Origin of the sequence: Proteus hauseri, from assembly GCF_004116975.1 — a bacterium.
GTDB classification, from domain to species: domain Bacteria; phylum Pseudomonadota; class Gammaproteobacteria; order Enterobacterales; family Enterobacteriaceae; genus Proteus; species Proteus hauseri.
This window is the reverse complement of sequence record NZ_CP026364.1, coordinates 403,700-461,370: the sequence shown is the minus strand read 5'-3', so window position 1 is coordinate 461,370 and position 57,671 is coordinate 403,700. Positions and strand designations below refer to the sequence as shown.

The following is a 57,671-nucleotide window of genomic DNA, read 5'->3' as shown; positions in this document are numbered from 1 at the left end:
TATTATGATTTAAAAGATAAAGCAAAAGAACTTTTCAATTACGATTATATTATTCCAGCTCACCAAGGTCGTGGCGCTGAGAATATTCTTTTCCCTGTACTATTAAAATATAAACAAAAAGAAGGAAAAGCGAAAAATCCAGTTTTCATTTCTAACTTCCACTTTGATACAACCGCTGCTCACGTAGAATTAAATGGTTGTAAAGCAATTAATATTGTTACTGAAAAAGCCTTCGATTCAGAAACCTATGATGATTGGAAAGGCGATTTTGATATTAAAAAATTAAAAGAGAATATTGCACAACACGGTGCTGATAATATTGTTGCTATTGTATCAACCGTAACTTGTAATAGTGCTGGCGGCCAGCCTGTTTCTATGAGTAATTTAAAAGAAGTTTATGAAATAGCGAAACAACACGGTATTTTTGTTGTGATGGATTCAGCTCGTTTTTGTGAGAATGCTTATTTTATTAAAGAGCGTGATCCTAAATATAAAAATGCCACTATTAAAGAAGTTATTTTTGATATGTATAAATATGCTGATGCATTAACAATGTCAGCGAAAAAAGATCCACTATTAAATATCGGTGGTTTAGTCGCTATTCGTGATAATGAAGAGATATTTACTTTAGCCAGACAACGTTGTGTACCAATGGAAGGCTTTGTAACCTATGGTGGTTTAGCTGGTCGTGATATGGCTGCAATGGTACAAGGTTTAGAAGAGGGAACTGAAGAAGAGTATCTGCACTATCGTATTGGTCAAGTTAAGTATTTAGGTGATCGCTTACGTGAAGCGGGTATTCCAATTCAATATCCTACTGGTGGGCATGCGGTTTTCGTTGACTGTAAAAAATTAGTTCCGCAAATTCCGGGTGATCAATTTCCTGCTCAAGCGGTTATTAATGCACTTTATCTGGAGTCAGGTGTGCGTGCGGTAGAAATTGGTTCATTCTTATTAGGTCGTGATCCTGCAACGGGTGAACAAAAACATGCTGATATGGAATTTATGCGTTTAACTATTGCACGCCGTGTTTATACCAATGACCATATGGATTATATTGCTGATGCATTAATTGGGTTAAAAGAGAAGTTTGCAACACTTAAAGGTCTAGAGTTCGAATATGAACCACCTGTATTAAGACACTTTACTGCAAGATTAAAACCTATCGAATAATAAGTAATAATCCACAATTAAATAATGGCTCTCGTGCAATGCGAGAGCCCTATCCTTATATATTTAAGGGATACAAATAATGGAAAATACTTCAGTAAATAAAGAACCCTCAATTATTGTAGGGGGATTTGTTCTGGGTGGTGCTATGATAGGTGCGGGTATGTTTAGCCTGCCAACAATAATGTCTGGTGCTTGGTTTATAAACTCACTATTTATATTGTTTATTGTTTGTTTCTTTATGTTCCACTCAGGGATATATATTCTTGAATGTATTTCTAAATATGGTGCAGGAACAAATTACTTTGATATATCCAAAGAGTTATTACCGAAGTGGGCTTGTTATATTGCCAATGCTTCATTGATCTTTGTATTATATATATTGATCTATGCTTATATCTCTGCGGCGGGTTCTATTATCTATGAAGCATCACTGTTATATGGTATTAACTTTAATCTGAGAGCTATATTTTTTATTTTTACGATAGCCCTTGGTGCTACAATATGGTGGGGTGGCGCTTGTGCTAGTCGTTTAACCTCAATTTTCTTATTCATTAAGATAGTATTATTTGTATTAGCTTTTTCGGGTTTGTTTTTTAAAGCAAAAGGTGATTTATTATTTAGTGCAACTTTTGCAGGGAAAAGCCAATTATATCTTTATCCTTTTATTTTTATTATCATTCCTTATGCCATTACCTCTTTTGGATATCATGGTAATGTTTGTAGTCTTTATAAGCTTTATAATCAAAACGAAAGAAAAGTAGTTAAGAGTTGTATCATTGGTTGCTTGTTAGCATTAGTCATCTATTTACTTTGGATGATTGGCACTATGGGTAATTTACCGAGAGAACAATTTATTACTATTATCCAAAAAGGCGGTAACTTAGATGCCTTTATTGATTCACTCTATACGGTATTAAATAGTAAATATATTGAAGGATTTTTATTATGGTTCTCTATTAGTGCTGTTTTTTGCTCTTTTTTAGGTGTCGCGATAGGCCTTTTTGATTATATTTTAGCGTCATTAAAATTTAAAGATAATAAAACAGGGCGATTGAAATCAGGTGTGCTTTGTTTTACACCTCCATTGCTATTATGTCTATTTTTCCCTAATGGTTTCTTAATTGCTATTGCGTATGCAGGCACTGCTGCTTGTGTATGGGCCATTATTTGTCCGGCAGTAATGGCGCTGAAAGCACGACAGAAGTTTCCTAACTCAGGCTTTAAAGTATGGGGTGGTAAAAAGCTGATTTATGCAGTTATTGCTTTTGGTATTGTTGGTATTATTTGTCAATCGCTTGCCCAATTTAATTTACTGCCTATTTATCGTTAAATAAGAACGCAAATCAGGGAAAACAAAACCAGAGTAGCACCATTGAATATACGTTATAATAAAGTAAAATATTATAAATACGGTATTATTCAATAGGTTGTCGATGATGGATAAAAAAAAGCTACATATTGCTGCGGGTGTTATTTGTGATAACCACAATAATGTCTTTATTACCCAGCGCCCTTTGAAATCTCATATGGGAGGATTTTGGGAGTTTCCAGGTGGAAAATTAGAAGATAACGAGACACCAGAACAAGCACTATTACGTGAATTACAAGAAGAAATTGGTATTGATGTTACGCAATGTACCCTTCTTGATACAGTAGCGCATGATTTTCCAGATAGGCATATTACTTTGTCATTTTTCTTGGTAACAGAATGGAAAAATGAGCCTTACGGAAAAGAGGGGCAGTTGTCGCGTTGGACACCTATTGTGTCTTTAAATGCTGATGATTTTCCACCCGCCAATCGCACTATCGTCGCTTTATTACAGAAATAAGCATTTATTTTCTGTTATATAAAAACAGCCACTCATTATGTCGTGGCTGTTTTTTCTAGATTAAAATAATTTAGGCTCTTGTTCTGATGATGGCGTCTCACTCCAATCATCGCTTTCATTGATATCGCCTTGGCTTGGAATTCGTTTTTCTTCATCTGCCCATTCACCTAAATCAATTAACTGGCAGCGCTTGCAACAAAAAGGGCGATAAGGGCTGTTTTCATTCCAAACAACGTTTGTCTGGCATGTTGGACATTTTACAATTAATTCTTCGCTCATTATCTCTCCTGAATTCTATCGGCTATTTTTTTGTTCTATATATTGCTACTAAAATTAATAAATACAATGTTAGCAACAAGCTATCTCAAAAGGTAGCTCTAGAGGTACAGTGCCATTTTCGCTATCAAGAGGGAGAAAACGAACTGCATATCTGTTTTTATGGCCCGAAACTTGAGGGTAAATCTGATGGTCGATAAACACTTTTAATCGCAATAACTCAGCGTCTTCAGCGCTATCTTGGTAAAAACCACGATGGCTAAGTGCTGGCTTAAAGGTATCAGATTGACGAATAAGTGTGAGTAAGCTAGTTAATGCATTTTGTAATGGTTGTAGGCCGATTATCCAGCTTTGCAATTTTTCATCTCTAACAGTTTGAGGCAGACTTAACCATAAATGCAATGCGGGAACATCAAAGCTACAGCATCCACCAGGAATACTCAGACGCTGTTTGACTAAACTAATAATTTTATCTTGTTTTAAATGCTGACCAATACGAGGAGCTTTACTTAATATTGAAGCATTTTGTGAAAGTTCTTCAATTATTTGGCTAACAATATCTTTATCGACATTAGGAAATGAAAGCCATTGTTGTAATTTTTTTTGTCGTTTTTCTAGTTCTTTTAATAGCTCGGCTCGAATTTCGCCACGATCTAATACTTCAATAAATTCTGAAATAGCACGGAAAAAAGACATCGCAGAAGGCAGAGTATCAATAATATGGTAGCTATTAATCTGTGTTAATGAATTTTCGATTCTAAGCCATGAACGCATTTTTTCATTAAGAGGGTGTTCAAAGATGATTGTTGTGATGTCATCACTCATGGCAGTTGTCCTGTAACGCTTGGTGAGCTAATTCTAAGTAATGCTGATGAAGCTGTTTAATCACATCAGTAATATTCTGATTATTATCATGATTATCAATAATGTCATCAGCAGCGGCTAATCGTTCTTGCCTGCTGGCTTGTGCCGTTAAAATATTAAGTACATGTTCACGGCTCACGTTGTCACGTTGCATTGTACGTGTGATCTGTTCTTCTTCAGTCACATCAACAACTAAAACGCGATCTGCTAGGTGAGTCAGTTTATTTTCAATAAGTAACGGAACCACCCAAATAAAATAGGGTGCTTTGATTTGTTGGATCTGTCTTTGTGTCTCTTGCTGTATTAGAGGGTGAAGAAGCTGGTTTAACCATGCTTTTTCCTCTTTATGTTTAAAAATAATATCCCTTAATAGTGCACGATTTAATGTGCCATCGGGGAGTAGGATTGTTTCCCCAAAATGTTGGTGTATTGCTGTTAATCCGGGTGAGTGGGGTTCTACCACTAATCTGGCAATGATATCTGCATCAACAAGAGGAACACCCAGAGAGGCAAATCCATTGGCAATGGTGGTTTTCCCGCTACCAATTCCCCCTGTAAGAGCAACCGTATAAGTCATTCTAATTATCTATTTTTGATTAATGAAAATTTACTAGTCGTGGTGTTATTCTAAAGCTTAATTTTGTTTTTATCACAAGATAATACCCGCAATATTTGGGTTTTATTCGGTTATTGTGATGTGTAATTTTCTGCTACCCTGAAATTGTACCTCATGAAGGATAACAGAACTATCCACAATCAATAAGTCGAGATAAAAAGTTATAATATTGTTAAATGCTAATAAGCATTGTGTTTATCTTATAATATCACCTAATTGTAGTATAGGAAGGTACATTGCAATAATTAGAGTGCCAACAATAAGAGCAATAACTGTCATTAATATAGGTTCTAGCCAAGAATTTAGTGTATTTAGATGTTCTTCAAATTGATGATTAAACCACTCATTTAATTTTTGACAAAAAAAGAGTAGTTGCCCTGAATTTTCTGCTGAAATAATAAATTGATGACAAATTGGAGGGAAAAGTGGTTCATGCTTCATAAATGAACTTAATGATTTTCCTTGCGTAACGTGTTCTATCATTTGAGAAAGTGCATGTTGATAAAGTGGATGGGTAAGTTGTTCGGTAATAAAGTTTAAACCTTTTAATAATGGAAGCCCAGCTTGTTGTGTGATCGTCAATATTTGAAAAATAAGCTGTAGTTGATGGTACTTCAATAACATACCTATATAGGGAGTACGAAGAAGCAACTGTTGTTCTGCCAGATAAAATGAAAAAAAATAAACGCGTACACAGTAATAAATTATTATTAGAGAAATAAGTAAGCTGATAATAATTAAGCTATTGTTAATAATCCATTGAGATATAGTAATAAGCAGAGATGTGATTAAGGGTAAATCAGTATTAAAAGAGTTATATAATGATTGATATTCAGGAAGGACATAAAGTAGCAGTATTGTAGAGGTTGTAATTAATACAAAGACTAAAAAAATGGGATATTTCAAAGCTTTTTTTATTTTATTGATAAGTACTTTTTGGCTTTTTAATTGAGAGGCTTGTGATGCTATAATTTCGTCTAGTGTTCCACTCTCTTCAGCAATATAAATAAAATAAGTTAATGAAGGAGGAAAGTAAAAAGGGTAAAGAGAAAGCTGTTTTGAAAAGGTACTACCTTGGGCTAGATTATAAGTAATCTCATCTAATACACATTGCCAATGAAGATAGCGACACTCATTTTTTAGTAATGTTAATGCCGGTAATAGTGCTAAACCAGAATGTATTAATAAAGAGAGTTGTTCTAGTAGTTGAATACGATATTGGCTATCGCTTTCTTTTAATAAAATAGCTTTATATAACCTAATTTTTAATGGTGTTTTTTGCTGTTGCATCATTTTAATAAACGCATCATGTTTAGATGTGGCTATGAGTTTTCCTGAGCAGTATTCTCCTTGGTAAGTGAAAGCATCATATTGGTAGATATATTGTAGTTTCATTCAATATCTCCCACAACTTGATAAACTTCCTCTAACGAAGTTATGCCTTGTTTTATTAATTCAATACCAGAACTGAATAATGCAAAAGGTGACGGTAATTTTTGTTTTGCTAATTCAAGACAATCATAAATAGCCGTTCTGCCGATATAACCTGAAAAACAGTATTGGCAACCATTAGCTTGCCAATGAGGCAAACAGATTACTTTATCTCTTAAGTGAACGGTTTGTTTATCTGGCAACCGAGTTTTGCAATGTTGGCATAAGCAGCGAACCAATCGCTGCGAAATAATTAAATTTACGCAACTGTAGATCAAGTCTTCAGCAATACCTAAGTTATGTAACCTCATTAGTGTGGAACGAGTAGAATTAGTATGAAGTGTAGATAATACCAAATGTCCTGTTTGCGCTGCTTTAATTGCAATTTCAGCAGTGTGTTGATCTCTTATTTCTCCCACCATTATCACATCGGGATCTTGGCGTAATAATGCACGTAATATTGTCGCAAAAGTAATGCCTGCTTTTTCGCTAATTTGAGTCTGATTGATGCCATCAAGCGGTAATTCAATGGGATCTTCTACGCTATTTATATTGTGGTTGTCTTTATTTAAATATTGAAGACAACTATATAGTGTCAGTGTTTTTCCACTTCCTGTTGGACCTGTGACTAAAATCATTCCTTGTGGTGAGGTGAGATATTTTTTTAATAAAATTAAATGAACTGGCTGAAAACCTAATTTATTTAGCTCGGGTTGTTGTAAATTATTTATTAATCGTAAAACGGCTTTTTCTCCATAAAGTGTAGGTAATGTTGCAATACGTATGGAATAAGATTTTTCATCATAAAACCAATTAAATTGTCCATCTTGTGGTAATCGCTTTTCTGCAATATTTAAATCAGCGAGTATTTTTAAACGGGTAATTATTTCACTAGAACAGTTATTTGATGGTGATGGAAATAGATATAAATGATTATCTATTCTTGCGCGTATTCTAAACCCCTTACTTTGAGGTTCAAAATGTAAATCTGAAACACGTTGTGAAATACTTTTTTGTAATATTTGTTCAATAAATTCTGTTGCAGTATGGGCTGTATTCATTAATCACTCCTATTGGCTTGGTGCTGATGCTTTAAATAAAAAACTGTAACTGTATTTTTATTTCGGTATAAAAATAAGTAATAAAGAAGGTATTAATATGATTTGAGTATTTCAGTACACTGTTTTTGTAATATTTCATTGTTTGAAGTGCAGGTTGTTTTCCATTCTGCTAAGTAGTGAGTATTTGTTTTCTCCGGTGCTATAACAATAGTTAGTCCTTTAAGTTGAGCATTTCCTTTGGCGTTAATGACACCATTAACGACAGTGATATTATCAATATAACGACTGCGAAACTGTTTAGGCATAAAAGGGGAGTCTGATTGACAAGTGTTGTAGTGACCCATTTCATATTGACATAGTTCTACAGCTGAACGATAAGGTGAGATTGTTTGTAAGACATCTGTTAATGCTGCTTTTTGTATATATCCTTGATAGGCGGGAATAGCAACAGAGCTTAGAATTGAAATTATTGCGATGACAATCATCAGCTCCATTAACGTAAAACCGACCTCAGATGAGTGATAACGGAGTGAGTGATAGTTTGGTGAGTTCATATTCTGTTCCTTCGTAATAAGTCGGTTTCAGAAGTATGAAAAAAAAGTGTTTTATTGACGAATAGATAAGTATTGCTTTGCGTAAAATATCGCAAAGAAAAAGGTGTGATACAGAATTAGCTATTATTATTGAGAGGAAATTCGCATTTATTGATGAATGTTAGCCAGAAAAATCATCAATACTTAGCTAAGTAAACATCAATCAAGAGGATAAATGTGGAAATTAAACAAGGTTGGTTAGTCGGAGTAAGGCATGTCCCATCACCAAACCATGATAAAAGACCCGACGGCGAGACTCCATCTTTACTTATCGTTCATAATATTAGTTTACCTCCTGGTGAGTTTGGAGGACCTTATATCGACCAATTATTTACCAATACACTTGTTGAAACTGAACACCCTTTCTTTAGTGAGATTAGTGAGTTAAGAGTTTCTGCCCATTGCCTTATTCGACGAAATGGGGAAATTGTGCAATATGTTTCTTTTACTGATAGAGCGTGGCATGCGGGTATTTCTTTATATAAAGGAAGAGAGAAATGTAATGATTTTTCTATTGGTATAGAGCTTGAAGGAACAGACAGTTGTGATTTTACTTCGTTGCAATATCAGAAGCTCGCTAGGCTGACTTGTGCACTTATCTCACTTTATCCAGAGATAAAAGAGAATATTACAGGGCATAGTGATGTTGCTCCTAATAGAAAGACAGATCCGGGACCTCATTTTGACTGGGTCTATTATCGGACGTTATTAGAAAAATAATGGTCTTATTTTGAATGCAAAGTCATTTAGATTGAATTTATATTCTAAATACTAATGCTGTTACGCTTCAGCTTGACTTAATATGTGTTTAAAAAACGTTAAAAAGTATTAATTTCATTGTTTTTATATTATGCGATCTGGTTATCAATTTTGATGAACTTTTAAAATAATTTGTTAAATTTTGCAGGTTTTTATGATTTCGCTCAACAACTGTATGGACAGTTAGTGAATACTTTGTTACTTTATTACTCGTTACATTGAATTGGTATTACCAATTGACAACTCAATAACTAAGGTAATAGTTATCCAATAATGGCTTCTAGCAATATGGCTTATACTAAAATCCGCCAACCTAAGCTTTCTGATGTGATAGAACAACGTCTTGAGCATCTTATTTTAGAAGGTACCCTGCGCCCAGGAGAAAAACTCCTGCCTGAGCGTGAGCTGGCAAAACAATTTGATGTATCTCGCCCTTCTTTGCGTGAAGCAATTCAAAAGTTAGAAGCAAAAGGTTTTTTACTGCGCCGTCAAGGCGGTGGGACTTTTGTTCAACTTAACCTTTGGCAAAGCTTTAGTGATCCTCTTGCCCAGTTACTCAGCGGACATCCCGAATCTCAATTCGATCTATTAGAAACCCGTCATGCCCTTGAAGGCATTGCTGCTTATTATGCAGCACTACGTGGGACTGATGAAGATCTTGCTCGCATTAAAGCAAGTCATGATTTGATTATTCAAGCCCATGAAAGGGGCGATTTAACTGCTGAATCTGAAGCTGTATTGCAATACCAATTAATTGTTACGGAAGCTGCTCATAACGTCGTTTTACTTCATTTATTACGTTGTATGGTACCCATGCTTGAGCAGAATATCCGCCAGAATTTTGAATTTCTTTATACCCGTAAAGAGATGTTAATTGCTGTAAGTGAGCATCGTACACAGATTTATCAGGCGATTATGAATAGAGAACCAGAAGCTGCACGTGAAGCATCACATCGCCATCTGGCCTTTATTGAGGATGTTTTGTTGGATATGAGTCGTGAACACACTCGTCGTGAGCGCTCTTTGCGCCGGCTCCAACAACACCCTGATTTATTTTAGTAGGACAGATCCTGACCGCTGAGTCTGTACTACCTATCTCCCTGCTATTTTTCAGGGGTAGCGGTAATAACAGCAGGGTCTATCTTCCCGTCGTATCCCATAGGTATAACGGGAAGATAGACTCCCATAAAACCATTAGAAACAGATAACAGATAAGGAATACACCATGTCAGATATGCTGAAAAATGACGTGGATCCGATTGAAACTCGCGATTGGTTACAAGCGATTGATTCGGTCATCCGTGAAGAAGGTGTTGAGCGTGCGCAGTTCCTGATTGATCAGGTATTAAAACAAGCCCGTAATGGCGGACTTAATATTGCTTTAGGTGGCTCTGCTCACAGCGATTATATCAATACTATTCCTGTTGAAGATGAACCCGCTTACCCTGGCAATCTGGAGCTAGAGCGTCGTATCCGTTCTGCTATTCGCTGGAATGCGGTAATGATGGTTCTGCGTGCATCTAAAAAAGATTTAGAGCTCGGCGGACACATGGCATCATTCCAGTCTTCTGCTACTTTATATGAAGTCTGCTTTAACCACTTCTTCCGTGCTCAAAATGAAACTGATGGCGGCGATTTGGTTTACTTCCAAGGTCACATTTCCCCAGGGATTTATGCTCGTGCATTCTTAGAAGGCCGTTTAACTGAAGAGCAGTTAAATAATTTCCGTCAAGAGATTGGTGGTAAAGGTTTATCTTCTTACCCACATCCTAAATTGATGCCAGAATTTTGGCAGTTCCCAACCGTTTCTATGGGTCTGGGACCGCTATCTGCTATTTATCAGGCTAAATTCCTGAAATATCTAAATCATCGTGGCTTGAAGAACACAACTGCACAAACTGTGTATGCGTTCTTAGGTGATGGTGAAATGGACGAACCGGAATCTAAAGGTGCAATCACCATCGCAGTACGCGAAAAATTAGATAACCTGTGTTTCGTTGTTAACTGTAACTTACAGCGTCTTGATGGCCCAGTTACAGGTAACGGTAAAATTGTTAATGAACTAGAAGGTATCTTCGCAGGTGCTGGCTGGAATGTGATTAAAGTGATGTGGGGCGACCGTTGGGACGAACTGCTACGCAAAGACACTTCAGGCAAGCTTGTTCAGTTAATGAACGAAACGCTGGATGGTGACTACCAAACATTTAAATCACGTGACGGTGCTTACGTTCGTGAACATTTCTTCAATCGTTACCCAGAAACCGCTGCATTAGTTAAAGATATGACTGATGATGAGATTTGGGCATTAAATCGTGGTGGTCACGATCCGAAGAAAGTTTTTGCTGCATTCCAGAAAGCAAAAGAGACTCAAGGCAAACCAACCGTTATTTTAGCTCAAACCATCAAAGGTTATGGTATGGGTGAAACGGCGGAAGGTAAAAATATTGCTCACCAAGTGAAAAAAATGAACATGGATGGCGTTCACCATTTCCGTGATCGTTTCAACATTCCTGTTGCAGATGAGCAAATCAAAGACCTGCCTTATATCACTTTCGATAAAGATTCTGAAGAACATAAATACCTGCATGCTCGTCGTCAGGATTTAGGTGGCTATCTGCCTGCTCGTCGTCCTCGTTTTGAAGAAAAACTGGATATCCCTACACTGGAAGATTTCAGCCAGTTACTGGAAGAGCAATCTAAAGAGATCTCTACGACTATTGCATTCGTTCGTGCACTGAACGTAATGTTAAAAAATAAATCAATTAAAGATCGTTTAGTACCAATCATCGCGGATGAAGCGCGTACTTTTGGTATGGAAGGTCTGTTCCGTCAAATCGGTATCTATAGCCCGAATGGCCAACAATATACGCCTCAAGACCGTGAGCAAGTTGCTTACTATAAAGAAGACGTTAAAGGTCAAATTCTGCAAGAAGGTATCAATGAACTGGGTGCTGGCGCATCTTGGTTAGCGGCTGCAACATCTTACAGCACTAACAATCTGCCAATGATCCCATTCTATATCTACTACTCAATGTTTGGTTTCCAACGTATTGGCGACCTATGCTGGGCAGCAGGTGACCAACAAGCACGCGGTTTCTTAGTGGGCGGTACTTCTGGTCGTACAACACTAAACGGTGAAGGTCTACAGCACGAAGATGGTCATAGCCATATTCAATCACTGACTATTCCTAACTGTATCTCTTATGATCCAGCATTCGCTTATGAAGTTGCTGTTATCATGCAAAATGGTTTAGAACGTATGTATGGTGATAAACAAGAAAACGTTTATTACTACATCACAACGCTGAACGAAAACTACCATATGCCAGCAATGCCAGCAGGCGTTGAAGAAGGTATCCGTAAAGGTATCTACAAACTGGAATCACTGGAAGGCGCGAAAGGTAAAGTACAGTTACTGGGTTCAGGTTCTATTCTGCGCCATGTACGTGAAGCTGCACAAATCCTGTCTGCTGAATACGGTATTGGTTCTGATGTTTATAGCGTAACCTCATTCACTGAATTGGCTCGTGATGGCCAAGATTGTGAACGTTGGAATATGCTGCATCCATCTGAAACGCCACGTGTGCCTTACATCGCTCAAGTGATGAATGATGCACCAGCGGTTGCTTCTACTGACTATATGAAACTGTTTGCAGAACAAGTTCGTACTTATGTTCCTGCTGATGACTACCGCGTATTAGGTACAGATGGTTTCGGTCGTTCTGATAGCCGTGAAAACCTGCGTCACCACTTCGAAGTTGATACTTCTTATGTGATTGTTGCTGCATTAGGTGAATTAGCTAAACGTGGTGAGATTGATGTGAAGATTGTTGAAGAAGCAATCAATAAATACAACATCAACCCTGAGAAAGTAAACCCACGTCTGGCGTAAGAGGTAAAGTTAATGTCTATTGAAATTAAAGTCCCTGATATCGGTGCTGATGAAGTTGAAGTTACCGAAGTGATGGTGAAAGTGGGCGACCGTATTGAGGAAGAGCAATCCTTAATCACTGTAGAAGGCGATAAAGCTTCTATGGAAGTCCCATCACCACAAGCAGGTGTGGTTAAAGAGATTAAAATTGCCGTAGGCGATAAAGTCCAGACGGGTTCTCTTATCATGATTTTTGATGCAGAAGATTCAGCACAAGCTGTACCTGCTCAAGCAGCAGCACCTGCGCCAGCAGCGGCTCCTGCGGCGGCGGCATTAAAAGAAGTACATGTACCCGATATTGGTGGCGACGAAGTTGAAGTTACCGAAGTGATGGTAAAAGTAGGCGACAGCGTTGCTGAAGAACAATCACTGATTACGGTAGAAGGCGATAAAGCTTCTATGGAAGTCCCAGCACCGTTTGCTGGTGTGGTTAAAGAAATTAAAATCGCAACAGGTGATAAAGTGAACACGGGTTCTCTTATCATGGTATTTGAAGTTGCGGGTGCAGCAGCACCTGCGCCTTCAGCAGCGGCTCCTGCTCCTGCGGCATCTGCACCAGCAGCGTCTGCTGTAAAAGAAGTCAATGTACCTGATATCGGTGGCGATGAAGTTGAAGTGACTGAAGTGATGGTAAAAGTAGGTGATACCATCTCTGAAGAACAATCACTGATCACTGTAGAAGGTGACAAAGCTTCTATGGAAGTGCCTGCACCATTTGCCGGTGTAGTTAAAGAGATCAAAATTGCCGTGGGCGATAAAGTGAAAACTGGCTCACTGATTATGACCTTTGAAGTTGCCGGTGCAGCACCTGTTGCTCAAGCAGCCCCAGCACCAGTAGCCGCGCCAGCTGCGTCTACTCCTGCACCTGCAAAAGCAGCAGCACCAGCCGCGAAAGAAGAATTCGTTGAAAATGATGCTTATGTGCATGCAACACCTGTTATTCGCCGCTTAGCACGTGAATTCGGTGTTAACCTTGCGAAAGTAAAAGGCACGGGTCGTAAAGGTCGTATTCTGCGTGAAGATGTTCAGTCTTACGTGAAAGAATTAATTAAACGTGCTGAATCTGCGCCAGCAAATACAGGTGGTGGATTACCAGGTATGTTGCCTTGGCCGAAAATTGACTTCAGCAAGTTTGGTGAAATTGAAGAAGTTGAATTAAGCCGTATCCAGAAAATCTCTGGTGCTAACTTAAGCCGTAACTGGGTAATGATCCCTCACGTTAATCTGTTCGATGAAGCAGATATCACTGAGGTTGAAGAATTCCGTAAACAGCAAAATAAAGAAGCAGAGAAGAAAAAACTGGATGTTAAGATCACGCCGTTAGTCTTTGTGATGAAAGCAGCTGCAAAAGCATTGGCAGATATGCCACGCTTTAATAGCTCTATCTCTGAAGATGGGCAGAAACTGATCCTGAAAAAATACATCAATATCGGTATTGCTGTAGATACACCAAATGGTTTAGTTGTTCCTGTTTTCAAAGATGTTAACAAAAAAGGCATTATCGAACTGTCTTATGAGTTAGCCGAAGTTTCTAAGAAAGCACGTGCAGGTAAATTAACGGCTGCTGATATGCAAGGCGGATGTTTCACCATTTCTAGCCTTGGTGGTATCGGTACAACCGGTTTTGCACCTATCGTAAACGCACCAGAAGTTGCGATTATGGGGCTGTCTCGTTCTTCTATGAAACCAGTATGGAACGGTAAAGAATTCGTACCACGCTTGATTTTACCAATGTCATTATCTTTCGATCACCGTGTGATTGATGGCGCTGATGGTGCTCGATTCATCACTCTGATTAATCAGTACATGAGTGATTTACGTCGTTTGGTAATGTAATCATTAAAACCGGTGCTTAGCGCCGGTTTCTCTGATTGCAGTGATGGATTTTACAGTCATACATCGTATGTTGTGAGATCCATCATGTTAGAGCGCTTTTCAGTTTATTAACATTTCTGTAAACTGCATGCGGTATGTAAGTCTCGGTGTTAAATATGGATTATCGTCTGACTCGCCGGACAAATAAATAATGAGGTCACGATGAGTACTGAAATTAAAGCACAGGTAGTGGTTCTCGGTGCAGGTCCTGCGGGTTATTCCGCGGCGTTCCGTTGCGCTGACTTAGGTTTAGATACAGTTTTAGTAGAACGTCACTCTACACTGGGTGGTGTTTGTCTGAACGTGGGTTGTATCCCTTCTAAAGCGTTACTCCACGTTGCTAAAGTTATCGAAGAAGCGAAAGCATTATCTGAACACGGTGTTGTTTTTGGTGCACCAAAAACAGATATCGATAAAATTCGTATCTGGAAAGACAAAGTTATTTCTCAGTTAACGGGTGGCTTAGCGGGTATGGCCAAAGGCCGTAAAGTTACTGTTGTTAACGGTGAAGCGAAATTTACAGGTTCTCATACTTTATCTGTTGCTGGTGCTGAAGGCTCAACAACAATTACGTTTGAAAATGCTATCGTTGCTGCAGGCTCTCGTCCTATCGAATTACCATTTATTCCACATGAAGACCCACGCGTTTGGGATTCAACAGATGCACTGGAACTGAAAAATGTACCAGAGCGTTTACTGGTCATGGGTGGTGGTATCATCGGTCTGGAAATGGGTACTGTTTACCATGCTCTGGGTTCTCAGATTGATGTGGTTGAAATGTTTGATCAGGTCATTCCAGCAGCTGATAAAGATGTGGTGAAAGTATTTACCAAACGTATCAGCAAGAAATTTAACCTGATGCTAGAAACCAAAGTGACTGCGGTTGAAGCAAAAGAAGATGGCATTTATGTCACGATGGAAGGCAAAAAAGCACCAGCAGAACCACAACGTTATGATGCTGTTTTAGTTGCTATCGGTCGTGTACCTAACGGTAAACTGTTAGATGCGGGTCAAGCGGGTATTGAAGTTGATGATCGCGGCTTTATCCATGTTGATAAACAAATGCGCACAAATGTACCTCACATCTTTGCTATCGGTGACATTGTTGGTCAACCAATGCTGGCACACAAAGGTGTTCATGAAGGTCACGTTGCAGCAGAAGTTATCTCTGGCAAAAAACATTACTTCGATCCTAAAGTTATTCCATCTATCGCTTATACTGAACCAGAAGTTGCATGGGTTGGTATGACAGAGAAAGAAGCAAAAGAGAAAGGTGTAAGCTATGAAGTTGCCTCTTTCCCATGGGCGGCATCTGGCCGTGCTATCGCTTCAGATTGCGCTGATGGTATGACTAAACTGATTTTTGACAAAGAATCCAACCGTGTTATCGGTGGTGCAATTGTCGGTTCTAACGGTGGCGAATTGTTAGGTGAAATCGGTCTGGCTATCGAAATGGGTTGTGATGCTGAAGATATCGCATTAACTATCCACGCTCACCCAACGCTGTATGAATCAATCGGTATGGCTGCGGAAGTATTTGAAGGTAGCATCACTGACCTGCCAAATCCAAAAGCGAAAAAGAAAAAATAAACTGACTTTATAACTAAAGTAGTTTGAAAATAAGGGCTGAGTTCTTGATGGAACTTAGCTCTTTTTTATTCATTCAAATAAGATGAAATGGTTTTTAGCTATATATGCTTAACAGTCATATTATCGGAATATTAGAAGTTGTACTTAGGCGCTGATTCTCCTATTTTAAATTAACTTTTTAGCTTTGGATGATATCTATGATGCGCAAACGATCTTTTTTCGGTTTTTTTCTATTGTTGTTTACGATGGTATTTTCTTTAGGTTCTTTAGCTAATCCTTCTCATGGAAATGGAAATGGAAATGGAAATGGCAAAGGTCATCAAAAAACATCAAATTACCAAAGTGATAACGATATATCTTTTAATAAAGACAATGGTTTTTCATCTGAAATAAAAATTAACAGAAATGGTATTGTTTCTGTCTCTTTAACCTACAATGAGGCAAGAGCATTAGCAGTAAGAAATAATGTTATTGGTTATCAATCATTACCACCAGGAATTGCTAAAAATCTTGTTCGAGGAAAGCCTCTTCCGCCTGGAATTATGAAAAAAGCCATTCCACAAAATATGTTAAATCAATTACCTTATTATCAAGGATATGAGTGGAAGATTGTAGGAAATGATCTGGTTTTGGTAGCAATAGGAACATCTATAATCGCTGCTGTTCTTAATCATGTATTTGATTAGTTTAAAGTAATATTTTTATTCTTTAAGATAATTTATTATAAAGGTGTTTTTATTTTCTTTATTAAATATACCTAATCTATTTTTTCTAAAATTAAATGTTCTATTTTTTATCGATTTAAATAGATGTTTTTTAATTGTATATATTGCCATTGCTATCTATATAAAAGGTGTGTTTTCATCATACACTAATACAATTATTGGTATTTTTGCGAGTATAAGCATAATTTTTATCATAAATCGTATATTTCTATTCATTTTCATAGATTCTTTATAGTATTTTATCTAAAAAATTGGGTAAAAATACGTCTTATACATTTTGTTTAAGTGATTTAATCTGAATAAGTAGATATTTGAATCTTATTAATGTTACTTTTATGTGAACGAATTAACATCGTGTTGAAGATTTGCTATGCTGATAGCCCTTAGCTGGGCATAATTTCACAACCTCTTAAGTTTTATGCGAGCAAAAGATCCTCTGACCTGGCATCCAAATAGATAGGGTGCAGACAGCCGGGTATACAAAATGACAAAGAAGCGAGGAGAAAGTCGTGCTAGAAGAATACCGTAAGCACGTAGCAGAGCGTGCAGCTGAAGGTGTCGTTCCAAAACCTCTCGATGCCACACAAACAGCAGCACTTGTTGAGCTATTAAAAAATCCCCCTAAAGGTGAAGAAGCGTTCCTTCTAGACCTTATTGTTAACCGCGTTCCCCCTGGTGTTGATGAAGCTGCTTATGTTAAAGCAGGTTTTTTAACAGCCCTTGCTAAAGGCGAAACCTCATCACCACTTATCTCTCCAGAAAAAGCCGTTGAATTATTAGGTACAATGCAAGGCGGCTATAATATTCATGCTTTAATTGAATCTCTGGATGATGAAAAACTGGCGCCTATCGCGGCTAAAGCGCTTTCTCATACTTTATTAATGTTCGATAACTTTTATGATGTCGAAGAGAAAGCCAAAGCAGGTAATACCTACGCTAAACAAATTATGCAATCTTGGGCTGATGCGCAATGGTTTACAGAGCGTCCCAAATTAGCAGAAAAAATTACTGTTACCGTATTTAAAGTAACAGGTGAAACTAACACGGATGACTTATCACCAGCACCAGATGCTTGGTCACGACCTGATATTCCATTACATGCATTAGCAATGCTAAAAAATGCGCGTGAAGGTATCGAACCTGACCAACCGGGTAATGTAGGGCCAATCAAACAAATTGAAGCGTTAAACAAAAAAGGCTTCCCTCTGGCTTATGTCGGTGATGTTGTTGGTACTGGTTCTTCACGTAAGTCCGCAACTAACTCAGTGCTGTGGTTTATGGGGGATGATATTCCTTACGTTCCTAATAAACGCGGTGGTGGTGTTGTGCTAGGTGGCAAAATTGCCCCTATCTTCTTTAATACAATGGAAGATGCAGGTGCATTACCTATCGAGGTTGATGTTTCTAAATTAAATATGGGTGATGTGATTGATATTTATCCATACAAAGGTGAAATTCGTGATCATAAAACGAATGAACTATTAGAAACCTTCGAACTGAAAACCCAAGTGTTGGTGGATGAAGTTCGTGCAGGTGGTCGTATTCCACTGATTATTGGTCGTGGTTTAACGTCTAAAGCGCGCGAATCATTAGGTTTGCCAGTAAGTACCCTTTTCCGTCATGCTAAACCTGTAGAAGCAAGTAACCGTGGTTTCTCTTTAGCACAGAAAATGGTAGGTCGAGCTTGTGGGCGCCCTGGTATTCGCCCTGGCGAATATTGTGAGCCAAAAATGACTTCGGTTGGTTCTCAAGATACTACTGGCCCGATGACTCGTGATGAACTAAAAGATCTCGCATGTCTTGGCTTCTCGGCTGATTTAGTTATGCAATCATTTTGTCATACGGCAGCTTATCCAAAACCTGTGGATGTGACTACACATCACACCTTACCTGATTTTATTATGAATCGTGGTGGTGTTTCTCTGCGCCCAGGTGATGGCATTATTCACTCATGGTTGAACCGCATGTTATTACCAGATACCGTGGGTACTGGTGGTGACTCGCATACTCGTTTCCCTATTGGTATCTCATTCCCAGCAGGTTCTGGTTTAGTGGCTTTTGCTGCGGCAACAGGGGTAATGCCATTAGATATGCCAGAGTCTGTTCTGGTGCGCTTTAAAGGCGAAATGCAGCCGGGTGTTACATTACGTGATTTAGTGCATGCTATTCCTTATTACGCGATCCAAGACGGCTTACTGACAGTTGAGAAAAAAGGTAAGAAAAATATTTTCTCAGGGCGTATTTTAGAAATTGAAGGTCTGCCAGAGCTTAAAGTAGAGCAAGCGTTTGAATTAGCTGATGCTTCAGCGGAGCGTTCTGCCGCTGGTTGTACAATTAAGTTAGATAAAGCTCCAATTATTGAATATTTACAATCAAACATAACATTATTGAAATGGATGATTGCTGAAGGCTATGGTGATCGTCGTACTATCGAGCGTCGTATTACTTCAATGGAAAATTGGCTAAACGATCCGCAGTTATTAGAAGCTGATGCAGATGCAGAATATGCGGCAGTTATCGAAATTGATTTAAATGAAATAAAAGAACCAATTTTGTGTGCACCAAATGATCCTGATGATGCGCGTTTATTATCAGAGGTAGCAAATAGCAAAATTGATGAAGTATTTATTGGTTCTTGTATGACCAATATTGGTCACTTCCGTGCTGCGGGTAAGCTATTAGATCAACATAAAGGTCAATTACCAACACGTTTATGGGTGGCTCCACCCACTAAGATGGATGCGGCTCAATTAACGGAAGAGGGCTATTACAGCGTCTTTGGTAAGAGTGGTGCGCGTATTGAAGTACCTGGTTGTTCATTATGTATGGGTAACCAAGCGCGTGTTGCTGACGGTGCAACCGTGGTTTCTACATCAACACGTAACTTCCCTAATCGTTTAGGTACTGGCGCTAACGTGTATTTAGCTTCTGCTGAACTCGCTGCGGTCGCCTCTTTATTAGGTCGTTTACCAGAGCCACAAGAATATCTTGATTTTATGAATAAAGTGGATGAAACCGCTGAAGATACTTATCGCTATCTGAATTTTGATCAACTAGAACAATATACAGAGAAAGCAGACCAAGTTATTTTTCAAACAACGGTGTAATACTTTTATTTATTCGCTTTAAGTGTATTTAATATGAACAAACGGGAGGATAAAACCTCCCGTTTTTTATTATTTTTGTCATAATAAGAATAAGATGTTTTTTATAAAAAAGATAAATTAAGGGGCGTACACCATGGATTATGAATTTCAGCGAGATTTAACAGGTGGTATTTTTGCCCGTTTTTCGATGGATCATGAAGCTATTGGTTATTGGCTTAATGATGAAATTCAGGGTGATATAAGCCAAATAGACCAAATTTTGGAAGAGATGGATGCAGTTAAAGGTAGCGAAAGACAGTGGGAGCTTATCGGAAAAGAATATAGCCTATTTATTGATGATGAAGAAATCATGATAAGAGCTAATACTCTTCATTTTGAGACTGATGAAATGGAAGAAGGTATGAGCTATTACGATAATGAAAGTATCTCATTTTGTGGGTTAGATGATTTTGCTACAATGCTACAAAAATATCGGTTATTTATTCTGGAAAATAGTAAAAATTAACAAATACTATATATTTTCAGAATAAATCTGCCACAATATGCTCTCTATTGCTATTCTTGTTATTACGTTTTTAAGTTTAAAAAGGTGGCCTAATGAATGAATTACCGGGTAGTTTAGATGAAGCAACAGGTTGGTTTGTTGCAAATCAAGACCTCTTTATTCAGTATGCGGTGAATATTATTGCAGCGTTTCTGATCCTATTTGTCGGTTTGTTTGTGGCAAAAATGATTGGGAAAGGTGTTGCTAGAGTCTTAACGTTGCGTCATATCGATGCAACAGTAGTAACATTCTTGTCTGTATTAGTGCGTTATACTGTTGTTGCTTTTACTTTAATTGCAGTATTAGGCCGATTAGGTGTACAAACTGCGTCTGTTATCGCGGTATTAGGTGCGGCTGGTTTAGCGGTTGGTTTAGCTTTACAAGGTTCACTTTCTAACTTTGCAGCGGGCGTGCTTATTGTTATTTTCCGCCCAATTCGGGCTGATGAATATGTCATGATAGGTGCTGTAGAAGGTACGGTTAAAGATGTGCAGATTTTCTCAACCACCTTACGTTCAGCAGATGATCGCATTATTGTTATTCCAAATAGCAAAATTATCAGCAGTGAAGTAATTAATTTAAGCCGTGAGCCTGATCGTCGTACACAAATTATGGTTGGTGTCGCTTATGATGCTGATATTGATACGGTGAAAAAAGTATTGGGCGATGTTGTTGCTAAAGATAAACGTATTCAGCATGACAAAGGTGTGACTATTCGTCTTCATGAAATGGCACCTTCTTCATTAAATTTTGTGGTACGAGTTTGGACTACAAATGGTGATGCATGGCCTGTTTATTGGGATTTAATGGAAGACTTTAAACGTACATTAGATGCTCATAATATCGGTATTCCATTCCCACAAATGGACATCTATATGCATCAGCCACAAAATGCGACGGCTAAAGCAGAATAATCTCACTAAAATAAATGTGATAGAGCCACGTTAATAACGTGGCTTTTTTATATCATAAGATATTAATAGAAGGAGAAAATAAAGCGCTCTAAAAAAGGATTATGGGTTATGGTGGATTTTATTTATTTTTTATTTTCGATATTTAATCATATTAATAGCTATATCATTTTTTTTCTTGTATTGGTATTTATCTGGTATTCAAGCCAAACACCTAAAAAATCCTTACGGATATTATTCTTTTTATTGGCATTATTATTGATATTTCCTTATGTGATTTCAATATTTAGTATTGCTTTTGTTATTTTAATTAGCTTGGTGCTTTCATCTTAATTATTATTGGTTGTTCGTGATATCTAATAATATTATTCCTATTAGTTTTTCTTATTATCGATAAGAATCATTCATTTCCTCTAATATCAAAATCCACTTATTATTCAGCAAATATTAAACGAATAATTATTAAGGTATTTTGCATGTTCACGACTTTTTTTCAGGGGTTTATATTAAGTGCTGCGATGATTTTACCTATAGGTGCCCAGAATGCCTTCGTTCTGCAACAAGGAAGCAAAAAACAGTTTCATTTGATGAGTGCGTTTTTATGCGCATTAAGTGATGTTGTATTAATGACAGCAGGGGTGTTTGGCGGTAGCGCACTACTTAGCCAATCTGAAACCCTAATGTTTATTATTACGTGGGGAGGTGTTGCTTTTTTATTGTGGTATGGCTGGAGTGCATTTAAAACGGCATTTTCAAAAGAAATTGAATTGACTCAAACGGCTAATCAGGTAAAAAGTCGTTGGCGTGTAATTGTCACTTTAGTGGCGGTAACTTGGCTTAATCCTCATGTTTATCTCGATACATTTGTGGTCATTGGCAGTATTGGTGGCCAACTAACCTCGGAACTACGTCCCTGGTTTACTTTTGGGGCAATATTGGCATCGATTTGTTGGTTTTTTGCTTTAGCATTATTAGCTGCTTGGTTTTCACCTGTATTAAGTAAAACACGATCTCAGCGCATTATTAATCTTTTTGTTGGCTGTGTGATGTGGTTTATTGCTGTGCAATTAGCAGCTCAGGGATGGAAAATTATCTTTCAATCTTAAAGATCTTTACAACAAATGTGCTAATGTTCATTTTATCCGTCATAAGATGGTGTAACTTATTCTCTTGTCAGGAGGTTCTTGTGAAATTAAAAGCGATTGTATTAGCATCCGTGTTGGCAGTTGGATTACCTTCAGTTGCACTAGCCGCAGCTGAGCCAGAAGGACCACATATTACAACATCGGGTAATGCAACTATTAAAGCGACTCCTGATATGGCGACATTAAATATTCAGGTAAATGAAAGAGCAAAAGATGCCGCTCAGGCTAAAAAGCAAGTTGATGACCGTGTTGCAAAATATTTTGCTTTCTTAAAAGAAAATGGTGTAGCGAAAGAGGATATTGATGCGGCAAATATCCGCACTCAACCAAATTATGAATATGATAAGAAAACTGAACGCTCAGTGATTAATGGCTACACTGCAACGCGTACAGTTAATGTGAAAATTAAAAAATTAGACCAATTAAATACGCTACTTGATGGCGCATTGTCTGCTGGCTTAAATGAGATTAATAATGTTGAGTTTGGTGTAAATAATCCAGAGCAATACAAAACAAAAGCACGAGAAGTTGCAATAAAAAATGCCATTGAACAAGCAAGCTCAGTGGCGAAGGGTTTTGGTGCAAATTTGGGTGCGGTCTATAGTGTGAATTATCGTGCACCAGAAGCAACGCCATATCCAATAGCACAAGTACGAATGGATGCTATGGCATTAAAAGCACAATCACCTGCGGATGTACAAGAAACTTATCAACAACAGAGTATTGAGTTTAAAGACTACGTTGATGTGGTATTTGAATTGAAACCTAACAAATAATAGTTAATCAGAGATAAAAAAATGGGTTTCCTGCTTGAGTGAAACCCATTTTTTATGAATAAAATAAAACTTATTTATTCTTCATCTTGTTTTAATACTTTACGACCAAAATCAATGAGTGCATCAGTCACTTTTCTCATTGTTCTACTTTCTGGTGCAAAGCGATGCCAATAGAGCATCCGGCGCTGGCAAAGGCCTGGTGTTAAATCAACGAGTTCACCATTTTTTAGTTCATCTGAAATTTGTAAATGTGGGATCATACAACAAGTTGACCCCTGTTTTGCTAATTGAACAAAGGCTTCTGAAGAGTTAACAATGTGGCAAGGAACACTGCCAGGGGAGAGGCCAAAATTTTGTTGTAAAAAGGCCTGATGCATATCATCAAGATGGTCAAAAGCGACCGCAGGTGCTTTTAATAATGATGATTTGGTTACACCATTGGTAAAATAGCGTTGGGCAAAATCAGGCGAGGCAACAAATAAATAATCAAGTGCTCCTAATTGATCCACAAGGCAACTCGGTAATGCTTGAGGTTGGATACTAATAGCGCCGACAACTTCACCGCGTCTTAAACGTTCCTGAGTACGGGTTTCATCTTCAACTTGAATATTTAAACGAATCGGAAGTTGCGTTAAAACAGGATGTAAAGCTGGGAGCAACCATGTTGCTAAACTATCCGCATTCACCGCCAAAGAGAGTAAAAGAGGTGTTGAACCACTGTTTTCATCACCTAACCATTGTTCTTCTAACAATTCGACTTGATGCAATAGGGCTAATAATTTTTGTCCTTGCTCTGTAGGTTGAGGTGGGACGGTACGCACAAGTAAGGGTTGTCCAAACAAATTTTCTAATTGTTTGATACGCTGTGAAACGGCAGATTGAGTAATACATAGCTTTTGCGCAGCTCGCTCAAAACCGCGCTCTCGAATGACAGCATCAAGGGCTTGTAGTGCCCGATAATCAGGACGTTTCATTAACAGACTCTCTTAGATTTTATATTCTATTGTCTACTATGCCATATTTTTTGTTGTAATGAGTTAAAATGTTGCTTCTCAGTTTTTGATACGTCTCCTGCTAGTTTTCAATGCAATATGCTATTCTTATTCCATTAATGTGATAAATAAGGTTTTATTAAATGACTCAGGATGAATTAAAAAAAGCGGTAGGTTGGGCAGCACTTGATTATGTAAAACCCGGCATGATCGTTGGTGTAGGTACTGGTTCAACGGCTTCACACTTTATTGATGCATTAGCAACAATGAAAGGTCAAATTGAAGGCACTGTTTCAAGTTCAGTTGCATCAACCGAAAAACTGAAAGGCTACGGCATTCCTGTTTTTGATTGTAATGAAGTTGACTCTTTAGATATTTATGTTGATGGCGCTGATGAAATAAACCATCAAATGCAAATGATTAAAGGCGGCGGCGCAGCATTAACGCGTGAAAAAATTATTGCTGGTGTAGCAAAAACCTTTATCTGTATCGTTGATGAATCTAAACAAGTTGATGTGTTAGGTAAATTCCCATTGCCTGTTGAAGTCATTCCAATGGCTCGCTCTTTTGTTGCGCGTGAATTAGTTAAATTAGGTGGCCTGCCTGAATACCGTGAAAATGTTGTTACTGATAATGGTAATGTCATTTTGGACGTTTACAATTTAACAATTCTTAATCCAATAGAGTTAGAAAATAAAATAAACAGCATCCCAGGTGTAGTCACTGTAGGATTATTTGCTAATCGTGGTGCAGATATCGTATTGATGGGAACGTCTCAAGGCGTTAAAACAATCAAGTAAATCCTTAGAAAATAGGTAGCAGTAGCTACCTATTTTTTTTAAATTATTTCAGAAACCTTAAATACAGTGATATATATCACACGATAGTTATATCGCTACCTAAAATTCTGTCATTATCCTAGTCAAAATCATTTTGCTCGGTAGAAAATCACTTTATCTATCGCTTATTCTGCCATCGTTGCAATCGGTTGTATTGCGACAAAATCTATTTTTGTTATGTTGATGGAACAGGATTGAGTTTTTCATAAATGTAACAACGATAGGGCAGGGGAAATGGTTAAAGTATCTTTGGAAAAAGAAAAGATAAAGTTTCTACTATTGGAAGGTGTGCATCAAAGTGCAGTAGAAAATTTACGTGCGGCAGGTTATACCAATATTGAATATCACAAAGGCGCATTATCGGACGAAGAATTAAAAGAAGCTATCCGTGATGCTCGTTTTGTTGGTCTTCGCTCTCGTACTCATTTAACAGAAGAAATTTTTGCAGCAGCAGAAAAATTGGTTGCTGTTGGATGTTTCTGTATCGGGACTAACCAAGTTGATTTAGATGCGGCTTCTCGTCGCGGTATTCCTGTTTTTAATGCACCATTCTCAAATACTCGTTCCGTAGCTGAGATGGTATTAGGTGAGTTATTACTTTTACTTCGTCGTATTCCAGAAGCAAATGCTAAAGCACATCGCGGCGTTTGGGATAAACAAGCCAAAGGTTGTTTTGAAGCACGTGGTAAAAAACTGGGTATCATTGGTTATGGCCATATTGGTACTCAGTTAGGCATTTTAGCGGAGAGTGTTGGTTTAGATGTCTATTTTTATGATATCGAAAACAAGCTACCTTTAGGTAATACAACACAAATTCGTCACCTGTCTGAGCTACTAAACATGTGCGATATCGTAAGTCTTCATGTACCAGAAACCGCATCTACAAAAAATATGATTGGTCGTGAAGAAATTCAACGTATGAAGCCTGGTTCTATTTTAATTAATGCTTCACGCGGTACCGTTGTAGATATTCCGGCACTCGCTCAAGCTTTAGAATCTAAGCATTTATCGGGTGCAGCTGTTGACGTATTCCCATCAGAGCCGGGTGCAAATAATGATCCAAATGATCCTTTTGTTTCAGAACTCATACAATTTGATAATGTAATTCTGACGCCTCATATTGGTGGTTCAACGCAAGAAGCACAAGAGAATATTGGTTATGAAGTGGCGGGTAAACTAGCAAAATACTCTGATAATGGTTCTACACTGTCAGCAGTTAACTTTCCTGAAGTTTCATTGCCAAGTCATGGTGATGATGTAAACCGTTTACTGCATATTCATGAAAACCGTCCTGGTATGATGAATAGCATCAATAAAGTATTTACTGAAGAGAATATCAACGTTGCCGCGCAGTATTTACGTACATCGGGTAATGTGGGCTATGTTGTAATTGACATTACAACACAAACTAAAGCACAAGCTGAATTAGTGTTACAAAAAATTAAAGCACTACCAGGAACTATTCGTGCTCGTATGTTGTATTAATTTTATTTTTACTAATAGCTTGGGTTAATTAGTAATAAAAGGCTCAATTTAATTATTGAGCCTTTTTCTAGTTGTTATATTCAATTTAATTGAGAGAAAATAGTTATCGTAATTGTTTTTCCCATAATTGACGATAGAGAGCATGATTGTTTAATAAATTCGAGTGCGTTCCTTCTTCTCGTATTCGCCCTTTCTCTATAACATAAATATAATCTGAACGTGATAAGGTATTTAAGCGATGGGCAATACTAATAACGGTTCTGTTTTTACAAATTAAAGGTAAATTAGCTAGAATTTCGGCTTCAGATTCATAGTCTAATGCTGATGTCGCTTCATCTAGAATAAGAATGCGAGGATTAGTTAAAAGTGCTCTCGCTAATGCAATACGTTGACGTTGCCCACCTGATAAATTACTTCCTCTTTCTCCTACTTGAGTATTAAATTGCTGTGGTAATTGTTGTATAAAATCTAAAGCACCTGCTAGCTTTGCTGCATTATATATCTCTTCTTCATAACAATAAGGTTTTGCTAAACGAATATTTTCAGCAATAGAGCCACTAAATAAAAAACTATTTTGTAAAACAATACTTATGCTTTGTCTTAAAGATAGAGGATCTGCAATGGCGAGATCCATTCCATCAATATAAATTTGGCCATGCTGTGGTGTATAAAAACGTTGAATTAAACGAGTGATAGTACTTTTCCCTGAGCCTGATGGCCCCGTGATACCAATAAATTTTCCTGCGGGAATTGATAATGAGAGATCTTCGATTACCTCTGGAGTATTGGTGCAATAACGAAAACGAACATGAGAAAAAATAACTTCACCTTCAATGCTAGGCATTGTAGCTAAGCCTTGGTTCTGGTGTTCCGTTGGTGAGTTTAAAATTTCACCAATTCGATACAGTGATACAATCGTTTGTTGAAAATCTTGCCAAACTTGAGCTAATCGTAAAATAGGTTGAGTAATATGTGCTGCAAACATATTAAAGGCAATCAATTCTCCTATGGTTAATTGTATATCCATGACTAACTTGACACCATGCCATAAAATAACGGCAGTCATGATTTTGTGAATAGTAAGAATGAGCTGCTGTGCTAATAATGCTTTCTTAGTACCTGAAAAGCGAAAGAGAATATGATTAGCTAGTTTATATTGCCATTTTTCAATAAAATAATTTTCTGTCGCTGTGATTTTAATTGTTTCTATACCATTAATCGCTTCAGTTAATAAACTAGTGTTATCTGAATTTGCTTTATATTCTTTTTCAGTCCAATGGCGGATTATAGGGCCGAAAATAAACCAAATAAAAAAATAAATAACTAGCGAGCCTAATGTTATCCAAGTTAATAATATTGAATAAGAAAACATAACTGAAATAAAAATGACAATAAAAATAACATCAAGCAGCATCATAAATGCAGAGCCTGTAATAAATTGCCGAATGTTTGCTAATTCTTGAAGACGAGAAATAATTTGTCCAGATTGTTGTTGATTAAAAAAATGATTAGGAAGGCGAATAAGGTGTTGATAGGCCTTACCTGAAAACTCAGAATTTAATTTACATGAAACAAAAGTATATAGTTTATCTCTTAAAAGAAGGTAAATAGGTTCTGTGATCGCAATTAATACCAAAACACATCCTAATACATGTAAATTGGTAATGTTCCTTCCTGTTAACACTTTATCAATAAATTTTTCAAAAACAACAGGGCTAATTAAAGAGAAAAGTTGAATGCAGCAGGACAAGATAAAAATTAGTAATAATATTTTTTTTTGTCTTAATAAAGAAGGAATAAACCATCTTAGGTTAAATTTAGTTAATGATTTTTTTTCTTTTTTTATTGTTTTTAATGTGTTAAAGATTTTTTTATCATTAATAATATACTCTTCGGTTATTTCATTTTTAGGATCTGTAATAATAAATTTGTTGTTTTTATTTTCTTTTAAAATATACCAGTGATTGTTAATTTCTATAAGTGTATTGCTAGTTATATCATTATCATTATTATTATCACTATCAAATAAATAAAACTCACACTTTAAGCTTAAAAATTCAGCAGCTTCAATAATACTCCAATAAGTTAAATTATTACTCTCGCCTAATAGATGCATAATTTGTTTTTTATTAAAGTTATCATTATTTTTTTTAGCAACATAAAGCAAACCATCTAGAATAGATGGGTGATATTTATTCTCTTTTTTCATATCTAATTTTCTATATTTTGTTTATTTTATATTGACTGTTTATTTTGTGTTTTTAATTTTCTGGTATTTACTATTATCTTTCTCTTAAAGATTCATTTTTATATACTTCAATAGGACTCAGTAAGTAGTCAATAATTCTGCGTTGATCGATAATAATATCGGCAACTAAAGACATCCCCGCGGTAAGTTTATATTGAGTGTTATTTATATTAATGAATTGTTTATTTAATTCAATTAAAGCAGGGTAAACTAATCCTAACTCTTCATGTTGAATAGAGTCTTTAGCAATATTAATGATCTCTCCTTCAATTGTGCCATATCGAGTATAAGGAAAAGCATCTAGTTTAATAATCGCTTTTTGCCCTGGATATATAAAACCAATATCCTTATTAAGAATATTAACTTCAGCAATATTCTTTTGTTCTTTGGGTACAATAACCATAACAGTTTGAGAGGGTTGTAAAACAGCACCTAATGTATGAATTGAAAGTTGTTGAACCGTTCCTTCGACGGGAGAACGAACAAATTTTAATTGTTGACGTTTTTGAGAGTGATTCAAATTTTGTCTATAAATAACTATTTCACTTTCATATTGTTTATATTTGTCATGCCATTCTAATGCTTTTTGTTTTTCTGTTTTTTCTAAGTATTCATTAAGTTGTCTTTCTTGACCAATTAAAATTGTCATTTCTGATGATTTTGTTTTTATTTGCTTATTTATATCAAGTAGCTCTTTTTCGCTCTCTAAATACTCCATTTTACTGATTGTTTTTTTATTGTAGAGCGTTGTTCTAATTTTAAATCGTTCTTCAATATTAATTTTTAATATATTTAGTGATGATAGTTCTTGTTTTATGAGTGATTGATTTCTATGGTTTATTTCTATATCGGAATTAATGTGATTAATATTTGAGTCATATTCTTCTTTCTCTTTTTTATAACTTAAAAAAATATTTTTTTGTGAACTCTTATCCAATATATTAAAGTGATAAAGAGAATGAGGTGATGTATTTTGACTTAATGCTTGATAGCGAATTTTTAGTGCTAACAAATTTTTTATTTTATTTTCAATTCCTTTTATTTCCTCATCTATACCCAAAATATCAAGTGTTAATAGTGGTGCTCCTTGATTAACATATTGCCCATTTTCTACATGAATAGCGACAAGACGACTATGTTCATAAATTTGAATATGCTGAGAATAACCCGAAACAATCAATTTTCCTGTTGCTGGTGCTTGAATATCTAGCTTTCCTAAATAAGACCATAATATAAATATAATAACACTTACTGATAGTGTTAATGCAATATATCGTATATAAGGAGAATAAGGTTTTTCAATAATAGAAATATGATTTGGATAGAAATCATAATTTATTATCTTTTTTTTATTTTTGAAAAACATTTCTTTAAAGGAACGAGTGTTTAATTTCATGATTAACCTTCCTGTTGAATTTGCCAAATTTTTTGGTAATGTCCTTGTTTTTTTATTAGTTCATCATGCTTTCCTTCTTCAATAATTTTGCCTTTTTTTAATACAATAATTCGATGACAGGTTTTAATTGTTGAAAGACGGTGTGCAATAATTAAAACAGTTTTATCTTTAGCGATAAGAGGCATATTTTTTTGAATAATTTCTTGAGATTCATCGTCTAATGCACTAGTTGCTTCGTCTAAAATTAAAATTTTAGGGTTGGATAAAATAGCTCTTGCAATGGCAATACGTTGACGCTGTCCACCAGATAATGATGCGCCTCCTTCTGCGATAATGGTGTCGTAACCAAAAGGGAGCTTTAGAATAAACTCATGAGCACCGACTAATTTAGTAATATGAATAACATTTTCTAAAGAGGCATTAGGTACAGATAAGCAAATATTGTTAAAAACACTTAAATGAAATAAATAATTCTCTTGTAAAACGTAACCTATTTGCTGACGTAATACTGTGGGATCAAGTTGCGAAATAGGAATATGATCAATTGTAATACTTCCTGACTGTGGTGTATAAAGATTAGGTATCATCTTAGCTAATGTACTTTTTCCAGAGCCTGATGTACCTATAATAGCTACTATTTCATTTTTTTTAATATGAAGAGAAACTTTATTTAAAATAGGAGGCGTATTATTTTTATAATAAAAAGTAACACTATTAAAAATTATTTCGCCTTTTAATTGTATTGTCGCTGTTTTTTGTGCTTGTTCTTTTGGAATGTTAAGAATATCTTGTAAATTATAGATTGCAGTTTTGACTCTAATATATTTTCCCCAGATGTCTATTGCTTTTCCAAGAGGTTGTAAGCAGTGACCAAGTAACATATTAAAGGCGATAAGCTGGCCTATTGTCATTGAAAGTGAAATAACTTCATAAGCACCTATCCATAAAATTAAAGCGGTAGTAATTTTATGGATAAAAGTGATGAAATAATGAGAAATATTATCAATTTTCTTTAACCTCAGATTTTCATTAGTAAGTTGATGCGTTTGATTATTCCATTGTTGTGTAAATCGAGGTTCAAGAGAAAGACTTTTTATAGTTTCTATTCCACTTAGGCTTTCAGTTAAAAAAGCAGTATTTATAGCCGATTTTTGATATAGCTTTTGAACAGCTTGTTCTATTCTAGGTGCAAGTAATTTTGCTAAGATAAAATAGCAAGGAATAGTGGAAAGAAATATTAATGTTAATTTAAAGGATAGAGTGAACATTGCAAAGATAAAAACAAATATAAAAGAAAAATCCACAACTAAGATTAATAGTGTATTAGTAATAAACTCTCTAATAATATCTAATTCTTTTATTCTTGTTACGACAGTTCCTGTTTGACGAGCTTTAAAATAACCAATAGGAAGTTTAAATAGATGTTGAGTAAGTTTTAAGCTTAACATCATATCAATTTTATTTGCTGTATGATGATAAATATATTCTCTAAGGCCCTTTAATACCCCTTCTGAAATAGCAACGAAAACTAATCCTATAATTAAAACATCCAGTGTTGATAGTGCCTGATGGATAACTACTTTATCCATAATAACTTGCATAACTAATGGGGATGCAAGTGCTAATAATTGAAGAATTAATGAATAAAATAGAATGTTTTTAAATGTACTTTTATACTTTAAAAAAACAGAATAAAACCATGAAATATCAAAATGATTATTTTCTTTAAATTTAAGAAAGTAGCATTTTGATATATAATTTTTGATTAGATTTTCATGGCTTAATACCTCTGTTTTTTTAGTTGCTATATTATAAATTAGATGCTTATTTTCATTATTCTTTAATAAAATAAAAGTATTATTATTTTTATCTAAAAAAATAATTGGCTGATTTGTTTTTTCTTTTAATAATAACCTTATCTCTGTTGTTTTTAGCTTGAAGGCATATTTTTTTTCTAATTCTTTTATAGTGCTATTATGCTCTAACTTTAAGGGTAATGTTTCCTTTCCTGTTAAACTGAGAATGATGTTAATACTTTTTATTATATTGTTATTTTTATTGTTGGACATTTTTAATTTATCCCTCTTATTACTATGTGCATAAGGGATGTATTAAATGTTTTTTATTTTATTTTTAATATAAAAAAACAAAGATAACTAAAAGGAATATATTCCTAAGATTAAAAACACCATATTTTTTCTGGTGTAATAATTTCAGGTAATGGTACATCCCAATCAGCGACAGGAAGATGCTCTACTTGTTGGCAACTATGTGCAAGTCCCATTGGATAAAATGATTTTTGCTGCCAGTTTTCTAATGTTCTGTCATAAAAACCGCCTCCCATACCTAGTCGTTCTCCTGACGAATCAAAAGCAACAAGAGGAGTAAATATAATGTCGATATCTGTAATGGGAATAACAGCATTTACATTTAATGGTGGCTCTGAAATATTGAAGCGGTTTCTAACTAAAATAGTTTCAGTGCTATAACGTAAAAAGAGTAACTGGTGACGATGAAAAGGATGCAATACAGGTAGGCAAACAGTTTTTTTTAATCCCCATAATTGTGAGATCAACGGTGTTGTATCAATTTCTCCATCAAAAGAGAGAAAAAGAGCGATAGTATTTGCATCTTTGATTTTGCGATGAGAAAGAACCTGTTCACTGAGTTGTTGAGCGGCGAGTTGTTGTTGCTCTGGGGTGAGTGCGCGTCTTTTTTGACGAACCACTTTACGGATTTGGTCTCTTTGCTGAAAAAGCGAGGTATTTGTCATTTATCAGCCTATCAATAAATGGTTGGTGTTAATAGAAAAATATCACTCGAGTCAATTTATCACACTTTAGAGGTAAGAATAGAGAGAGTGGTTAAAAATTGGATAAAGAGGTATAAAAAAGAGATAAAAAAAGTTCTAAACATTAAGCATTTATAAAATACTTAATGTTTAGAACTTAGATAGAGGTCTCCAAGATGCCGCCGTAGGCTGTAACCCTTGAACCCGTGGTCCAAGGTGAACGTAGTGTTATTACCATTAGGCTGCCTGAACGAATCGGGTATGCTCACAAGTAACTGACCACCACATTCTATGTGTTTGAAATATCGGCTCAGGGGACTGGCCCACTAGCAAACATCTCAGAGAAATTTGTTGGGTGCCGTTTAGCACCCTATCTATGAACTATTGTATTATTTTAATTGTAGAAAGCAACCTATTATCTGTTAATTTCGTGGTGTACGCGTGCTTTCTGAACAAATCTACTTCGCAGTTGAAAAAGTGCGATCATGGTGCTTGCCTTGATCGTGTAAAGCTTGTTCAATGGACTGTTGTAGCATTTTTATTTTCTCTTCCATATTGTAGGCATAGTCTCTGGTTTTTAACTTTTCTTCTGCCAACTCATGGCTCATATTTAATGCCACTATAAAAATCAAGTGCTCTGTATTCGAAACACCACTGCGTTCTTTGAGATCTTGTAATCGTTGTTCAAGTTCAGCAGCAGAAGCCAGTAAAGCATCTCTTTGTTCTGGTGGGCAGTTAACACGTAATGATCGCCCAAAAATTTGAAGTTCAACGGGTTGTGCGGACATGATTCCTTCCTGACATAAAATCTGTGCTACGTAGTTAGTAGTGTATACGGTTATAACGCTGTATTAAACGCTATTACTGCAAAAATTCCAATGATTAACATAGCTTAACTAGTACAGCGACTTCTATTGATGGTAGCATATCTTGAACTATTCCCCTAAATGCGACCTTTATTCTATGTCAAAACAAAATACATTACCGAGTTATCAGTCTATTGATACCTTATTACAGCAGCATACTGTTCCTCTAACTACCGCTGAAATGCATGGGTTGATAACAGGTTTTATTTGTGGTGCTGTTCGCGATAGTAGCTGGAAAACGCTGTTACATGATCTTACTAACGAAGGTTTAGCGTTTTCTAAAACGTTATTAGACCAACTTGAAGCTCTTTATCATGTGACTTATGAACAGCTTGATGACAGTGTATTTAACTTTTCGATGTTACTTCCAGCAGAATCAGATTCTGTTTTTTTAAGAGCAGATGCGCTCGCTGGTTGGGTTAATCATTTTCTTTTAGGGCTTGGCGTTGCACAGCCTAAATTATCTGATCATAAAGAACTTCTCGAAGTTATTACTGACTTACGCAATATTGGTGAACTAGGTTATGACGAAGAGGAAAATCAAGAAGAGCTTGAAGATGCGCTTGAAGAAGTCACCGAATATGTAAAAGTGTCTGTTCAACTTTGCTACATTACTTTTGTTACACCAAAAAGCAAGGAAAGTAATGAACAAGATGACCAACGTATATTACATTAATAATCACACCATTAAATAGATAATCATAAAGATAAAAGAAAGACAGGAGAGGGTATGAATAAGCAAGAATTTTTATCCCGTCGTCAGGCGTTATTGGCTCAGATGAAACCTGCTAGTGCGGCTATCTTTTTTGCTGCACCAACAGCGCAACGCAACGCTGATAGTGAATATCCTTATCGTCAGCATAGTGATTTCCTTTATCTAACGGGTTTTAGTGAGCCAGAAGCCATTCTTGTGCTGATTAAAAGTGATGAAACTCATAATCACAGTGTTCTCTTTAATCGCGTTAGAGATCTTACTGCGGAAATCTGGTTTGGTCGCCGGCTGGGTCAAGATGCGGCACCTGAGAAACTAGGAATTGATAAAGCGTTACCTTATGAAGATGTTGGTGATCAGTTATATCAATTACTTAATGGATTGGATATTGTTTATCATGCGCAGGGTGAATATGCTTTTGCGGATGAAATTGTCTTTAACGCTTTAGATACTTTAAGAAAAGGCTCTCGTCGTAATTTAAAAGCACCACAAACACTTGTTGATTGGCGTCCAATAGTTCATGAACTGCGCCTCTTTAAAACTGATATTGAAATTGACTTAATGCGTAAAGCCGGTGAAATTTCTGCATTAGCACATACGCGTGCAATGCAAAAATGTAAGCCAGGTATGTATGAGTATCAGCTTCAAGGTGAGATTGAGCATGAGTTTGTTTCTCATGGCGCACGTTTCCCCTCTTATAACAGCATTGTGGGCAGCGGTGAAAATGGCTGTATTTTGCATTACACCGAAAATGAAACCAAAATGCGTGATGGGGATTTGGTTCTGATTGATGCAGGATGTGAATATGAAGGTTACGCTGGTGATATTACACGCACATTCCCTGTTAATGGCAAATTTACGCGTCAACAACGTGAAATTTACGAGATTGTTTTAAAATCACTCAATGTTTCTCTCGAATTGTACAAACCTGGTACAAGTATCAAAGAAGTCACCGAACATGTGGTGTATATCATGGTTGAGGGACTCGTTAAACTGGGCATTATGCACGGTGAGATCGAACATTTGATCGAAACTAAAGCTTATCAGCGCTTCTTTATGCACAGCCTAAGTCATTGGTTAGGGCTTGATGTTCATGATGTTGGGCATTATGGCGTTGAACGTGACCGTATTTTAGAGCCAAGAATGGTACTCACCATTGAACCAGGTCTTTATATCGCACCTGATGCAGATGTTCCTCAGGAATATCGTGGTATTGGTATTCGTATCGAGGATGATATTTTAATTACAGAAACGGGCAATGAAAATCTTACCGCCTCTGTGGTTAAAGATCCTGATGAAATTGAAGCTCTCATGGCAGGAAAAATTTAAGGCTAATATCCACATGAACGTGATTATCGTTGGTGGTGGAATGGCGGGTGCAACACTTGCGCTCGCGCTTTCTGCACTAAATAAAGATAAAATTTCGATATCGTTAATTGAAACGTCAGAGCCTGATAAAGGTCATCCGGGATTTGATGCCAGAGCTATCGCATTGGCTCATGGCACAGCAAAGCGGTTAGATCAAATTGGTATTTGGTCAACGCTGAAATCTTTTGTTACACCAATTAATCATGTTCATGTTTCCGATAAAGGGCACTGTGGTTTTGTGAATATAAGTGCTCAAGACTACGCTATTTCTGCTTTAGGCTATGTAATAGAGCTACACGATGCGGGTCGCCAGCTTTTTGCTCAATTAAAAAAACAGCCCAATATTCAATTATATTGCCCAGCAAAAGTTGAGTATGTTCATCGCGATATTGACTCCGTTGAAGTCACACTTAATGATGGCACTCGGTTAAAAGGTGATTTATTAGTCGCCGCCGATGGGACTTATTCGGCAATAGCACGTCAATGCCATATCCAACGGCAACGCGAACCTTATGAGCAAATCGCGGTGATTGCTAATGTAAAAACAGAAATTGACCCGCAAGGTAAAGCTTTTGAACGCTTTACAGAATTTGGACCATTGGCGATGCTACCAATGAGTGAAGGCCGTAGCTCACTAGTATGGTGTCATCCCATGGAAAAACAGGCTGAAATAGCAAAATGGGATGATAAAACAATCATAACCCGTTTACAGCGTGATTTTGGTTGGCGATTAGGGCGCATTGAGCATATAGGTAAGCGTAATAGTTACCCTCTCGCATTACAGAAAGCCAATCAGATTATCAGCCACCGCCTTGCTTTAGTCGGAAATGCATCACAAACGCTTCATCCAATTGCTGGGCAAGGTTTTAATCTCGGTCTACGAGATGTGATGACATTGGCGAATACATTAACTAAGGCAATTAATTCTGGTGCTGATATTGGGAGTTACCAAGTGTTATCTCAATATCAACAGCTGCGCCAAAGCGATAGAGAAGAAACTATCGGGATCACTGATGGGTTAGTTAAAGTATTCGCTAACCGCTGTATGCCTTTAATTATATCTCGCAATCTTGGCTTAATGGCAATGGAGCTTGTTCCTGCTTTACGTAACAGATTGGCACACCAAACCTTAGGTTGGACTGACCAAGTATAATTGTTTTTAGGATACTTTTATTATGAAATCATTTGATGTTGTTATTGCTGGTGGTGGAATGGTTGGGCTTGCATTAGCCTGCGGATTACACGGGTGTGGTTTACGTATAGCGATAATAGAAAATCATCCAGTAACAGAACATTTCCACCCGCAAGATGATTTTGCATTACGGGTATCAGCAATTAATACTGCAAGTGAATTATTGCTTAAAAAATTAGGTGTGTGGGAAAACCTTAATGCATTACGAGCAACACCTTATCAAGGTATGGAAGTGTGGGATAAAGACAGCTTTGGCCGTATTCAATTCTCGGCTCAAAAAGAGGGATTTACTCACCTAGGTTCTATCATTGAGAACCATTTAATTCGCGAAGTACTTTGGCAAAAGTGCGAAAGTCACAGTGATATTACATTTTACTCGCCAACTCAAATTGAACGTGTAGTGTGGGGGGAAAATGATGCTTTTATTACGCTAAATGATGGTGAGATGCTTACCGCAAGATTAGTCGTTGGTGCTGATGGTGCCAACTCTTGGTTGCGTAAAAATGCAGATATTCCACTGACTTTTTGGGATTATGAACATCACGCATTAGTTGCTACTATTCGTACTGAACAACCTCATGAAAATATCGCTCGCCAAGTCTTTCATGGTGAAGGTATTTTAGCGTTTTTACCACTATCAGACCCACAGACAAGTTCTATTGTTTGGTCTTTACCCGCAAATCTGGCGCAAGAATATAAAAATGCCGATAAAACCTTATTTGAGCGTACACTCGGTGTTACTTTTGATATGCACTTAGGACAATGTGAATTAATCAGCGAGCGCATGACAATACCGCTAACAGGCCGTTATGCTCGTCAATTTGCGGCTCCTCGCTTAGCGCTATTAGGCGATGCGGCTCATACAATTCATCCTTTAGCAGGACAAGGTGTTAATCTTGGTTTTATGGATGTGGCCGAATTAATTGGTGAAATTAGACGCCTAAAAGCAGAAGGCAAAGATTTTGGTGAATATCTCTATTTGAGACGTTTTGAACGACGTCGTAAACATGCGGCAGCGGTTATGTTGGCTAGTATGCAAGGATTTAGAGAGCTTTTTGCTGGCAATAACCCAGTTAAAAAATTAGTAAGAGATATAGGGCTTTCGTTAGCAGATAGTTTACCTGGCGTAAAACCTAAGTTGCTTGAGCAAGCAATGGGTATTTCTGATTTACCTGAATGGCTAAGTGATAAAAATTCCACTTCAGTTGAAAAAATCTAATTTATCTCTTATTTCACATTACTTTTACTTATGTTTAGCTGAAGAAATAGAACTAAAAAAATCTATTTTTTCAGCCTATTCTTTGTGATACCTCCCCTTTTTCAGTAATTCTTCACTAAAAATGAGTGTTGAACCGCATATTTACAATCATTAGTTCTGCATACTTATAGCTCTCCCTTATCATTAAGAACGGTAATACCCTATTTTAACTTATGGTTTATTTTTTCTCACAATGCTAAGTTCAAGGGGATGGTATCGTTTGCGCTGTACGTTAATTGCTCATGATTGTTAAATGTATGTTTAAAAATTAATTTAACTTACTAGTTAATTCTATGATTTTTAATCAGGTTCTATTTTATATTTAACAATATGCGTTCTCTGAATAATCTAAAGTAAAAGTAGAAAGAGGGAAGAATGGCAAAACAGACTCCGTTATATGATGAGCACGTAGCCTGCGGTGCTCGTATGGTTGATTTCCATGGTTGGATGATGCCGTTACATTACGGCTCTCAACTTGATGAACACCATATTGTACGCCGTGATGCAGGTATGTTCGATGTTTCTCATATGACCATTGTAGATTTACATGGTGCTCAAGTTCATGATTTTCTGCGTTATTTATTAGCGAACGATATCGCTAAACTCACCGAAAAAGGCAAGGCGCTTTATACCGGAATGCTTAATGCATCCGGTGGTGTTATTGATGACCTTATCGTTTATTACTTTGATAAAACCTTCTATCGCCTTGTGGTGAACTCAGCAACGCGCGAAAAAGACCTCGCATGGATAACAGAACATGCCAAAGATTATGCCGTCGATATTCAAGTGCGTGACGATCTTGCTTTAATTGCTGTTCAAGGCCCTCATGCACAAGAAAAAGTCCAAAGTTTATTAATCGAACAACAACGCCAAGTTGTTTCAGCCATGAAGCCATTTTATGGCGTACAACTTGATGAATTATTTATCGCTACAACGGGTTATACCGGTGAAGCAGGCTATGAAATCGCCATGCCAAAAGAACAGGCTGTTGATTTTTGGCGTAAGTTATTAGCTGTGGGCGTAAAGCCTGCGGGATTAGGTGCAAGAGATACATTACGTTTAGAAGCGGGAATGAATCTTTATAGCCAAGAGATGGATGAAACAATCAATCCTCTCGAAGCTAATATGGGTTGGACGATAGCATGGGCACCTGAGGATCGTCAGTTTATTGGTAGAGAAGCATTAGAAAAATTACGCGCAACAGGCACAGATAAACTTGTGGGTTTAGTGATGCGAGAAAAAGGTGTGTTACGAGCAGGTACAGCAGTTCACTTTACTGACGATAATGGAGAAATCCAAGAAGGTATTGTGACTAGCGGAACTTTCTCTCCAACATTAGGCTTTAGCATTGCATTAGCAAGAGTTCCTGCAAGTATTAAGGATAGCGCAATTGTATTAATGCGTAATCGTGAAATGCCAGTCGAAGTTGTGAAGCCAGGATTTGTTCGTTCTGGTAAAGCATTGGTATAACACGCATAACTATTTTCAATGGAGAGTATGGTCAATGAGTCAAATACCGAGTGAATTAAAATATGCACAATCTCATGAATGGGTTCGTTCTGAAGGCAATGGTGAATACACCGTAGGCATTTCTGAACATGCACAAGAGCTTTTAGGTGATATGGTGTTTGTCGATTTACCTGAAGTCGGTAGAGAAGTGAATGCAGGCGAAGATTGTGCAGTTGCCGAATCAGTAAAAGCGGCTTCTGATATTTATTCGCCGTTATCGGGTGAAATTATTGCTGTAAACGAAGAGTTAGAGGGTTCTCCTGAGCTAGTAAACAGTGCGCCATATGGTGAAGGGTGGTTATTTCGCATTAAAGCTAATAATGAAAGCGAATTAAATGACTTACTCAGTGCCGAAGGCTATCAAGAGTTGGTAGATAACGAAGAGTAAAAACAACGCCTCGTCCATCATATGACGGGGCGTTTTTCTTTGTCTATTAAGCTGTTGTTAATTAAATAATTCTTTATAAATCCACAGTGAAATTCAGGAAATTACTCGCAATGACACAGACTTTACATCAATTAGAATATCGTGATGAGTTTATTCGTCGCCATATCGGTTCATCCCCAGAACAAATTAAAGAGATGCTCAGTGCTGTTGGTGTCTCTTCTTTGAATGAATTAACTAAAAAGATTGTTCCTGATAATATTCAATTAGCTACGCCTCCTGATGTTGGTGAAGGGGCGACAGAACAAGTTGCCTTAGCTGAATTAAAAGCTATCGCCAGCAAAAATAAACGTTTCACTTCTTATATTGGTATGGGATATGCACCTTCTGTACTTCCGCCGGTGATTTTACGTAATTTATTAGAAAATCCGGGTTGGTACACTGCTTATACGCCTTATCAACCAGAGGTTTCTCAAGGACGTCTTGAATCACTGTTAAATTTTCAACAAGTCACTATTGATTACACTGGAATGGATTTAGCATCAGCCTCATTACTTGATGAAGCAACCGCTGCGGCAGAAGCAATGGCAATGGCAAAACGTGTAAGCAAACTAAAAAATGCAGAGCGTTTTTTTGTTTCAGATGATGTTCATCCACAAACATTAGATGTCGTGAAAACACGTGCTGATACCTTTGGTTTTGAAGTCATTGTTGATAAAGCAGAAAAAGTATTAGAACTTGAAGGCGTGTTTGGTGTGCTATTGCAGCAAGTTGGCACAACTGGCGAACTGCATGATTACAGTAAATTATTAGCTGAATTAAAAAATCGTAAAATTATTACCAGTGTTGCTGCTGATTTAATGGCGCTGGTGGTATTAACGGCACCGGGGCATCAAGGTGCTGATATTGTTTTAGGTTCAGCGCAGCGTTTTGGCGTACCTATGGGTTATGGTGGGCCTCACGCGGCATTCTTTGCTTGTCGTGATGAATATAAACGAGCTATGCCAGGACGTATTATTGGTGTATCTCGTGATGCAGCAGGTAATCGTGCATTACGAATGGCAATGCAAACCCGCGAACAACATATTCGTCGAGAAAAAGCCAATTCTAATATTTGTACATCACAAGTGCTGCTTGCCAATATTGCTGCAATGTATGCGGTTTATCATGGTCCAGAAGGACTGAAAAAAATCGCACAACGTATTCATCGTTTAACGGATATTTTAGCAGCGGGTTTAAAACAAAATGGCATGACGTTACGTCATCAAACTTGGTTTGATACTTTAGCAGTTGAAACCACGGATAAAGCGGGTGTATTACAACGAGCTAAAGATGCTGAAATTAATTTACGTACTGATATTGCGGGTGCAGTGGGGGTGACATTAAGCGAAAAAACAACGCGTGAAGATGTCCTCGCACTGATAGAAATTATTAGCGGTAAAGCACTTGGCGTTGATATTGATTCGCTGGATGCAAAAGTTGCATCATCATCTAGTTCTATTCCTACATCAATGCTGCGTAATGATGCTGTGTTAACTCATGAGAATTTCCATAATTATCACAGTGAAACGGAAATGATGCGTTATATGCATCGTTTAGAAAATAAAGACTTAGCGTTAAATCAAGCAATGATCCCATTAGGCTCTTGTACGATGAAACTTAATGCTGCTGCTGAGATGATCCCAATTACGTGGCCTGAATTTACTGAGCTTCATCCGTTCTGCCCGCCTTATCAAGCTAAAGGCTATCAGATAATGATTGAACAGCTCTCTACATGGTTAGCAGCACTGACTGGCTACGATGCTATGTGTATGCAACCAAATTCAGGAGCGCAAGGTGAATATGCAGGATTATTAGCGATCCGCCGTTATCATCAAAGCCGTGGCGAAGGTGAGCGTCATATTTGTCTAATTCCAAGTTCAGCTCATGGTACAAATCCAGCATCTGCACATATGGCGGGTATGACTGTGGTCGTTGTGGGCTGTGATGACAATGGAAATATTGATATTGCAGATTTAAAAGCTAAAGCCGAAAAACATCAAACTGAGCTTTCTTGTGTAATGGTGACTTATCCATCGACTCATGGTGTTTATGAGGAAGGTATTCGCGAAGTTTGTGACATTATTCATCAATATGGTGGACAAGTTTATCTTGATGGCGCAAATATGAATGCGCAGGTGGGGATCACAACACCCGGCTTTATTGGTTCTGATGTTTCTCATCTTAATTTACATAAAACTTTCTGTATTCCTCATGGTGGTGGTGGCCCAGGTATGGGTCCTATCGGTGTAAAATCGCACTTAGCGCCGTTTGTACCAGGACACTCTGTTGTAGAAATGGATCACGTAACAACACAAGGTGCTGTTTCAGCTGCCCAATTTGGTAGCGCATCTATCTTACCTATTAGCTGGATGTATATTCGTATGATGGGTGCAGAAGGGCTTAAACAAGCTAGTCAAGTGGCTATTTTAAATGCGAACTATATTGCTCAACGGCTGAAAAAAGATTACGACATTCTTTATGCTGGCGCTGATGGCTATGTTGCTCATGAATGTATTATTGACATTCGTCCACTAAAAGCGAACTTCGGTATTAGTGAAATGGATGTTGCTAAACGTTTAATCGATTATGGATTCCACGCACCAACGATGTCTTTCCCTGTTGCGGGTACTTTAATGATTGAGCCGACAGAGTCTGAAAGTAAAGTTGAAATTGATCGCTTTATTGAAGCGCTGCTTTCGATTCGTGCTGAAATTACTCAAGTTGATAACGGCATTTGGCCGATAGATGATAACCCATTAGTGAATGCGCCACATACGCAATATGAATTAGTACAAGAGTGGTCACATAGTTATAGCCGTGAATGTGCGGTATTCCCAAGTGACGCGACTAAGAGCAATAAATATTGGCCGGCAGTAAAACGCCTTGATGATGTTTATGGTGATCGCCATTTACATTGCTCATGTGCGCCAATTAGCGATTACGAATAAGCTTTTAATCTAGCAATATTCTTAAATAAAATACCGATGGGTTAACCATCGGTATTTTTTCATTAATGAAAGAACGTTATTTCAGACTCTTACTTCAGCCAACCTTTCTCTTTTGCTGCTAATAACTGCGGGTAGAGATATTGCCAGAATTCAGGCCATTGTTCTTCAATAAACAGATTGCGTGCTAATACTTGCTCTAAGCGGATATTATTTTCTACCCAGCTTTGACCTTGGTTATGTAAGTTCATTAGCATTGGCATTGTGCGATCAAGAATATTAGCAAATTGAGATTCTGGCGTTTCAGCTGCGTCATATTCCAGCCATAAATTCAGAAAATACTCACTTTGAGGTGACGGTAATAAAGAGAAAATACGTCTTGCCGCTTTTTGCTCTTGCTCTTTTACCGCTTCACGAGCAGCAACGTCATATACCATCACGTCACCTGCATCTATTTCAACGATATCGTGAACTAATGCCAATTGAATAGCGCGACCAATATCAATGTCACCAGCATAAGGCTGAAAGCTCATGGCTGCTACGGCGAAATGCCAGCTATGCTCAGCCGTATTTTCAGAGCGGCTATTATCTAATACGTTGTTTTTACGATAAACGCGTTTGAGTTTGTCTAATTCAATAATAAAGTTGATGGTATCGGAAAAGGGGCCAAAAGCCCCATTAGGTAATTGAGTCATAAAAATCCGTTCGTGTTGAAATAAGTATTATTCTTCGTCTAAAGAATAAGGTAATGGTTTAATAGATAGTTTGCTGATGTTATCGCCTTGAACGCGAAAAATACTGTCAGCTTCCATATCATTGTTCATCACAACTTCGGCAATAATAGTATTATCAGCCATACGAACAGCACTTAATACAGTGCCTGTTTTACGCCATTTATCTTCGCCTAATTGCCACTCTACACTGCCACCTATTTCTGGTAATTCAGTACCACCACCAGATAATAAATACATAGCACGTTTATTTGCACCTCTAAATTTTGCTCGGGATACCATTTCTTGACCCGTATAACAGCCTTTTTTAAAGCAAATACTATGTGGCAGAGCTTGTAAGTTGGTCGCCTGTGGTAAAAATTGCTCAATATTAGGTGTGTCAATAACGGGATATCCAGCTTCAATATCAAGCGCTAACCATTGTTCGCTATTGCTGGTTTCTGCGTTTAGTGTGGTAGCGAGCGTTCTTGCTGTATCTTCATCCGTGACAATTAAAAAACGCTCGATAGGTAAAGGCAATTGCAGCAAGTAAGAGCCTTCGTGATGAACCACTTCATTAGCTTTACGAGGAATTACTGGGAAAAATTCTGCTAAAGCTTGTGCCGCGCCTTGTCCTGCAAGTCCTAATAATACGGCATCCTTTTTTTCCACTAAGGTTATCTTTGAAAATACGGCATATTTTTTTAATTCGCTCAACTGCTTTTGCGCGACATTTTTACGCAATATATAAGCAAACCCTTCTTGCTGGTGGAAAAAGCGCAGTGTGCTCCACATTTTGCCTTTTGCTTCACAGTGCGCAGCCAAAGTGTGTTCTGTTGCCGGTAATGCTGCAATATCGGCAGTTAATTGACCTTGTAGATATTTTTCACTATCAGCGCCAGTTGCTGTTATCAGTGACCACTCATCTAAAGAAATCAGTGTTAACGGTAGATTGATTGCTGCATGAGGGCGTTTAGTTTGAATAGAATTTTGAGTCATGACATCACCAGCCATTTTATTAATCAGATATTGTTGTTTATGGTAAAAGAGTCCCAAGACAATGCAAGTCATTATTATTTATAGAGCACAGAAAAAATATTTATAAATAACAAACTATTTACGTTCAAAGGGTTGCTGAGAAAAGATATTGAGATTAAACCGTCAAACTGTGATCATTTTGATGTTAAAAATTTCATGATAAGACTATCATCAAAGGCAGGAAGAAATAGTGGTATTTCTTGATTTGAACAATGCAAAGAGCAGAGTATGACTATCGATATAGAGAACAAAGCACGAATTCACTGGGCATGCCGTCGCGGAATGCGCGAACTAGACATTTCCATCATGCCTTTTTTCGAAAACGAGTATGATACGCTATCTGATGATGATAAAGCGCTGTTTGTTCGCTTACTAGAGTGCGCTGATCCCGATTTATTCAACTGGTTAATGAACCATGGCCGTCCTGAAGACGATAAACTTTATTATATTGTTAAATTAATTCAAGAGCGTAATAAAGCAAGAATGGCTGATATTGTTGATAAATACCGATAATAAATAGATTATAAAAACAATATAATAAAAGAACGCCTTTATTTTTAAAATAAAGGCGTTTTACTTTGTATAAACAGAAACTTGTGACAGAAACAATAGACTTATAATATTTTAATGAAATAGCATTCTTTATAATCAAAAAATTGCGTGTAATCTCTAGAAAATGAAGTTTAACCTTCTTTTTTATCACTATTTTTTCTTTGTTTTTAGCCGATAAGTTATGATTATTTTAATCAGATGACGGTATGGTTTATTGTATCGAATTCAATTTGCTTTTTTATTAACCTATTAAAGAGTATAAATATAATGAAAAGCAGAAAATAATAGCTAACAGATATTTTTAAATGGAACAAAGAAGTTTCATAATAAAGCGTGTATTATTATTTTAGAATACATTTATTGCTTCATTATTTATTAATACGGAGTTGAAATAACTCGTGATTTTATGGAAATCTCATCTCACCGTTTCTTGGTTTACACAGCTATTTTCAACTGGCGTCTATGTCGCTTTTGAAATAGCGCTTTTACTTTACCCTTGGCCTGCCGATTTTATTTATATTTGGGTTCCTCTGTTACTTTTACTAATAGCGAGTTGGTATTTTACTCAAAAAAATATTAGTAAGATCAAAGGTGATATAGTTTTACTTAATGGAAATCGTATTCAATGGAAACTTCACGAGTGGCAATTAATTAAGCAACCGTGGATAAGTCGATTTGGTACTAAAATAACATTAACCTCTATTTTAAATAAAAAAAAGATAACGCTCTGGGTGGCTTTTGATAGCATGCCTGAATGTGAATGGCGAAACTTTTCTCAATTATTAATGCAATACCCAGATATTTAAATACTGGGTATTGGTAGGTAAACCATTGGGTTTTAAATTGTGACGTTAATAAAAATGAAAACATGTACTTATTTTTAAGTTTTCAGCTTTATAAATCTACAAATTTTCTTCAACTTCACGTAAAACTTGCATACACCATTGTGATAAACGTTCGTCGGTTTCTTCAAATTGGTTTACATCATCCAGTGCTAAACCAACAAAATATTTACCATCATCAGACAACGGTTTAGGGCTGACAAATTCATAACCTTCAACAGGCCAAAAACCGATAAATTTAACGCCGCTTGGTAGTAAATGATGATAAAGCATACCTAGTGCATCAAGAAACCATTCGCTGTAATCGACCTGATCGCCCATGCCATACATAGCAATTAGTTTGTCTTTTAAATTTAATGTAGGCAGAACTTCCCAAATATTTAGCCAATCCTCTTGAATTTCACCAAAATCCCAAGTTGGAATGCCTAAAATAAGAATGTCGTACTGTTCCATAAGCGTAATATCACACTCTTGGACATTATAGAGGTCAACAAACTCCTCACCGAGAATGTCACGAATTTTTTCTGCCGCCATTTCGGTGTAACAGGTGCTGGAACCGTAAAATAGACCAATTTTCATGAAAGTTTTAAGATATTTTGCCAATAAAGGACACTATTGTACCAGAAAACTTTTTTGATGAGGCATAATGTAAAGCTTGTATAGCAACATAAGGGAAATGTCTGTGAGTGACGTAAAACAACCAACAACGCATACAACAAGCGTAAAAGACAAAACAGATCTCATTATCGAGCAATTTTTAGATAATATTTGGTTAGAACAAGGATTATCTGAAAACACCCTAAGTTCCTATCGATTAGATTTACAAGCTTTAGGTCAATGGTTAGATAAAAATCAGCTAGATTGGCTATCTGTAACAACATTAGATCTTCAATCTTTTCTCGCTGTTCGACTTGATGAAGGATATAAAGCCAGTAGTGCGGCGCGTTTGTTAAGTACAATGCGTCGGTTGTTTCAATATCTTTATCGTGAAAAGTTACGGTTGGATGATCCTAGCGCGCTGTTATCAACACCTAAATTACCCAAACGACTTCCTAAAGATTTAAGTGAGCGACAAATTGAAGATTTACTTAACGCACCTTGCATTGATGAACCCATTGAGTTGCGCGATAAAGCAATGCTTGAAGTTCTTTATGCTTGTGGGTTGCGAGTTTCTGAATTAGTCGGATTATCACTACCTGATATTAGTTTAAGACAAGGTGTGCTACGTGTTATTGGTAAAGGTGATAAAGAACGCTTAGTTCCTTTAGGCGAAGAAGCTATTTACTGGCTTGAACAATATCTGCAATATGGAAGACCGACACTGATGCAAGGAAAAACAGATGACATTGTTTTCCCCAGTTTAAGAGGGCAGAAAATGACACGACAAACCTTTTGGCATCGTATAAAACATTATGCAGTGATTGCAGGAATAGATAGCGAAAAGTTATCACCCCATGTATTGAGACACGCATTTGCAACACATCTTTTAAATCATGGCGCAGACTTGCGCGTTGTACAGATGTTATTGGGGCATAGTGATCTCTCTACAACACAGATTTATACCCATGTTGCTACCGAGCGATTGAAAACGCTTCATCAGCAGCATCATCCAAGGGGTTAGCCTCTCTGTAGGCGTAGAATAGGAATTAGAATGAAAAAGAAAATGCTATGGTTGCCTATATTATTGAGTTTGGTATCAATACCTGTTTTAGCAGACAACAATTTAATAGAAGAGCAACTTGCAAAAATGCAAATCAAAGCCGAAAGTATTCAACCAACGCCCATTGTTGGATTAAACGCGGTACTTTCTGATAAAGGTATTTTTTATATTACTGATGATGGTAAATATTTAACCGCGGGACCTATTTATAATATTAGTAATGGTGAGCCAGTGAGTATCGCAAATCAGATAATCATGAAAAAAGTGGATTCACTAAAGAATGAAATGATTGTTTATAAAGCCCGTAATGAACGCCATGTTATAACTATCTTTACTGATATTAGTTGCCCTTATTGCAAAAAGTTACATCAAGAAGTTCCTGAGTTAAACAAGCAAGGTATTACTGTTCGTTATTTAGCCTTTCCTCGTAATGGTGTCAGCAATAATGCAGTTAGCAAACAGATGAATGCAGTTTGGTGTAGTGGTTTTCCTAAAAAATCATTAGATAGTGCATTTAAAGGTGATGCTATTGTCCCTATTGATGAATGCAAAAAAATTAATATCAATGAGCATTTTAAATTAGGCACAATGATGGGGATCCAAGGCACACCCGCCATTATTTTACCTAATGCGAGTATTTATGGTGGATATATTTCTGCTAAAGATTTAATTGAACTACTTGATAAAGAAGAGAAGTAATAACGCGTTATGGTCACTATCGAACCCAAATTACTCCGTCGTGCAGCTCAATCAACACAATTGCCAGAAAGTTTAGATCCACTGTTGCGGCAAATTTATGCGAATAGGGGAATAACCTCAGATTCGCAATTAGAAAGAAGCTTAAAAGGTCTACTGCATTATCAATCGTTAACAGGAATTGACACTGCGATTGAGTTATTAATTGATGCACTAAAGCGACAATTAAAGATTGTGATTGTTGGTGATTTTGATGCTGATGGCGCAACCAGTACTGCACTGGCAATAAAAGTAATGCGCCAGATGGGATATCAGCAAGTGAGTTATCATATTCCTAATCGTTTTGATGATGGTTATGGATTAAGCCCGCAAGTCGTTCATGATGTGGCGAAAAAAGGCGCAGAGCTTATTATCACTGTAGATAATGGTATTTCTTCTTTTGAAGGTGTTGATGTTGCTCATGAATATGGTATTCGTGTACTGGTTACCGATCACCATTTGCCAGGGCAATCGCTGCCAGCTGCAGATGCCATTATTAACCCTAATCTTGATGATTGCGCTTTTCTTTCTAAATCGTTAGCCGGTGTTGGGGTGACATTTTATCTGATGACAGCACTGAGAGCCGAACTTGAAAAACAAGGGTGGTTTGAACAGCAGAAGTTAAAACGTCCTAATATGGCTGATTTTCTCGATTTAGTCGCATTAGGAACCGTTGCTGATGTGGTGCCTCTAGATGAAAACAACCGTATTTTTGTTTATGAAGGGTTACGTCGAGTGAGAGCTGGGCATTGTTGCGCGGGTATTAAAGCGCTGACAGAAGTTTCTCGTAAAGAATTATCCCAACTTGTGAGTAGTGATTTTGGTTTTTCTTTAGGGCCTCGATTAAACGCAGCGGGACGCCTTGATGATATGTCGGTAGGCGTAGCGCTTTTATTAACCGATGATATTGGCACCGCACGCGAAATTGCAAATGAGCTTGATGGCTTAAATCAGACTCGTCGTGAAATAGAAGCTGGAATGCAAGAAGAAGCCTCAACGATATTTCGCCAGTTTATGGGAACTCAGCATGATTTACCCAATGGATTAGCAATTTATCATCCTGAATGGCATCAAGGTGTTGTCGGAATATTGGCTTCTCGAATTAAAGAAAAATTGCATCGCCCTGTTATTGCTTTTGCACCTAGTGGTGATGGCTTGTTAAAAGGCTCTGGTCGTTCTATTCATGGTGTACATTTAAGGGATGCACTAGAAAGACTAAATACCTTAAACCCAGGTTTGATGGTGAAATTTGGTGGTCATGCAATGGCGGCAGGGCTTTCATTAGAAGAAGATAAATTTACTCTTTTTCAGCAGCACTTTTCATCATTAATGGCAGAGCTTGTTTCGAAAGAACAACTGCAAGGTGTGATTTTATCTGATGGTGAGTTAACAGACAGCCAATTAACTTTACCTACCGCCGAAATGTTGCGAGAAGCGGGTCCTTGGGGCCAAGCATTTCCAGAACCGTTGTTTGATGGGAAATTTCAGTTATTAAAACCTCGGATTGTAGGGGAAAAACATTTGAAAATGATACTTCAGCCATTAAATAGCAACGTACTAATAGATGCTATTGCATTTAATATTGATAGAAATGTATGGCCTGATAACAGTATCAAAACGGTTGAAATTGCTTATCGACTAGATATTAACGAATATCGAGGTCAGCGTAATCCTCAGCTTTTAGTTGAACATATTTGGCCTTGTTAATATTGATAAAATAATAATATTTGCTGACATAAACAGCAGAGTGGAAAGCGTTGTGACAATCCCATAGACAATTGAATATAAATGCTATAAACCCACTGATAGATCCGTTACAATATGCGGTTCAAAATTTATTCCAATTGTTTTTAAAAACAACATAAAGACGAAAAAGCATGTTTGAAATCAATCCAGTAAAACACCAAATCGAGGAAGTGTCGCAACGAACTCACGTCCTCAGGGGGTATCTTTGACTATGATGCCAAGAAAGAGCGTTTAGAAGAAGTTAACGCAGAGTTAGAACAACCTGATGTCTGGAATGAGCCAGAAAGGGCGCAAGCATTAGGTAAAGAGCGTTCATCTCTTGAGGCAATAGTAGAAACTATTGATCAACTCGATCAAGGGCTAGAAGATGTTTCTGGTTTACTTGAACTCGCTGTTGAGGCTGACGATGAAGAAACTTTCAACGAAGCTGTCGCAGAATTAAATGTATTAAATCAAAAGCTAGAACAATTAGAATTTCGTCGCATGTTCTCTGGTGAATATGATAGCGCATCTTGTTATTTAGATTTACAAGCGGGTTCTGGCGGTACAGAAGCACAAGACTGGGCAAGTATGCTAATGCGTATGTATTTACGTTGGGCTGAGTCTAGGGGTTTTAAAACTGAGATTATTGAAGAGTCAGATGGTGACGTTGCTGGCTTAAAATCTGCAACAATTAAGATCATTGGTGAATATGCATATGGTTGGTTACGTACAGAAACAGGCGTTCACCGTCTTGTACGTAAAAGTCCATTTGACTCAGGTGGTCGTCGCCATACTTCATTTAGCTCTGCATTTATTTATCCTGAAGTTGATGACGATATTGATATTGAAATTAATCCAGCCGATTTACGTATCGATGTTTACCGTGCTTCTGGTGCTGGTGGTCAGCATGTCAATAAAACAGAATCAGCGGTACGTATTACCCATGTTCCTACCGGTTTAGTCACTCAATGCCAAAATGATCGCTCTCAACATAAGAATAAAGATCAGGCAATGAAACAGATGAAAGCAAAGTTGTATGAGCTGGAAATGCAAAAGAAAAATGCAGATAAGCAAGTTATGGAAGATAATAAATCAGATATTGGCTGGGGTAGCCAAATCCGCTCTTATGTCCTCGATGATTCGCGTATTAAAGACTTACGCACCGGCGTGGAAACACGCAATACACAAGCTGTATTAGATGGTGACCTTGATAAATTTATTGAAGCTAGCTTAAAAGCGGGCCTGTGAGGAAAAACATGTCGCAACAGCAACAAGGTGCGGAGCAGGCACCTGATTTAAATAACGAACTGCAAACACGCCGCGAAAAATTATCTACTTTACGTAGTAATGGTAACGCATTCCCAAACGATTTCCGCAGAGATGCAATGTCTGACGAATTACATCAAAAATATGATGCAATGAGCGCAGAAGAGTTAGAAGCAGCGAATGTGGAAGTTTCAATTGCAGGTCGTATGATGACTCGCCGCATTATGGGTAAAGCATCTTTCGCTACATTGCAAGACATGGGTGGTCGTATTCAGCTTTATGTCTCTCGTGATGATCTTCCCGAAGGCATTTATAACGAGCAGTTTAAAAAATGGGATCTTGGCGATATTTTAGGTGCTCGTGGTCGTGTTTTCAAAACGAAAACAGGTGAATTAAGTATTCACTGTCACGAAGTGCGTTTATTGACTAAAGCGCTGCGTCCTTTACCGGATAAATTCCACGGTTTAGCTGACCAAGAAATGCGTTATCGCCAGCGTTATTTAGACCTGATATCTAATGATGAGTCACGTAAAACTTTCCAAATTCGTTCACAAGTAATGGCGGGTATCCGCCAATTTATGGTGAATAAAGGTTTTATGGAAGTTGAAACACCGATGATGCAAACCATCCCTGGTGGAGCGAGTGCGCGTCCATTTATCACTCACCATAATGCGCTAGATATTGATATGTATCTACGTATTGCACCAGAACTGTATTTAAAACGTTTGGTTGTAGGTGGTTTTGATCGCGTATTTGAAATCAACCGTAACTTCCGTAACGAAGGTGTATCACCACGACATAACCCAGAGTTCACTATGATGGAACTCTATATGGCGTATGCCGATTACCGTGATCTGATTGAACTAACTGAAGAGTTATTCCGTACATTAACTCAAAATGTTCTTGGTTCATCATTAGTGAAATATGGTGATGAAGAGTTTGATTTTGGTAAACCATTTGAAAAACTCACCATGAAAGAAGCTATCTGCAAATATCGTCCAGAAACCGTAATGGCTGATCTTGATGATATGGATAAAGCGGCTGCTATTGCTCAATCACTAGGTATTAAAATTGAGAAAAGCTGGGGCTTAGGTCGTGTGCAGTGTGAGATTTTTGAAGAAGTAGCTGAAAGTCATTTAATTCAACCTACTTTTATCATTGAATATCCGGCAGAAGTTTCGCCACTGGCGCGTCGTAATGATGACAATCCATTTATCACCGACCGCTTTGAATTCTTTATTGGTGGTCGTGAAATCGGTAATGGTTTCTCAGAGCTTAATGATGCACAAGACCAAGCAGAACGTTTTGAAGAACAAGTACGCCAAAAAGAAGCGGGTGATGCCGAAGCAATGTTCTTTGACCATGACTACATCACGGCATTAGAACACGGTTTACCACCAACGGCGGGCTTAGGTATAGGTATCGACCGCATGGTAATGCTGTTTACGAATAGTCATACTATTCGTGATGTTATTTTATTCCCAGCAATGCGTCCGAGTAAATCATCACAAGCGTAATTATTATTGAGTTATTGAATACTCATAGAGCCACCTGCAAGGTGGCTTTTTTGTTTTTAATAACAATATATTACATTGTTATTGGTGATAAAGTAAGCATTTAAATTATCGAGGGATTGCTGTTCAAGTTAGTGGGCGTATAATCTAAAAATTATACTGCGGGCGTAGTTCAATGGCAGAACGAGAGCTTCCCAAGCTCTATACGAGGGTTCGATTCCCTTCGCCCGCTCCAAGTAAATCTCATTGAATTCCCCTAAAATTTACAAATTCTTGATAAAAATTATATAAATAAAATATCTTAAACTTCCTTTATTAATCACCTTTGTGATTTTTATGCTAACCATATGATTTTAAAGTGATTGTCTGTTTTTTTATATTATTTAAAAAACTGTTATATAAGTAACACTTTTGCTTCTCAGTACTAACTCTTTCTGTGTATAAAAAATAAAAAACTAATTTATAAAAAATATTAGTAAAAAATTAAAATTAATTGAAAAAGTGACGATAAGAATAGATTAGCCCCTATTGGGATTACTTTATCTTGTCAGTTGAGAAATTAAATGCAGAAACTTCGCAATATTACTATTCGTCTAATGATGTTAGTGATACTTGGTTTGTTATGTTTGATATTTGGTGGTGTGAGTGCATATAGTGCATGGTCTTTATCGCAGATATCTAAAGGTAATCAAGCCGATAATCAAATAATAAAACAAATGGCAGCGTTAAGTCAGGGAAATGATCAGTATTTTCGATTTGTGACTCGTTTAAATCGAGTTATCGAGCAAAAAGCAGCAGGTAAAGAAGTTGATTTTACACCTTCACAAGTAGCCATGAATAATATGGAAAAACAGTTAGAATATATGAAATCTGTTTCTCCAGGCCCAATGGATGAAAAAGTCTCTCAAGAATTGATGACAGTTTGGCAATCCCTTTTTGAACAAGGGGTTAAACGCCAAATGTATCTAGCAAGAAACGGCACTATTGCTGAATATGAACATCATGCAAAAAATATTACTCCTGCATTAAGTCGAGAATTAGGTGCAGTAACTGAAAATTTTAACCACATTGCGAATATTAAAATCGATAATACTATTTTAGAAGTTGATGAGTTGATTAGCTTAACTCAAAAGGTGATTCTGATTAGTGTTATTTTAGGCGTGATAATTTTAATTCTAACTGATCGCTATTTAGTGGTTATGTTACAGAAGCCATTAGAAAGTATTCGCCAGCATTTTATTAAAATTACTCAAGGTGATCTAAGCCATTCACTTAAGCCATTTGGTGATAATTGTGCCGGTAGATTGATTCCATTATTAATGGAGATGCAAAATAGTTTACACGAAGCGGTAAGTACTATTCGTATGGGAAGTGAAAGTATTTATCGTGGAGCATCTGAAATAGCAAGAGGAAATAACGATCTTGCCTCTCGAACAGAAGAACAAGCCACAGCATTAGAAGAGACAGCCGCGAGTATGGAACAAATTACTGCCGCGGTGAATCAGAATATGGAACATGCTTATCAAGCCAGTGGGCTTGCTGATATTGCTTCCACAACGGTCGCTCGTGGAAATACATTAGCTGAATCGGTAGCTACAACTATGGATGGAATTTATGATAGCTCAAAGAAAATTGCAGATATTATTCATGTTATTAATAAAATAGCTTTTCAAACCAATATACTAGCATTAAATGCCTCGGTTGAAGCGGCTAGGGCCGGTGCGCATGGGCGAGGATTTATGGTTGTCGCGAATGAAGTGCGCAATTTAGCTGCGGATAGTGCTAAAGCTGCGAAAGAAATAGAAGTATTAATTACTGATTCTGCGTTACGAGTCAATCAGGGAACCAAACTCGTCAATGATATGGAATCAACTATGGAAGAGATCCTAATTGGGGTTAATCAAGTAACCACAATAATGAAGCAAATCAGTATTGCATCAGAAGAGCAAAGTAAAGGCATTGCACAAGTAAGTGTTGCAATAACTCAAATGGATGGCGTTACTCAGCAAAATGCTTCATTAGTTGAACAGGTTTCAGCTGCTGCTGTTTCATTAGAGCAGCAAACTGAAGGTTTACAGTTATCCGTGCAAAAATTCAATATTGCTAATCACAGTTAATTTATAGCAGTAGAATAAAATTTAAAAATGTGTCTAGGTAGTAGGTCTTTACTCATTAGACACATTATATTTAATAATCTAAATGCGAAATTAGCTTTATGTCTTAAATTAACGTATGAAAATTTATATGATTATCTTCGAATTACTAACTTGATCGTTGATTGAGTATTGATGAGTGGTATCAATAAAATATTATTTAAAACTATATAAATTAATCTTAATATAAAAGGGGGACACTCTTTTTCTATTAGCAGTGAAAAGCTTCTTCCCTTATTTTAATTATTGATTAATCTATATTAAAAAAATTTTAGCTTAGCTGAGATATATTATTTAATGAGCTCATCAATCAATCAATGATGATGTTTGATTGGTGAAATGAAAAATCATTTACAACAGGCGCTAATATAGAATCATAGCGATTATAAAGATAATTATTGATGATACTAAAAATTCAGTGTCAGAATTCTAGAGCATTTTCTTTATATATTGTTCTGTTTTATTTATTACATCCTTATGATGTGGATGCTTAACATAAGCTGCATTGATAGTTTTATCAATATCTCGAATAACCAATTCTTTCTGTTTAGTTGTTAAGGTTAGTAAGAGAGATTTTAAAACGACCTTTAAAGCGGCAACCTCATATTCGATATTGATGACTTTTTTTTCCATAAGAACCTCAATAGTTTTGTCTTTATTCTGCTGTAGGAATATTTATTTTGCATAGTAATTAATTATTTAAATAATTCCAAGGGGAAAATGTTGTAGAAAGTAAGAAGGTGATTTTTAAGTTAAATTTATTAAATTAGAATGAAAAATTATTTAAATTTAGGATGAGATAAACGAATTTTTTGCTAGAAAGCTTTGATTAAATAAATTTAGCTTAGGGTGATAATAAACATGAAAAATTAAATTATAAGAAGATTTTAAAACATAGATAGGATGCTTGGGTATACATCCCATATAAAAATAGAATTAAGCCTGAGTAAGTTTTTTTACATATTGTTCAGTAAGATTGATAACCTCATTAAGCTGCGGATATTTGCTTGAAGTATCTTCAATGACTAAGGATATATTGCCTAACATATCGCGCCGCTGCTTGTCACTTAAAGTAGAAAGTAAAGATTTTATGACAATCTTTAGTGCAGCGATCTCACATTCGATTTCTTTTAAGTTTTTATCCATGATTTACCTGTCCGTATTTAATGGATTGGTAATATAGGTAAATTTTTCATCTATCACAATTAGGGAGTTATATTATTTAGAGATATATCGCACATTATGCCTAATACTTTAAATTAATATCAATTAACAAAAAAATAATTATCAAACATTTACCTTCTTTTCTAATTTGCATTTTTAATTTTTTGATTGCTATTGTGTTTACATAAAAATCATAGAGTAGTCATTTTTGATCCTATGGATACTTTTTGGTTTTGGCTATTTTTTGGATATAGCGATGATTCAATTATAACTAAAAATAGGAATCATCTTTTTTTGATTGTTAATTATGGATAAAAAAGTTAGCTATTATCATTTGTATAGCAGCTGATTTATTTTTAAAGTAGAAAAAATAAACAAATGATAACAGAAGAAATTAAATAAGTTATTTCGCTATCGAGTAGATTAAATATCATTACTTAGTCGTAATTAGAAAACGAACCTAATAACTTAATAATAGATTACTAGGCTCGTTTTATTTATTTTTTATTTCTGATTGTGCTTAACAAAAGCGACATAAGCATCAACCCAATGTTGCATAAAATTAGCACTTTTTTCTGAAAAATGTCCATTTTCAACCATACCGTCATACCATTTTAAAAAGCACTCAGGTTGATTTAATGTTGGCATATTTAAGAAGGATAAAGAGTTGCGTAAATGTTGTTGAGCGATAGCAGTACTGATATTACCAATGGAAACACCAATAATACCTGCAGGGATATTATCCCATGCATTAGTCCCATAAGGTCGTGATGCTTGGTCTAGTGCATTTTTAAGTACACCTGGAACAGAACGGTTATATTCGGGGGTAACAAAAATAATACCTTGGCACTCTTTTATTTGTTGCTTGAAATGTATTACAGCTTCTGGAGTACTATTATCATCATCCTGATTATAGAGAGGGAGAATACCTATATCGAGAAACTGAAATGTAAAGTCTTTTGGAAATAGTGGGATGAGTGCATTTGCTGTTTGTTTATTGTACGAGTCTTTTCTTAAACTTCCAACAACAATACCAATTTTAAAACTACTCATTTTAGTTCTCCTATATTGAAGG

Annotated in this window: 49 protein-coding genes, 1 tRNA gene and 1 other RNA gene (1 of these 51 cut by a window edge); 32 read left to right on the top strand and 19 right to left on the bottom strand. The window is 36.8% G+C overall.

Annotated features, from left to right (window positions below; genetic code table 11):
- The 3 genes from PH4a_RS02235 to mutT all read left to right on the top strand — a co-directional run.
- On the top strand, positions 1–1,173 hold the 3' portion of the coding sequence (locus PH4a_RS02235; protein WP_129037438.1) for a tryptophanase. Its footprint begins 231 nt before the window's first position; 1,173 of the gene's 1,404 nt are visible here — the last part of the coding sequence; the start codon falls outside the window, past its left edge; it ends in the stop codon at positions 1,171–1,173.
- 79 nt (positions 1,174–1,252) lie between these two features.
- Positions 1,253–2,503 carry an aromatic amino acid transporter gene (locus PH4a_RS02230; protein WP_129037436.1) on the top strand — a complete coding sequence of 417 codons (1,251 nt, stop codon included), beginning with the start codon at positions 1,253–1,255 and terminating at the stop codon, positions 2,501–2,503.
- 106 nt (positions 2,504–2,609) lie between these two features.
- A complete protein-coding gene (gene mutT, locus PH4a_RS02225; protein ID WP_164971557.1) occupies positions 2,610–3,002 on the top strand; it encodes an 8-oxo-dGTP diphosphatase MutT in 393 nt (130 codons plus the stop codon).
- A 60-nt stretch (positions 3,003–3,062) separates the two neighbouring features.
- Here the strand turns inward: mutT and yacG are convergent, their stop codons facing one another.
- From yacG to ppdD, 6 genes are all read right to left on the bottom strand, one after another.
- The gene (yacG, locus tag PH4a_RS02220; protein ID WP_129037432.1) at positions 3,063–3,281 is read right to left on the bottom strand and encodes a DNA gyrase inhibitor YacG; all 219 of its coding nucleotides are present in this window, start codon (positions 3,279–3,281) and stop codon (positions 3,063–3,065) included.
- A gap of 69 nt (positions 3,282–3,350) precedes the next feature.
- The gene (gene zapD, locus PH4a_RS02215) at positions 3,351–4,103 is read right to left on the bottom strand and encodes a cell division protein ZapD (RefSeq protein ID WP_129037430.1); all 753 of its coding nucleotides are present in this window, start codon (positions 4,101–4,103) and stop codon (positions 3,351–3,353) included.
- Positions 4,096–4,719: a dephospho-CoA kinase gene (gene coaE / locus PH4a_RS02210; RefSeq protein WP_129037429.1), complete on the bottom strand. Its 624-nt coding sequence runs from the start codon at positions 4,717–4,719 to the stop codon at positions 4,096–4,098. The genes zapD and coaE overlap by 8 nt, the downstream gene beginning before the upstream one ends.
- 234 nt (positions 4,720–4,953) lie before the next feature.
- On the bottom strand, positions 4,954–6,153 hold the full coding sequence (locus PH4a_RS02205) for a type II secretion system F family protein (protein WP_129037427.1): 1,200 nt from the start codon (positions 6,151–6,153) through the stop codon (positions 4,954–4,956).
- Complete coding sequence (locus tag PH4a_RS02200; RefSeq protein ID WP_129037426.1) at positions 6,150–7,250, bottom strand: ATPase, T2SS/T4P/T4SS family; 1,101 nt, start codon at positions 7,248–7,250, stop codon at positions 6,150–6,152. Before PH4a_RS02200 ends, PH4a_RS02205 begins: the two co-directional genes overlap by 4 nt.
- 92 nt (positions 7,251–7,342) lie before the next feature.
- Positions 7,343–7,804, bottom strand: a complete 462-nt coding sequence (gene ppdD, locus PH4a_RS02195; RefSeq protein WP_129037424.1) for a prepilin peptidase-dependent pilin — start codon at positions 7,802–7,804, stop codon at positions 7,343–7,345.
- Positions 7,805–8,020: 216 nt separating this feature from the next.
- Between ppdD and ampD the strand changes: the two genes are divergently transcribed.
- The 11 genes from ampD (at position 8,021) to PH4a_RS02140 (ending at position 23,206) form a co-directional block, all read left to right on the top strand.
- Positions 8,021–8,563: a 1,6-anhydro-N-acetylmuramyl-L-alanine amidase AmpD gene (gene ampD, locus PH4a_RS02190; protein ID WP_129037422.1), complete on the top strand. Its 543-nt coding sequence runs from the start codon at positions 8,021–8,023 to the stop codon at positions 8,561–8,563.
- 327 nt (positions 8,564–8,890) lie between these two features.
- The gene (gene pdhR / locus PH4a_RS02185) at positions 8,891–9,661 is read left to right on the top strand and encodes a pyruvate dehydrogenase complex transcriptional repressor PdhR (protein WP_129041764.1); all 771 of its coding nucleotides are present in this window, start codon (positions 8,891–8,893) and stop codon (positions 9,659–9,661) included.
- A 166-nt stretch (positions 9,662–9,827) separates the two neighbouring features.
- On the top strand, positions 9,828–12,494 hold the full coding sequence (gene aceE, locus PH4a_RS02180; RefSeq protein ID WP_064720718.1) for a pyruvate dehydrogenase (acetyl-transferring), homodimeric type: 2,667 nt from the start codon (positions 9,828–9,830) through the stop codon (positions 12,492–12,494).
- Between the two features lie 12 nt (positions 12,495–12,506).
- Complete coding sequence (aceF, locus tag PH4a_RS02175; protein WP_129037420.1) at positions 12,507–14,369, top strand: pyruvate dehydrogenase complex dihydrolipoyllysine-residue acetyltransferase; 1,863 nt, start codon at positions 12,507–12,509, stop codon at positions 14,367–14,369.
- Between the two features lie 201 nt (positions 14,370–14,570).
- Complete coding sequence (gene lpdA, locus PH4a_RS02170) at positions 14,571–15,998, top strand: dihydrolipoyl dehydrogenase (protein ID WP_064720716.1); 1,428 nt, start codon at positions 14,571–14,573, stop codon at positions 15,996–15,998.
- A gap of 197 nt (positions 15,999–16,195) precedes the next feature.
- A complete protein-coding gene (locus PH4a_RS02165) occupies positions 16,196–16,684 on the top strand; it encodes an anti-virulence regulator CigR family protein (RefSeq protein WP_129037418.1) in 489 nt (162 codons plus the stop codon).
- Positions 16,685–17,232: 548 nt separating this feature from the next.
- A complete protein-coding gene (gene acnB, locus PH4a_RS02160) occupies positions 17,233–19,830 on the top strand; it encodes a bifunctional aconitate hydratase 2/2-methylisocitrate dehydratase (protein ID WP_129037416.1) in 2,598 nt (865 codons plus the stop codon).
- Between the two features lie 133 nt (positions 19,831–19,963).
- Entirely contained in the window at positions 19,964–20,335 is a 372-nt protein-coding gene (locus tag PH4a_RS02155) for a YacL family protein (protein WP_064720713.1), read from the top strand.
- A 92-nt stretch (positions 20,336–20,427) separates the two neighbouring features.
- The gene (mscS, locus tag PH4a_RS02150; protein WP_129037414.1) at positions 20,428–21,288 is read left to right on the top strand and encodes a small-conductance mechanosensitive channel MscS; all 861 of its coding nucleotides are present in this window, start codon (positions 20,428–20,430) and stop codon (positions 21,286–21,288) included.
- Between the two features lie 473 nt (positions 21,289–21,761).
- Entirely contained in the window at positions 21,762–22,391 is a 630-nt protein-coding gene (gene argO, locus PH4a_RS02145) for an arginine exporter ArgO (protein WP_129037412.1), read from the top strand.
- 80 nt (positions 22,392–22,471) lie between these two features.
- On the top strand, positions 22,472–23,206 hold the full coding sequence (locus tag PH4a_RS02140; RefSeq protein ID WP_064720710.1) for an oxidative stress defense protein: 735 nt from the start codon (positions 22,472–22,474) through the stop codon (positions 23,204–23,206).
- Positions 23,207–23,280: 74 nt separating this feature from the next.
- Here the strand turns inward: PH4a_RS02140 and PH4a_RS02135 are convergent, their stop codons facing one another.
- Positions 23,281–24,180: a LysR family transcriptional regulator ArgP gene (locus tag PH4a_RS02135; protein ID WP_129037410.1), complete on the bottom strand. Its 900-nt coding sequence runs from the start codon at positions 24,178–24,180 to the stop codon at positions 23,281–23,283.
- Positions 24,181–24,341: 161 nt separating this feature from the next.
- Between PH4a_RS02135 and rpiA the strand changes: the two genes are divergently transcribed.
- Complete coding sequence (gene rpiA, locus PH4a_RS02130) at positions 24,342–24,998, top strand: ribose-5-phosphate isomerase RpiA (RefSeq protein WP_129037408.1); 657 nt, start codon at positions 24,342–24,344, stop codon at positions 24,996–24,998.
- A 273-nt stretch (positions 24,999–25,271) separates the two neighbouring features.
- Positions 25,272–26,522 carry a phosphoglycerate dehydrogenase gene (gene serA, locus PH4a_RS02125; protein ID WP_129037406.1) on the top strand — a complete coding sequence of 417 codons (1,251 nt, stop codon included), beginning with the start codon at positions 25,272–25,274 and terminating at the stop codon, positions 26,520–26,522.
- Between the two features lie 103 nt (positions 26,523–26,625).
- Here serA and PH4a_RS02120 read toward each other — a convergent pair whose 3' ends face one another.
- From PH4a_RS02120 to zapA, 6 genes are all read right to left on the bottom strand, one after another.
- Positions 26,626–28,731: a type I secretion system permease/ATPase gene (locus PH4a_RS02120; RefSeq protein WP_129037404.1), complete on the bottom strand. Its 2,106-nt coding sequence runs from the start codon at positions 28,729–28,731 to the stop codon at positions 26,626–26,628.
- 73 nt (positions 28,732–28,804) lie between these two features.
- Entirely contained in the window at positions 28,805–30,166 is a 1,362-nt protein-coding gene (locus tag PH4a_RS02115) for an HlyD family type I secretion periplasmic adaptor subunit (RefSeq protein ID WP_129037402.1), read from the bottom strand.
- 2 nt (positions 30,167–30,168) lie between these two features.
- Positions 30,169–32,235: a peptidase domain-containing ABC transporter gene (locus PH4a_RS02110; RefSeq protein WP_129037400.1), complete on the bottom strand. Its 2,067-nt coding sequence runs from the start codon at positions 32,233–32,235 to the stop codon at positions 30,169–30,171.
- Between the two features lie 110 nt (positions 32,236–32,345).
- On the bottom strand, positions 32,346–32,939 hold the full coding sequence (locus tag PH4a_RS02105) for a 5-formyltetrahydrofolate cyclo-ligase (protein WP_129037398.1): 594 nt from the start codon (positions 32,937–32,939) through the stop codon (positions 32,346–32,348).
- A 182-nt stretch (positions 32,940–33,121) separates the two neighbouring features.
- Positions 33,122–33,305: non-coding RNA, 6S RNA (gene ssrS, locus PH4a_RS02100), on the bottom strand.
- A 110-nt stretch (positions 33,306–33,415) separates the two neighbouring features.
- Entirely contained in the window at positions 33,416–33,745 is a 330-nt protein-coding gene (zapA, locus tag PH4a_RS02095) for a cell division protein ZapA (RefSeq protein ID WP_064720702.1), read from the bottom strand.
- Positions 33,746–33,920: 175 nt separating this feature from the next.
- Here zapA and PH4a_RS02090 point away from each other — a divergent pair, with 175 nt between their 5' ends.
- The 7 genes from PH4a_RS02090 (at position 33,921) to gcvP (ending at position 43,237) form a co-directional block, all read left to right on the top strand.
- Positions 33,921–34,499 carry a YecA/YgfB family protein gene (locus PH4a_RS02090; RefSeq protein ID WP_129037396.1) on the top strand — a complete coding sequence of 193 codons (579 nt, stop codon included), beginning with the start codon at positions 33,921–33,923 and terminating at the stop codon, positions 34,497–34,499.
- 54 nt (positions 34,500–34,553) lie between these two features.
- Positions 34,554–35,864 carry a Xaa-Pro aminopeptidase gene (gene pepP / locus PH4a_RS02085; protein WP_129037394.1) on the top strand — a complete coding sequence of 437 codons (1,311 nt, stop codon included), beginning with the start codon at positions 34,554–34,556 and terminating at the stop codon, positions 35,862–35,864.
- 13 nt (positions 35,865–35,877) lie between these two features.
- On the top strand, positions 35,878–37,056 hold the full coding sequence (gene ubiH / locus PH4a_RS02080; protein ID WP_129037392.1) for a 2-octaprenyl-6-methoxyphenyl hydroxylase: 1,179 nt from the start codon (positions 35,878–35,880) through the stop codon (positions 37,054–37,056).
- A gap of 22 nt (positions 37,057–37,078) precedes the next feature.
- The gene (gene ubiI, locus PH4a_RS02075; RefSeq protein ID WP_129037390.1) at positions 37,079–38,314 is read left to right on the top strand and encodes an FAD-dependent 2-octaprenylphenol hydroxylase; all 1,236 of its coding nucleotides are present in this window, start codon (positions 37,079–37,081) and stop codon (positions 38,312–38,314) included.
- A 414-nt stretch (positions 38,315–38,728) separates the two neighbouring features.
- Positions 38,729–39,823, top strand: a complete 1,095-nt coding sequence (gcvT, locus tag PH4a_RS02070; RefSeq protein ID WP_129037388.1) for a glycine cleavage system aminomethyltransferase GcvT — start codon at positions 38,729–38,731, stop codon at positions 39,821–39,823.
- Between the two features lie 34 nt (positions 39,824–39,857).
- Positions 39,858–40,250: a glycine cleavage system protein GcvH gene (gcvH, locus tag PH4a_RS02065; RefSeq protein ID WP_129037386.1), complete on the top strand. Its 393-nt coding sequence runs from the start codon at positions 39,858–39,860 to the stop codon at positions 40,248–40,250.
- A 110-nt stretch (positions 40,251–40,360) separates the two neighbouring features.
- On the top strand, positions 40,361–43,237 hold the full coding sequence (gene gcvP / locus PH4a_RS02060) for an aminomethyl-transferring glycine dehydrogenase (protein ID WP_129037384.1): 2,877 nt from the start codon (positions 40,361–40,363) through the stop codon (positions 43,235–43,237).
- A gap of 89 nt (positions 43,238–43,326) precedes the next feature.
- Here gcvP and PH4a_RS02055 read toward each other — a convergent pair whose 3' ends face one another.
- Together PH4a_RS02055 and ygfZ are read right to left on the bottom strand one after the other, a co-directional pair.
- Positions 43,327–43,929, bottom strand: a complete 603-nt coding sequence (locus PH4a_RS02055; protein WP_129037382.1) for an HD domain-containing protein — start codon at positions 43,927–43,929, stop codon at positions 43,327–43,329.
- 27 nt (positions 43,930–43,956) lie between these two features.
- Complete coding sequence (gene ygfZ / locus PH4a_RS02050) at positions 43,957–44,943, bottom strand: tRNA-modifying protein YgfZ (RefSeq protein WP_129037380.1); 987 nt, start codon at positions 44,941–44,943, stop codon at positions 43,957–43,959.
- A 273-nt stretch (positions 44,944–45,216) separates the two neighbouring features.
- Between ygfZ and sdhE the strand changes: the two genes are divergently transcribed.
- Entirely contained in the window at positions 45,217–45,495 is a 279-nt protein-coding gene (gene sdhE / locus PH4a_RS02045) for an FAD assembly factor SdhE (protein WP_064720816.1), read from the top strand.
- Between the two features lie 437 nt (positions 45,496–45,932).
- The gene (locus PH4a_RS02040; protein ID WP_129037378.1) at positions 45,933–46,340 is read left to right on the top strand and encodes a protein YgfX; all 408 of its coding nucleotides are present in this window, start codon (positions 45,933–45,935) and stop codon (positions 46,338–46,340) included.
- A gap of 96 nt (positions 46,341–46,436) precedes the next feature.
- On the opposite strand, the gene fldB is transcribed toward PH4a_RS02040, so the two are convergent.
- Positions 46,437–46,955 carry a flavodoxin FldB gene (gene fldB, locus PH4a_RS02035; RefSeq protein WP_129037376.1) on the bottom strand — a complete coding sequence of 173 codons (519 nt, stop codon included), beginning with the start codon at positions 46,953–46,955 and terminating at the stop codon, positions 46,437–46,439.
- Positions 46,956–47,058: 103 nt separating this feature from the next.
- Here fldB and xerD point away from each other — a divergent pair, with 103 nt between their 5' ends.
- From xerD to PH4a_RS02000, 7 genes are all read left to right on the top strand, one after another.
- The gene (gene xerD, locus PH4a_RS02030; RefSeq protein ID WP_420874845.1) at positions 47,059–47,997 is read left to right on the top strand and encodes a site-specific tyrosine recombinase XerD; all 939 of its coding nucleotides are present in this window, start codon (positions 47,059–47,061) and stop codon (positions 47,995–47,997) included.
- A 30-nt stretch (positions 47,998–48,027) separates the two neighbouring features.
- On the top strand, positions 48,028–48,735 hold the full coding sequence (gene dsbC / locus PH4a_RS02025; protein ID WP_129037374.1) for a bifunctional protein-disulfide isomerase/oxidoreductase DsbC: 708 nt from the start codon (positions 48,028–48,030) through the stop codon (positions 48,733–48,735).
- A 9-nt stretch (positions 48,736–48,744) separates the two neighbouring features.
- A complete protein-coding gene (recJ, locus tag PH4a_RS02020) occupies positions 48,745–50,478 on the top strand; it encodes a single-stranded-DNA-specific exonuclease RecJ (protein ID WP_129037372.1) in 1,734 nt (577 codons plus the stop codon).
- 170 nt (positions 50,479–50,648) lie between these two features.
- Positions 50,649–51,747 (top strand): peptide chain release factor 2 gene (prfB, locus tag PH4a_RS02015; RefSeq protein WP_129037370.1). Its coding sequence is split into 2 segments (ribosomal slippage): positions 50,649–50,723 and positions 50,725–51,747, totalling 1,098 coding nucleotides; the frame shifts between segments, so codons are not numbered across the junction.
- An 8-nt stretch (positions 51,748–51,755) separates the two neighbouring features.
- Positions 51,756–53,282, top strand: coding sequence for a lysine--tRNA ligase (lysS, locus tag PH4a_RS02010; RefSeq protein ID WP_129037368.1), 1,527 nt, complete (start codon positions 51,756–51,758; stop codon positions 53,280–53,282).
- A 158-nt stretch (positions 53,283–53,440) separates the two neighbouring features.
- Positions 53,441–53,514, top strand: a tRNA-Gly gene (locus PH4a_RS02005).
- Between the two features lie 328 nt (positions 53,515–53,842).
- Positions 53,843–55,396 (top strand): methyl-accepting chemotaxis protein, encoded by a 1,554-nt coding sequence (locus PH4a_RS02000; RefSeq protein ID WP_129037366.1) that lies wholly within the window; start codon positions 53,843–53,845, stop codon positions 55,394–55,396.
- Between the two features lie 465 nt (positions 55,397–55,861).
- Here the strand turns inward: PH4a_RS02000 and PH4a_RS01995 are convergent, their stop codons facing one another.
- The 3 genes from PH4a_RS01995 to PH4a_RS01985 all read right to left on the bottom strand — a co-directional run bounded on the left by PH4a_RS01995 (position 55,862) and on the right by PH4a_RS01985 (position 57,649).
- Positions 55,862–56,065 carry a hypothetical protein gene (locus tag PH4a_RS01995; RefSeq protein ID WP_129037364.1) on the bottom strand — a complete coding sequence of 68 codons (204 nt, stop codon included), beginning with the start codon at positions 56,063–56,065 and terminating at the stop codon, positions 55,862–55,864.
- Between the two features lie 303 nt (positions 56,066–56,368).
- Positions 56,369–56,578 (bottom strand): sigma-S stabilization anti-adapter protein IraP, encoded by a 210-nt coding sequence (locus PH4a_RS01990; protein WP_064720685.1) that lies wholly within the window; start codon positions 56,576–56,578, stop codon positions 56,369–56,371.
- A 522-nt stretch (positions 56,579–57,100) separates the two neighbouring features.
- Positions 57,101–57,649 (bottom strand): NADPH-dependent FMN reductase, encoded by a 549-nt coding sequence (locus tag PH4a_RS01985; RefSeq protein ID WP_064720684.1) that lies wholly within the window; start codon positions 57,647–57,649, stop codon positions 57,101–57,103.
- Positions 57,650–57,671: the final 22 nt, after the last annotated feature.

Coding starts and splice junctions, on each gene's coding strand:
- PH4a_RS02205 (WP_129037427.1), bottom strand. CDS start 6,153: ATGAAACTACAATATATCTACCAATATGATGCTTTCACTTACCAAGGA.
- argO (WP_129037412.1), top strand. CDS start 21,762: ATGTTCACGACTTTTTTTCAGGGGTTTATATTAAGTGCTGCGATGATT.
- ygfZ (WP_129037380.1), bottom strand. CDS start 44,943: ATGACTCAAAATTCTATTCAAACTAAACGCCCTCATGCAGCAATCAAT.
- PH4a_RS02090 (WP_129037396.1), top strand. CDS start 33,921: ATGTCAAAACAAAATACATTACCGAGTTATCAGTCTATTGATACCTTA.
- aceF (WP_129037420.1), top strand. CDS start 12,507: ATGTCTATTGAAATTAAAGTCCCTGATATCGGTGCTGATGAAGTTGAA.
- dsbC (WP_129037374.1), top strand. CDS start 48,028: ATGAAAAAGAAAATGCTATGGTTGCCTATATTATTGAGTTTGGTATCA.
- serA (WP_129037406.1), top strand. CDS start 25,272: ATGGTTAAAGTATCTTTGGAAAAAGAAAAGATAAAGTTTCTACTATTG.
- ppdD (WP_129037424.1), bottom strand. CDS start 7,804: ATGAACTCACCAAACTATCACTCACTCCGTTATCACTCATCTGAGGTC.
- PH4a_RS02105 (WP_129037398.1), bottom strand. CDS start 32,939: ATGACAAATACCTCGCTTTTTCAGCAAAGAGACCAAATCCGTAAAGTG.
- zapA (WP_064720702.1), bottom strand. CDS start 33,745: ATGTCCGCACAACCCGTTGAACTTCAAATTTTTGGGCGATCATTACGT.
- PH4a_RS01995 (WP_129037364.1), bottom strand. CDS start 56,065: ATGGAAAAAAAAGTCATCAATATCGAATATGAGGTTGCCGCTTTAAAG.
- PH4a_RS02155 (WP_064720713.1), top strand. CDS start 19,964: ATGGATTATGAATTTCAGCGAGATTTAACAGGTGGTATTTTTGCCCGT.
- gcvH (WP_129037386.1), top strand. CDS start 39,858: ATGAGTCAAATACCGAGTGAATTAAAATATGCACAATCTCATGAATGG.
- yacG (WP_129037432.1), bottom strand. CDS start 3,281: ATGAGCGAAGAATTAATTGTAAAATGTCCAACATGCCAGACAAACGTT.
- gcvT (WP_129037388.1), top strand. CDS start 38,729: ATGGCAAAACAGACTCCGTTATATGATGAGCACGTAGCCTGCGGTGCT.
- ubiH (WP_129037392.1), top strand. CDS start 35,878: ATGAACGTGATTATCGTTGGTGGTGGAATGGCGGGTGCAACACTTGCG.
- lysS (WP_129037368.1), top strand. CDS start 51,756: ATGTCGCAACAGCAACAAGGTGCGGAGCAGGCACCTGATTTAAATAAC.
- ubiI (WP_129037390.1), top strand. CDS start 37,079: ATGAAATCATTTGATGTTGTTATTGCTGGTGGTGGAATGGTTGGGCTT.
- PH4a_RS01985 (WP_064720684.1), bottom strand. CDS start 57,649: ATGAGTAGTTTTAAAATTGGTATTGTTGTTGGAAGTTTAAGAAAAGAC.
- fldB (WP_129037376.1), bottom strand. CDS start 46,955: ATGAAAATTGGTCTATTTTACGGTTCCAGCACCTGTTACACCGAAATG.
- aceE (WP_064720718.1), top strand. CDS start 9,828: ATGTCAGATATGCTGAAAAATGACGTGGATCCGATTGAAACTCGCGAT.
- PH4a_RS02230 (WP_129037436.1), top strand. CDS start 1,253: ATGGAAAATACTTCAGTAAATAAAGAACCCTCAATTATTGTAGGGGGA.
- PH4a_RS02135 (WP_129037410.1), bottom strand. CDS start 24,180: ATGAAACGTCCTGATTATCGGGCACTACAAGCCCTTGATGCTGTCATT.
- lpdA (WP_064720716.1), top strand. CDS start 14,571: ATGAGTACTGAAATTAAAGCACAGGTAGTGGTTCTCGGTGCAGGTCCT.
- PH4a_RS02165 (WP_129037418.1), top strand. CDS start 16,196: ATGATGCGCAAACGATCTTTTTTCGGTTTTTTTCTATTGTTGTTTACG.
- recJ (WP_129037372.1), top strand. CDS start 48,745: ATGGTCACTATCGAACCCAAATTACTCCGTCGTGCAGCTCAATCAACA.
- zapD (WP_129037430.1), bottom strand. CDS start 4,103: ATGAGTGATGACATCACAACAATCATCTTTGAACACCCTCTTAATGAA.
- PH4a_RS02115 (WP_129037402.1), bottom strand. CDS start 30,166: ATGAAATTAAACACTCGTTCCTTTAAAGAAATGTTTTTCAAAAATAAA.
- pdhR (WP_129041764.1), top strand. CDS start 8,891: ATGGCTTATACTAAAATCCGCCAACCTAAGCTTTCTGATGTGATAGAA.
- rpiA (WP_129037408.1), top strand. CDS start 24,342: ATGACTCAGGATGAATTAAAAAAAGCGGTAGGTTGGGCAGCACTTGAT.
- PH4a_RS01990 (WP_064720685.1), bottom strand. CDS start 56,578: ATGGATAAAAACTTAAAAGAAATCGAATGTGAGATCGCTGCACTAAAG.
- mscS (WP_129037414.1), top strand. CDS start 20,428: ATGAATGAATTACCGGGTAGTTTAGATGAAGCAACAGGTTGGTTTGTT.
- mutT (WP_164971557.1), top strand. CDS start 2,610: ATGGATAAAAAAAAGCTACATATTGCTGCGGGTGTTATTTGTGATAAC.
- PH4a_RS02000 (WP_129037366.1), top strand. CDS start 53,843: ATGCAGAAACTTCGCAATATTACTATTCGTCTAATGATGTTAGTGATA.
- PH4a_RS02110 (WP_129037400.1), bottom strand. CDS start 32,235: ATGTCCAACAATAAAAATAACAATATAATAAAAAGTATTAACATCATT.
- PH4a_RS02200 (WP_129037426.1), bottom strand. CDS start 7,250: ATGAATACAGCCCATACTGCAACAGAATTTATTGAACAAATATTACAA.
- gcvP (WP_129037384.1), top strand. CDS start 40,361: ATGACACAGACTTTACATCAATTAGAATATCGTGATGAGTTTATTCGT.
- PH4a_RS02055 (WP_129037382.1), bottom strand. CDS start 43,929: ATGACTCAATTACCTAATGGGGCTTTTGGCCCCTTTTCCGATACCATC.
- pepP (WP_129037394.1), top strand. CDS start 34,554: ATGAATAAGCAAGAATTTTTATCCCGTCGTCAGGCGTTATTGGCTCAG.
- coaE (WP_129037429.1), bottom strand. CDS start 4,719: ATGACTTATACGGTTGCTCTTACAGGGGGAATTGGTAGCGGGAAAACC.
- PH4a_RS02120 (WP_129037404.1), bottom strand. CDS start 28,731: ATGAAAAAAGAGAATAAATATCACCCATCTATTCTAGATGGTTTGCTT.